At 71.8% G+C, this 54388-nt stretch carries 52 protein-coding genes and 2 pseudogenes (1 of these 54 cut by a window edge); 32 read left to right on the forward strand and 22 right to left on the reverse strand.

The genetic code is table 11. From position 1 onward, the window contains the following. The 7 genes from ACFWRT_RS23980 to ACFWRT_RS24010 form a co-directional block, all read left to right on the forward strand. A protein-coding gene (locus ACFWRT_RS23980; RefSeq protein WP_326703958.1) for a bifunctional methylenetetrahydrofolate dehydrogenase/methenyltetrahydrofolate cyclohydrolase crosses the window boundary here: on the forward strand, positions 1 to 210 show its 3' portion. The gene continues 672 nt to the left of window position 1, outside the view; 210 of the gene's 882 nt are visible here — the last part of the coding sequence; its start codon lies off the left edge, out of view; the stop codon is at positions 208 to 210. Between the two features lie 23 nt (positions 211 to 233). Beyond that, entirely contained in the window at positions 234 to 920 is a 687-nt protein-coding gene (locus tag ACFWRT_RS23985; protein WP_380950174.1) for a DUF3017 domain-containing protein, read from the forward strand. A 429-nt stretch (positions 921 to 1349) separates the two neighbouring features. Next, the gene (locus tag ACFWRT_RS23990) at positions 1350 to 2615 is read left to right on the forward strand and encodes a helix-turn-helix domain-containing protein (protein WP_380950175.1); all 1266 of its coding nucleotides are present in this window, start codon (positions 1350 to 1352) and stop codon (positions 2613 to 2615) included. A gap of 282 nt (positions 2616 to 2897) precedes the next feature. Continuing rightward, positions 2898 to 3887 (forward strand): malate dehydrogenase, encoded by a 990-nt coding sequence (locus ACFWRT_RS23995; RefSeq protein ID WP_380950176.1) that lies wholly within the window; start codon positions 2898 to 2900, stop codon positions 3885 to 3887. A gap of 225 nt (positions 3888 to 4112) precedes the next feature. Further along, the gene (locus ACFWRT_RS24000) at positions 4113 to 6011 is read left to right on the forward strand and encodes a succinate dehydrogenase/fumarate reductase transmembrane subunit (protein WP_380950177.1); all 1899 of its coding nucleotides are present in this window, start codon (positions 4113 to 4115) and stop codon (positions 6009 to 6011) included. Continuing rightward, positions 6008 to 6412: a hypothetical protein gene (locus ACFWRT_RS24005; RefSeq protein ID WP_380950178.1), complete on the forward strand. Its 405-nt coding sequence runs from the start codon at positions 6008 to 6010 to the stop codon at positions 6410 to 6412. The genes ACFWRT_RS24000 and ACFWRT_RS24005 overlap by 4 nt, the downstream gene beginning before the upstream one ends. A 3-nt stretch (positions 6413 to 6415) precedes the next feature. Further along, positions 6416 to 7402, forward strand: a complete 987-nt coding sequence (locus tag ACFWRT_RS24010; RefSeq protein WP_380950179.1) for a DcrB/PsbP domain-containing protein — start codon at positions 6416 to 6418, stop codon at positions 7400 to 7402. 27 nt (positions 7403 to 7429) lie between these two features. Here the strand turns inward: ACFWRT_RS24010 and ACFWRT_RS24015 are convergent, their stop codons facing one another. Continuing rightward, positions 7430 to 7948 (reverse strand): carboxymuconolactone decarboxylase family protein, encoded by a 519-nt coding sequence (locus tag ACFWRT_RS24015; protein ID WP_380950180.1) that lies wholly within the window; start codon positions 7946 to 7948, stop codon positions 7430 to 7432. A 47-nt stretch (positions 7949 to 7995) separates the two neighbouring features. Between ACFWRT_RS24015 and pdxR the strand changes: the two genes are divergently transcribed. After that, positions 7996 to 9396, forward strand: coding sequence for a MocR-like pyridoxine biosynthesis transcription factor PdxR (gene pdxR, locus ACFWRT_RS24020; RefSeq protein WP_380950181.1), 1401 nt, complete (start codon positions 7996 to 7998; stop codon positions 9394 to 9396). 6 nt (positions 9397 to 9402) lie between these two features. On the opposite strand, the gene ACFWRT_RS24025 is transcribed toward pdxR, so the two are convergent. Then, entirely contained in the window at positions 9403 to 10242 is an 840-nt protein-coding gene (locus tag ACFWRT_RS24025) for a DMT family protein (protein ID WP_380950222.1), read from the reverse strand. Between the two features lie 145 nt (positions 10243 to 10387). Between ACFWRT_RS24025 and ACFWRT_RS24030 the strand changes: the two genes are divergently transcribed. Together ACFWRT_RS24030 and ACFWRT_RS24035 are read left to right on the forward strand one after the other, a co-directional pair. Continuing rightward, positions 10388 to 10663 (forward strand): hypothetical protein, encoded by a 276-nt coding sequence (locus ACFWRT_RS24030; RefSeq protein WP_026241190.1) that lies wholly within the window; start codon positions 10388 to 10390, stop codon positions 10661 to 10663. A gap of 5 nt (positions 10664 to 10668) precedes the next feature. Beyond that, entirely contained in the window at positions 10669 to 11856 is a 1188-nt protein-coding gene (locus ACFWRT_RS24035) for a glutathionylspermidine synthase family protein (RefSeq protein WP_380950182.1), read from the forward strand. Positions 11857 to 11880: 24 nt separating this feature from the next. Here the strand turns inward: ACFWRT_RS24035 and rocD are convergent, their stop codons facing one another. After that, positions 11881 to 13086 carry an ornithine--oxo-acid transaminase gene (gene rocD, locus ACFWRT_RS24040; protein WP_380950183.1) on the reverse strand — a complete coding sequence of 402 codons (1206 nt, stop codon included), beginning with the start codon at positions 13084 to 13086 and terminating at the stop codon, positions 11881 to 11883. Between the two features lie 316 nt (positions 13087 to 13402). Here rocD and trpS point away from each other — a divergent pair, with 316 nt between their 5' ends. Together trpS and ACFWRT_RS24050 are read left to right on the forward strand one after the other, a co-directional pair. Beyond that, entirely contained in the window at positions 13403 to 14470 is a 1068-nt protein-coding gene (gene trpS / locus ACFWRT_RS24045; protein WP_326703951.1) for a tryptophan--tRNA ligase, read from the forward strand. A gap of 102 nt (positions 14471 to 14572) precedes the next feature. Next, on the forward strand, positions 14573 to 15163 hold the full coding sequence (locus ACFWRT_RS24050) for a 2'-5' RNA ligase family protein (protein WP_380950184.1): 591 nt from the start codon (positions 14573 to 14575) through the stop codon (positions 15161 to 15163). A gap of 70 nt (positions 15164 to 15233) precedes the next feature. Here ACFWRT_RS24050 and ACFWRT_RS24055 read toward each other — a convergent pair whose 3' ends face one another. Further along, positions 15234 to 15989, reverse strand: coding sequence for a decaprenylphospho-beta-D-erythro-pentofuranosid-2-ulose 2-reductase (locus ACFWRT_RS24055; RefSeq protein WP_380950185.1), 756 nt, complete (start codon positions 15987 to 15989; stop codon positions 15234 to 15236). A 52-nt stretch (positions 15990 to 16041) separates the two neighbouring features. Beyond that, positions 16042 to 17400, reverse strand: coding sequence for an FAD-binding protein (locus tag ACFWRT_RS24060; protein ID WP_380950186.1), 1359 nt, complete (start codon positions 17398 to 17400; stop codon positions 16042 to 16044). A 186-nt stretch (positions 17401 to 17586) separates the two neighbouring features. Between ACFWRT_RS24060 and ACFWRT_RS24065 the strand changes: the two genes are divergently transcribed. Next, on the forward strand, positions 17587 to 18549 hold the full coding sequence (locus ACFWRT_RS24065; protein WP_380950187.1) for a YihY/virulence factor BrkB family protein: 963 nt from the start codon (positions 17587 to 17589) through the stop codon (positions 18547 to 18549). Here ACFWRT_RS24065 and ACFWRT_RS24070 read toward each other — a convergent pair. Then, the gene (locus ACFWRT_RS24070) at positions 18546 to 19895 is read right to left on the reverse strand and encodes a D-alanyl-D-alanine carboxypeptidase family protein (RefSeq protein ID WP_380950188.1); all 1350 of its coding nucleotides are present in this window, start codon (positions 19893 to 19895) and stop codon (positions 18546 to 18548) included. The two genes, ACFWRT_RS24065 and ACFWRT_RS24070, sit on opposite strands and share 4 nt — an antisense overlap. A 133-nt stretch (positions 19896 to 20028) precedes the next feature. On the opposite strand from ACFWRT_RS24070, the gene ACFWRT_RS24075 reads away from it, so the two are divergent. From ACFWRT_RS24075 to ACFWRT_RS24085, 3 genes are all read left to right on the forward strand, one after another. Further along, positions 20029 to 20274, forward strand: a complete 246-nt coding sequence (locus ACFWRT_RS24075; protein WP_380950189.1) for an SCO4848 family membrane protein — start codon at positions 20029 to 20031, stop codon at positions 20272 to 20274. Positions 20275 to 20307: 33 nt separating this feature from the next. Continuing rightward, complete coding sequence (locus ACFWRT_RS24080; protein ID WP_380950223.1) at positions 20308 to 21753, forward strand: metallophosphoesterase; 1446 nt, start codon at positions 20308 to 20310, stop codon at positions 21751 to 21753. A 277-nt stretch (positions 21754 to 22030) separates the two neighbouring features. Next, a complete protein-coding gene (locus ACFWRT_RS24085) occupies positions 22031 to 23584 on the forward strand; it encodes an ABC transporter substrate-binding protein (protein ID WP_380950190.1) in 1554 nt (517 codons plus the stop codon). A 22-nt stretch (positions 23585 to 23606) separates the two neighbouring features. Here ACFWRT_RS24085 and ACFWRT_RS24090 read toward each other — a convergent pair whose 3' ends face one another. From ACFWRT_RS24090 to ACFWRT_RS24130, 9 genes are all read right to left on the reverse strand, one after another. Beyond that, positions 23607 to 24434, reverse strand: a complete 828-nt coding sequence (locus ACFWRT_RS24090) for a TetR/AcrR family transcriptional regulator (RefSeq protein WP_380950191.1) — start codon at positions 24432 to 24434, stop codon at positions 23607 to 23609. A gap of 10 nt (positions 24435 to 24444) precedes the next feature. Beyond that, a complete protein-coding gene (locus ACFWRT_RS24095; RefSeq protein WP_380950192.1) occupies positions 24445 to 24876 on the reverse strand; it encodes a thiol-disulfide oxidoreductase DCC family protein in 432 nt (143 codons plus the stop codon). Beyond that, positions 24873 to 25313 (reverse strand): hypothetical protein, encoded by a 441-nt coding sequence (locus ACFWRT_RS24100; protein WP_380950193.1) that lies wholly within the window; start codon positions 25311 to 25313, stop codon positions 24873 to 24875. The genes ACFWRT_RS24095 and ACFWRT_RS24100 overlap by 4 nt, the downstream gene beginning before the upstream one ends. 95 nt (positions 25314 to 25408) lie before the next feature. Further along, on the reverse strand, positions 25409 to 26056 hold the full coding sequence (locus ACFWRT_RS24105) for a hypothetical protein (RefSeq protein ID WP_380950194.1): 648 nt from the start codon (positions 26054 to 26056) through the stop codon (positions 25409 to 25411). A gap of 149 nt (positions 26057 to 26205) precedes the next feature. Further along, positions 26206 to 26973 (reverse strand): succinate dehydrogenase iron-sulfur subunit, encoded by a 768-nt coding sequence (locus ACFWRT_RS24110; protein ID WP_031127344.1) that lies wholly within the window; start codon positions 26971 to 26973, stop codon positions 26206 to 26208. Continuing rightward, positions 26973 to 28727, reverse strand: coding sequence for a succinate dehydrogenase flavoprotein subunit (sdhA, locus tag ACFWRT_RS24115; protein WP_380950195.1), 1755 nt, complete (start codon positions 28725 to 28727; stop codon positions 26973 to 26975). The genes ACFWRT_RS24110 and sdhA overlap by 1 nt, the downstream gene beginning before the upstream one ends. 30 nt (positions 28728 to 28757) lie before the next feature. Beyond that, complete coding sequence (locus tag ACFWRT_RS24120; protein ID WP_380950196.1) at positions 28758 to 29240, reverse strand: succinate dehydrogenase hydrophobic membrane anchor subunit; 483 nt, start codon at positions 29238 to 29240, stop codon at positions 28758 to 28760. A gap of 5 nt (positions 29241 to 29245) precedes the next feature. Then, a complete protein-coding gene (gene sdhC / locus ACFWRT_RS24125) occupies positions 29246 to 29626 on the reverse strand; it encodes a succinate dehydrogenase, cytochrome b556 subunit (protein ID WP_026241188.1) in 381 nt (126 codons plus the stop codon). Positions 29627 to 29853: 227 nt separating this feature from the next. Beyond that, positions 29854 to 30384 (reverse strand): 2-oxo-4-hydroxy-4-carboxy-5-ureidoimidazoline decarboxylase, encoded by a 531-nt coding sequence (locus ACFWRT_RS24130; RefSeq protein WP_380950224.1) that lies wholly within the window; start codon positions 30382 to 30384, stop codon positions 29854 to 29856. Between the two features lie 470 nt (positions 30385 to 30854). Between ACFWRT_RS24130 and ACFWRT_RS24135 the strand changes: the two genes are divergently transcribed. The 4 genes from ACFWRT_RS24135 (at position 30855) to ACFWRT_RS24150 (ending at position 34547) form a co-directional block, all read left to right on the forward strand. Further along, positions 30855 to 32465, forward strand: coding sequence for a family 20 glycosylhydrolase (locus ACFWRT_RS24135; RefSeq protein WP_380950197.1), 1611 nt, complete (start codon positions 30855 to 30857; stop codon positions 32463 to 32465). Between the two features lie 174 nt (positions 32466 to 32639). Further along, positions 32640 to 33461: a DUF4328 domain-containing protein gene (locus ACFWRT_RS24140; protein ID WP_380950198.1), complete on the forward strand. Its 822-nt coding sequence runs from the start codon at positions 32640 to 32642 to the stop codon at positions 33459 to 33461. Positions 33462 to 33527: 66 nt separating this feature from the next. Continuing rightward, complete coding sequence (locus ACFWRT_RS24145; RefSeq protein ID WP_380950199.1) at positions 33528 to 34109, forward strand: hypothetical protein; 582 nt, start codon at positions 33528 to 33530, stop codon at positions 34107 to 34109. Between the two features lie 135 nt (positions 34110 to 34244). Continuing rightward, positions 34245 to 34547 (forward strand): hypothetical protein, encoded by a 303-nt coding sequence (locus ACFWRT_RS24150; protein WP_380950200.1) that lies wholly within the window; start codon positions 34245 to 34247, stop codon positions 34545 to 34547. 52 nt (positions 34548 to 34599) lie between these two features. Here the strand turns inward: ACFWRT_RS24150 and ACFWRT_RS24155 are convergent. Then, a pseudogene (locus ACFWRT_RS24155) lies at positions 34600 to 34779 on the reverse strand (UDP-N-acetylglucosamine--N-acetylmuramyl-(pentapeptide) pyrophosphoryl-undecaprenol N-acetylglucosamine transferase); the annotation flags it as partial. Between the two features lie 189 nt (positions 34780 to 34968). On the opposite strand from ACFWRT_RS24155, the pseudogene ACFWRT_RS24160 reads away from it, so the two are divergent. The 4 genes and pseudogenes from ACFWRT_RS24160 to ACFWRT_RS24175 all read left to right on the forward strand — a co-directional run. Continuing rightward, positions 34969 to 35499, forward strand: a pseudogene (locus tag ACFWRT_RS24160) (DUF5655 domain-containing protein); the annotation flags it as partial. A gap of 121 nt (positions 35500 to 35620) precedes the next feature. Then, a complete protein-coding gene (locus ACFWRT_RS24165; protein WP_380950201.1) occupies positions 35621 to 36241 on the forward strand; it encodes a dihydrofolate reductase family protein in 621 nt (206 codons plus the stop codon). A gap of 447 nt (positions 36242 to 36688) precedes the next feature. After that, a complete protein-coding gene (locus ACFWRT_RS24170; RefSeq protein ID WP_380950202.1) occupies positions 36689 to 36958 on the forward strand; it encodes a DUF397 domain-containing protein in 270 nt (89 codons plus the stop codon). 154 nt (positions 36959 to 37112) lie between these two features. Further along, positions 37113 to 38012: a helix-turn-helix domain-containing protein gene (locus ACFWRT_RS24175; RefSeq protein ID WP_380950203.1), complete on the forward strand. Its 900-nt coding sequence runs from the start codon at positions 37113 to 37115 to the stop codon at positions 38010 to 38012. Positions 38013 to 38034: 22 nt separating this feature from the next. Here the strand turns inward: ACFWRT_RS24175 and ACFWRT_RS24180 are convergent, their stop codons facing one another. From ACFWRT_RS24180 to ACFWRT_RS24190, 3 genes are all read right to left on the reverse strand, one after another. Beyond that, a complete protein-coding gene (locus tag ACFWRT_RS24180) occupies positions 38035 to 38892 on the reverse strand; it encodes an SAM-dependent methyltransferase (RefSeq protein ID WP_380950204.1) in 858 nt (285 codons plus the stop codon). Positions 38893 to 39014: 122 nt separating this feature from the next. Continuing rightward, positions 39015 to 39449 (reverse strand): hypothetical protein, encoded by a 435-nt coding sequence (locus ACFWRT_RS24185; RefSeq protein ID WP_380950205.1) that lies wholly within the window; start codon positions 39447 to 39449, stop codon positions 39015 to 39017. Positions 39450 to 39631: 182 nt separating this feature from the next. Further along, positions 39632 to 39859, reverse strand: coding sequence for a hypothetical protein (locus tag ACFWRT_RS24190; RefSeq protein ID WP_380950206.1), 228 nt, complete (start codon positions 39857 to 39859; stop codon positions 39632 to 39634). A gap of 794 nt (positions 39860 to 40653) precedes the next feature. Between ACFWRT_RS24190 and ACFWRT_RS24195 the strand changes: the two genes are divergently transcribed. Both ACFWRT_RS24195 and ACFWRT_RS24200 read left to right on the forward strand, forming a co-directional pair. Further along, positions 40654 to 41433 (forward strand): RNA polymerase sigma factor, encoded by a 780-nt coding sequence (locus tag ACFWRT_RS24195; RefSeq protein ID WP_380950207.1) that lies wholly within the window; start codon positions 40654 to 40656, stop codon positions 41431 to 41433. Beyond that, a complete protein-coding gene (locus ACFWRT_RS24200; protein WP_380950208.1) occupies positions 41433 to 42650 on the forward strand; it encodes a hypothetical protein in 1218 nt (405 codons plus the stop codon). The genes ACFWRT_RS24195 and ACFWRT_RS24200 overlap by 1 nt, the downstream gene beginning before the upstream one ends. A 202-nt stretch (positions 42651 to 42852) precedes the next feature. Here ACFWRT_RS24200 and ACFWRT_RS24205 read toward each other — a convergent pair whose 3' ends face one another. Further along, positions 42853 to 43887, reverse strand: coding sequence for a L,D-transpeptidase family protein (locus ACFWRT_RS24205; protein ID WP_463288376.1), 1035 nt, complete (start codon positions 43885 to 43887; stop codon positions 42853 to 42855). 215 nt (positions 43888 to 44102) lie between these two features. On the opposite strand from ACFWRT_RS24205, the gene leuE reads away from it, so the two are divergent. Then, the gene (gene leuE / locus ACFWRT_RS24210) at positions 44103 to 44759 is read left to right on the forward strand and encodes a leucine efflux protein LeuE (RefSeq protein ID WP_380950210.1); all 657 of its coding nucleotides are present in this window, start codon (positions 44103 to 44105) and stop codon (positions 44757 to 44759) included. Between the two features lie 26 nt (positions 44760 to 44785). On the opposite strand, the gene ACFWRT_RS24215 is transcribed toward leuE, so the two are convergent. Then, positions 44786 to 45247, reverse strand: a complete 462-nt coding sequence (locus ACFWRT_RS24215; RefSeq protein WP_380950211.1) for a MarR family winged helix-turn-helix transcriptional regulator — start codon at positions 45245 to 45247, stop codon at positions 44786 to 44788. Between the two features lie 207 nt (positions 45248 to 45454). Between ACFWRT_RS24215 and ACFWRT_RS24220 the strand changes: the two genes are divergently transcribed. From ACFWRT_RS24220 to ACFWRT_RS24230, 3 genes are all read left to right on the forward strand, one after another. Beyond that, a complete protein-coding gene (locus tag ACFWRT_RS24220) occupies positions 45455 to 46420 on the forward strand; it encodes a glycosyltransferase family 2 protein (protein ID WP_380950212.1) in 966 nt (321 codons plus the stop codon). A gap of 3 nt (positions 46421 to 46423) precedes the next feature. Then, a complete protein-coding gene (locus tag ACFWRT_RS24225; protein WP_380950213.1) occupies positions 46424 to 47812 on the forward strand; it encodes a polysialyltransferase family glycosyltransferase in 1389 nt (462 codons plus the stop codon). A 79-nt stretch (positions 47813 to 47891) separates the two neighbouring features. Continuing rightward, entirely contained in the window at positions 47892 to 48992 is a 1101-nt protein-coding gene (locus tag ACFWRT_RS24230; protein ID WP_380950214.1) for an acyltransferase, read from the forward strand. Positions 48993 to 49007: 15 nt separating this feature from the next. Here ACFWRT_RS24230 and ACFWRT_RS24235 read toward each other — a convergent pair whose 3' ends face one another. After that, positions 49008 to 50009: a glycosyltransferase family 2 protein gene (locus tag ACFWRT_RS24235; RefSeq protein WP_380950215.1), complete on the reverse strand. Its 1002-nt coding sequence runs from the start codon at positions 50007 to 50009 to the stop codon at positions 49008 to 49010. Positions 50010 to 50322: 313 nt separating this feature from the next. Here ACFWRT_RS24235 and ACFWRT_RS24240 point away from each other — a divergent pair, with 313 nt between their 5' ends. Next, positions 50323 to 51894, forward strand: a complete 1572-nt coding sequence (locus ACFWRT_RS24240) for a hypothetical protein (RefSeq protein ID WP_380950216.1) — start codon at positions 50323 to 50325, stop codon at positions 51892 to 51894. Further along, on the forward strand, positions 51891 to 54221 hold the full coding sequence (locus ACFWRT_RS24245; protein ID WP_380950217.1) for a glycosyltransferase: 2331 nt from the start codon (positions 51891 to 51893) through the stop codon (positions 54219 to 54221). Before ACFWRT_RS24240 ends, ACFWRT_RS24245 begins: the two co-directional genes overlap by 4 nt. The last annotated feature ends 167 nt before the right edge of the window (positions 54222 to 54388 follow it).

Raw genomic sequence — 54388 nt, forward strand, 5'->3', positions numbered from 1 at the left:
GGCGCGGCGGTGCTCGACGTCGGCGTCAGCCGGGACGAGAACGGCAAGATCGTCGGCGATGTGCACCCGGGGGTCCGCGAGGTGGCGGCCTGGGTCGCCCCGAACCCCGGCGGCGTCGGCCCGATGACCCGCGCCCAGCTCCTGGTCAACGTGGTCGAGGCGGCCGAGCGGACCGCGGCCGAGGCCGCCGACGCTGCCGCCGCGGGCTGACGGCCGGATCCGGAGGGAACCCCATGGGTGCTGGTACGAGTCCGGCCGACCCGGCCCCCGCGGGCCCGGCGGCCGAGGGGCCGGATGCCGCGGCCACGGAGGACGTCACCGCGGAGCCCGCACGCGCGGAAGCGGGCGACGGCACCGCGGAATCGGGCAGCGGCTCCTCGGCGTCCGGCACCACGGGGTCGGGCAGCGGCTCCACCGAGCCCGACAGCGCCTCCGCCGAGCCCGGCAGTACGGAAGTCGAGCCCGGGAGTACGGAAGCCGAGCCCGGGAGCACGGAACCGGACGGCAAGGCGCCGGCCCCCCGCAGGACCCGGCGGTTCCCGCTCTTCACGCGGGACACCGCCCGCCCCGAGGGCGGCGGCCGGGCCGCCTCGGGCGACGCGCCCGCCCCGGCCCGGCAGTGGCCGCTGCTCACCGTGCTCGGCACGGCGGGCGCCGGCCTGCTGATCGTCGCCCTGGACCCGTTCGCCGAGGCGTTCCGGATCGGCACCATCCTGATCGGCGTGGCGCTGATCGCCGGCGCGGTGCTGCGCTGGGTGGTGCCGGCGGTCGGCATGCTCGCGGTGCGCTCCCGCTTCACCGACCTGGTGACGTACGGGCTGATGGGCACCCTGATCGTGCTGCTCGCCCTGGTCGCGCAGCCGAGCCCGTGGCTTGACGTGCCGATCCTGGAGAACGCGGTCCGCTTCACGATCCGCTAGCGCGGCAGGGCCCGTGGGCCTGGGCGGGCACCCGTCAGGAGGTGCCCGCCCGGGCCGCCCGTCCCCACCCCCGAGGAGGGACGGACGGCACGGTCCGGGGCTCCGGGGGAGCGGCCCCGGCCTGCGGCGGAAGCGGAATGCGCGTCCTTCCCGCCCCGTCCCGGGCTCAAGCGTCATGGACACGGAAGGCCGCTACAAGGCTCCCCTGGGGCCTGTGGCACGGAAGTGACCATTCCGGCACGGTGTGATCGCCGCGCAACGATGGCAGACTGACACGGCGCGACGGGCGGACAGGACGGACATCGGACCGGTCCGGGGGTCCGCACCGGCACCGGCCGGCGGGAACGGCCACAGCGGGGGCGCTGGAAGCACGTCCGGGGGATGCACCGGGTGGCGCAGGGGATGACGGAAAAAAAGGGGGGCGACGCAATGCCTCGTTGGAAGGCACTGCCCGAAGAACTCGACCCGCAGATCAGGGAGTTCGCGAGCCAGCTTCGCGGGCTCGTGGACCGCAGCGGGCTGAACATCAACGCGGTGGCGGATCGTACGGGATTCAGCAAGACGTCCTGGGAGCGGTTCCTCAACGGTCGGCTGCTCCCCCCGCGCCGTGCCGTCGTGGCCCTCGCCGATGTGACGGGAACCCCGCAGCACCACCTCACGACCATGTGGGAGCTGGCCGAGCGCGCCTGGAGCCGGGCCGAGATGCGCCACGACATGACGATCGAGGCGATCCGCATCACCCAGGCCCGCGAGGCGCTCGGCGCGGCGGACCCGGCGGGCGGCGGCAGGAGCGGCGCCGTCCGGTCGGCCGACGGCCGCCACAGCGCGGCCGGTTCCGCCGGCCGAGGCCCCACCGCGACCGGAACGGGCGACGGCTACGGCCCCGACGGCTACGGCCCGGACGGCTACGGCCCGGACGCCGACCGCCAGGACAGCCACGGCTCCGACGCGTACGGCTCCGACGCGTACGGCACCGACCCCCACCGCACCGACCCCCACCGCACCGTCCCCCACAGCACCGACCCCCACCGCACCGATGGCCGCGCCCCCTCCGTCCCCACCCAGCGCGGAACCGTCCCCCCGGTCCCGCAGCAGCGGCAGGGCGGGCGGCGGGCGGACACCCAGCACGGCGGCGCGTCCGGCCGGGCCACCGGCGGCCGCAGCAAGGCGATCACGCTCGCCGTCGGTGCGGCCGGAGCGGTGATCGTGATCGTCGGCGCGGTGATGCTCGCGCCCAGCGGCGACGAACCCGCCAAGGCCAGCCCGCCCCCGACCGCCGCGCCCACGGCCACTTCCTCCACCGATCCCTCCACCGATCCCACGACCGATCCCGCGACCGATGAGCCCGCCCCCGAACCGCCCGCAGGCGTCGAGTGCCAGGGCGCCGACTGCGCCGGGCAGAACCCCGACGAGATGGGGTGCGGCGGAGACCATGCCCGTACGGTGTCCGCCGCCCAGGTCGGCGCCGCCCGGGTCGAGGTCCGGTACAGCGAGGTCTGCTCCGCCGCCTGGGCCCGGCTCACCGAGGCGGGGGCCGGGGATACCGTGACGATCACCGGCGGCGGAGCGGCGGACGCGCAGAACGGCGCGGTCACGGTCACGGAGGCGTACACGCCGATGGTCGCGGTGAAGAAGGCGGCCGACGCGAAGGCCTGCGCGACCCTTACCGCCGGCACGAAGGGCTGCACGACGTAGGAAGCGCCACGTAGGAAGCGCGACGTAAGAAGCACCACGCAAGAAGCACCACCTGAGCGGGCCTCCCGCATGCGGTGCGTGACCGGTTGTGCGCGGCGCCACAGGGGGCCGGGCGGTCCGCCCCGTCCGGGTCCGATAGCCTGACCGCCGGATATCTCTTCACGTCAAGATTCGTCGGAAGATTTCGTCGGACGATGCGTCGGGGCGCGAAGAGGTCTCCCGCACCAGGGTCCGGCACCAGGGGCCGGGACCCCCACCGCCAGCTGTCTAACGGAGACCGCCATGACCCGCACTCCCGTGAATGTCACCGTGACCGGCGCTGCCGGCCAGATCGGCTACGCGCTGCTCTTCCGCATCGCCTCCGGCCACCTGCTCGGCCCGGACGTGCCGGTCAACCTGCGCCTCCTGGAGATCCCGCAGGGCCTCAAGGCCGCCGAGGGCACCGCGATGGAGCTCGACGACTGCGCCTTCCCGCTGCTGCGCGGCATCGAGATCACCGACGACCCGAACGTCGGCTTCGCCGGTGCGAACGTGGCCCTGCTCGTCGGCGCCCGCCCGCGTACCAAGGGCATGGAGCGCGGCGACCTGCTCGCCGCCAACGGCGGCATCTTCAAGCCGCAGGGCAAGGCCATCAACGACAACGCCGCGGACGACATCAAGGTCCTCGTCGTCGGCAACCCGGCCAACACCAACGCGCTCATCGCGCAGGCCGCCGCCCCGGACGTACCGGCCGAGCGCTTCACCGCGATGACCCGCCTCGACCACAACCGCGCGATCTCGCAGCTCGCCGCCAAGACCGGTGCCGCCGTCTCCGACATCAAGAAGCTGACGATCTGGGGCAACCACTCGGCCACCCAGTACCCGGACATCTTCCACGCGGAGATCGCCGGCAAGAACGCCGCCGAGACCGTCAACGACGAGGTGTGGCTCGCCGACACCTTCATCCCGACCGTCGCCAAGCGCGGCGCCGCGATCATCGAGGCCCGTGGCGCGTCCTCCGCCGCCTCGGCCGCCAACGCCGCCATCGACCACGTCCACACCTGGGTCAACGGCACCGCCGCCGGCGACTGGACCTCGATGGGCATCCCGTCGGACGGCTCCTACGGCGTCCCCGAGGGCATCATCTCCTCCTTCCCGGTCACCACGAAGGACGGGAAGTACGAGATCGTCCAGGGCCTGGACATCAACGAGTTCTCCCGCAAGCGCATCGACGCCTCCGTCCAGGAGCTCGCCGAGGAGCGCGACGCGGTCCGCGAGCTCGGCCTCATCTGAGCCGCACCCGAGGCAGACGAAGCGCCCCCACCGGCCACGCCGACGGGGGCGCTTCGGCTTTCCCCGACCCGGCCGCCCACCGGCCGCCCACCGGCCTCCCGCCCGGTCGAGATGGCTGACAATCGACTCCCGGGTCAGCCCCCGCCTCGCTTACATTGGCCCCTTTCGATCTTCGGCCCCCGCAGGGCCGTGGCCAGCGCGACGCAACAGGGGAAAGAGGAGCCGGTGACCGGGAGTGCCGTGCCGCGGCCGTCGCAGGGCCAGGACGATCTGCTCGGGAAGCCGCCCGTGCACCCCGCGATCAGCGAGGCGAGCAGGCTGCTGTGCGCCGGGGTCCATCTGCACGACGGCTACCGGGACGCGGTCATCGACCAGCTGTACGTCCAGGAGCAGTGCGTCGTCGCCCCGTCGACGGGCTTCGACGCCGCCCGCGTCCTCGCCCACGCCCTGCGCGCCCGCCGCACCGAACTGGCGTGGGCGGCGGGCATCCTGGCGGCCTGGCTGCTCGGCGCCGTCCTCACCGGGGGCGTCATCGGGGCACTGTTCTTCCCGTGCGTCCTGCTCGCCCTCGCGCCCTGGGTGCGGGGGTCCGCGCCCAGCCCACCGGCCTACCGGCGGGCCGCGGCGTTCCTCATGCGCTGGTACGGGCGGCTCTTCCTGCTCCTCGTCGGGCTCTGGGTGCTGGCCTCGGCCCTCGGCTTGTTCGGCGGTGACTCCGACCCGGACGAGTTCTCCGGCTCGTACGGTCCGGGATCCTCCGGGTCCGACGGCTTCTCCGACAGCTACTCCGACACCCTGCCGGACGCCTCCGACCTGGGCTTCGCCCTGATCACCGGCAACCTCTCCGGAGGATCCGCCACCGGGGCCGCCTGGGCGGCCCTCTTCTTCCTCGCCGTCATCGCGGGCCTGGTCGGCCTCCAGCGCGGCCAGTTCGCCCGGGTGATGACCGACGAGCTGTCCCGGAAGAACTTCCCCGACCTCGCGGCCGACCAGGCCGAGCACGCGGCGGGCGACCGCTTCCGGCGGCTCCAGCAGCGCATCCGGCTGGAGCAGCACGCCCCCGTCATCCTGTACGGCGAGCGGAACCCGTTCTGCGGCATGGGCACGCCCTACGGCACCTGGAACCTCACCGTCGAGCTCCGGCCGAGCAAGGAGGGTCCCGCCGAGCCGCTGGACAACGCCCGGATCCTGCGCCGGATCGTGCCGCTGCTGGAGGGCCTGCGGGTGCCCTCCTCGCACGGTTCCGCCGAAGGCGCGGCCGCTGTCCGGGACCGGCTGCGCGAGCTGGTGGTCGACGAGTGCGTCTTCCTGCCGGTGGCCGGCCTGCCCCGGCGCGAGAGCGCCCCGTACGGGCCCGGGGCGTTCGAGGAGCACCGCGGCCGCGCCGTCGAGGAGGGCGGCGAGGGCCGGCGGCACTTCCTGCGCATCCGGGTCGGCGGCTGGAACGAGGAGGTCGTCGTCACCGTCTTCGTCCGGGTCCACACCCAGGGCGGGATGCTGATGCTGGAGGTGGCCCCGCACGTCCTGATGCCGGTGCACCCGCTGTTCCGCGACGCCGACCGGGCCGCCCACCGGCACCGCAACAACAACTGGTTCGGCAAGGCGGTCTGGGCGCTGACCCGCACCCCGGCCTCGCTGGCGCGCTCCGTCGTCACCCTGGGCCGCGGCGTGGCGAGCGGCTGGAAGCTCCTCACCGCCGGGAACAGCGGTGCGCTGGCCGAAGGGCCCGCGTTCTCCGTCCGGGAGCTGGGCGCCGACGAAGAGGCCTCGCTCTTCCAGGACATGGACGTCAACCGGTATCTGAAGAGCATCGAGGACCGGGTGAACGCCGGAGTCCGGCTCGCCCTGCGCGAAGCCGGCTACGCGACCGACGAGTTCGAGCAGAAGATCGTCAACATCGGTGCGGGCGGCGTGTTCATCGAGTCCGCGAAGGACAGCGCCATCGGCATCGGCGACCACAACGACATCAGGCGCTCCGGCCCGGCCGCCCACGGCGCGAGCAAGGGCCCCGGCAGCGGGAAGGCCCCCGGCGCCACGAAGAGCCCCGGCGCCACGAAGAGCCCCGGCACCGGGAAAGGCCCCGTCGCGACCCCTGGCCCTCAGCGGAAAGCAGGAGAGAAATGAGCCCCGCCCCGACCTCGGGACCGACCCCTGACGAGCAGCGGTCGCAGCCGCAGCGCCCCGTGCACATCGGTTCGGTGACCGGAAGCGCCTTCGCCGTCGGCGACCACAACACCGTCACCCAGCACCAGCACGCCGGACCCGCCGACGAGGCCCAGGCCGAACTGCTGCGGGCCGTGCGGGAACTCCGTGCCGACCTCGCCCGGTTCACCGCCTCCGACACCACGGAGGTGCTGGACGCCGAACTGGTCTCGGTGGCGGACGAGATCGAGACGGCGGGCGGAGCCGCGCCGGGCCGGCTGGCCCGCCTCCAGCAGGCCCTGACCGCCGCCGGGACGCTCACCGGAACCCTGGCGTCCGGTGTCGCGGTGGCCGAGGCGCTGCGCGCCCTGCTGGGAGGCTGACCGATGACCGGGGGCAGCGGGGTGCACTGGAACGACGAGACCCAGAGCTGGGAGACCGAGCCGCGACGTGCCCACACCCCGCCGCCGCCCCCGCCGCCCTCGGCCGCCCCGGTGGTGCCGCCCATGCCGCCGGGGTCCCCGGCCGCGTCGCCGGAGGTGCCCACCGTGCTGCCCACGGTTCCCGACCCGTACGCGGAGTCCGGGCCCTACGTCGTGCAGGGGCCGCCGACGGGCCCGTACAACAACATCACCGGGACCCACGGGCCTGCCACCGCTTCCCGGACGGCGCGGGAGCGGATCACCCCGCTGACCGCCGGGCTCGCCGTGGCCGTGCTCGCGGCCGGTGCGGCGGCGCTCTGGTTCACGGTCGGCGGCGGCGGCGGTGGTGACGACGGCCGGGACGACGCCCGGGGCCGGACGGCGAGCGCCTCGGCCGAGGAGGCCACCGACCCGGCCGCCGGTTTCCCCGACGGCACCGAGGACGCCACGCCCGAACCCACCGACACCGGCACCGAGTCCCCGGACGCCGGTGATCCGCCGCCCGGATACGTCACGCAGGACGACGAGGAGGGCTTCCGGATCGCGGTGCCCGAGGAGTGGAGCGAGCGCACGAAGAAGACCGGCGCGGTGTTCTACGAGCCCTTCGGCTCCGGCGAACTCCTCCAGGTCTTCCGGGTGTCCGAGCCCGGCATGACCGCGCTGGAGGCGGTGCGCGCCGCCTCGAAGGAACGCGGCGTGAGCCCCGGCTTCGAGGAGGTCCGCATCGGCGCCGTCGACAACCCGCTCGGCGGCGAGGCCGCCGAGCTGGTGTACGCGTACGACAGCGAGGACTCCGGTGGCCGCCGCCAGGTCGCCGAGCGGGTCTTCACCGCGTCGGACGGCCGCCTCTACGCGGTGCTGGTCGCCGCCCCCGACGAGCAGTGGCCGCGCCACGAGGAGATCCTCTCCACCGCCGTGACGCACTTCGACCCGTACGACAGCCCGTTCTGACGGCAGCGGCCGGCTCCGGCGGCGTGCTCAGTGCTTGAAGTCGCCGGGGGTGTAGTGGCCCGGTGCCAGCCGGCCGGTGACACCGAACCGGTTCCAGGCGTTGATCACCGTGATGGCGGCGATCAGCTGGGCCAGCTCGGTCTGCTCGAAGTGCTCGGCCGCCTCCGCGTACACGTCGTCCGGGACGAAGCCGTCGGTGAGTACGGTGACCGCCTCGGTCAGCGCGAGCGCCGCCAGCTCCTTCCCCGTGTAGAAGTGCCGCGACTCCCGCCAGGCGCTGAGCTGGACGATCCGCTCGACGGACTCGCCCGCCGCGAGGGCGTCCTTGCTGTGCATGTCCAGGCAGAACGCGCACTGGTTGAGCTGCGAGGCCCGGATCTTCACCAGCTCGACCAGGACGGGGTCCAGGCCCTTCCGGGCGGCGATGTCGAGCCGGATCATCGCCTTGTAGACGTCCGGGAGCAGCTCGGAGACGGAGATCCGGGGCGGCTCCTCGGGGGACAGGTCGGCCGGGGCGTGGTGGTGGTGTTCGTGCGTCGTGGTCATGAGAACGACGCTACGGCCCCGGTGGCACCCCGGTATGGTCCATTCCCATGACGGATTCCTGGGCCACTTTCGGCGCCGACCTGCATCTGGAACCGGTCGGTACGGGGCTGCGCAGCGGGCTGATGGCGGCCCTGCGGGAGGCGGTGCGCAGTGGGCGGCTGGCCCCCGGTACCCGGCTGCCGTCCTCCCGGGCGCTCGCCGCCGACCTGGGGATCGCCCGCAACACGGTCGCCGACGCCTACGCCGAACTCGTCGCCGAGGGCTGGCTCACCGCCCGCCAGGGCTCGGGCACCCGGGTCGCGCAGCGGTCCGCGCCGCGCCGGGCGGAGCCGGTGGCGGCCCCCATGCGGCCGGCCCGGTCCGGGGCCGGCCACGACCTGAAGCCCGGCACGCCCGACCTGTCCGGCTTCCCGCGCACCGCCTGGCTCAAGGCCGCCCGCAAGGCGCTCACCGCCGCGCCCGACGAGGTATTCGGCTACGGCGACCCGCAGGGCCGCGCCGAACTGCGCACCGTGCTGGCCGAGTACCTGGCGCGGGCCCGCGGGGTGTACGCCGACCCGGAGCGCATCGTGATCTGCGCCGGCTTCGCCCACGGTGTGGCGCTGCTGGGCCGGGTGCTGCGCCGCCGCCGGGTCCGGGAGGTCGCCGTCGAGTCGTACGGCCTCGACCTGCATACGAACCTGCTCACCGACGCCGGTCTGCGCATCCCGTGCCTGCCGCTGGACGAGCGCGGCTCACGGACCGGCGACCTGGCCGCGCTGCGCGGTGCGGGGGCGGTGCTGCTGACCCCGGCGCACCAGTTCCCCACCGGCGTACCGCTGCACCCGGACCGGCGGGCCGCCGCCGTCGACTGGGCCCGGTCCACCGGCGGGCTGATCCTGGAGGACGACTACGACGGGGAGTTCCGCTACGACAGGCAACCTGTGGGGGCGCTCCAGGGCCTCGACCCGGAACGGGTGGTCTATCTCGGCACCGCCAGCAAGTCGCTGGCCCCCGGGCTCCGCCTCGGCTGGATGGTGCTGCCCCGGCACCTGGTCGGCGAGGTGATGGCGGCGAAGGGCATGGCCGACCGGGTCTCCGGCTCGCCCGACCAGCTCACCCTCGCGGAGTTCATCGCCTCGGGGGCGTACGACCGGCATGTGCGCTCCATGCGGTTGCGCTACCGGCGCCGCCGCGACCAACTCGTCGTCGCGCTCGCCGAACGCGCGCCGGGCATCGAGGTCAGCGGCATCGCGGCCGGGCTGCACGCGGTCCTCGAACTCCCCCCGGGCACCGAGCGCTCGGTGGTCCAGGCGGCGGCCTTCCAGGGCCTGGCGCTGGAGGGGCTGTCCCGCTACCGCCACCCCGACGCCCCGGCCACCCGCGACGCGCTGGTGATCGGCTACGGCTCACCGTCGGAGAGCGCCTGGGCGGGTGCGCTGGACGCGCTGTGCCGGGTGCTGCCGTAACGGGCCTCAACAGCGATCCGCCTCCACCTCCGGCGCCTCCCCGAACCGCGCCAACGCCAGCGACCCCGCCACCGCCACCGCGAAACCGGTGACGGCCAGCCACCCCAGCCCCGCCCGGGTCCCGTCGCCCAGCCACACCACCCCCACCAGCGCCGGGCCCACCGTCTCCCCGAGCACCATCCCCGCCGTCGCCGTGGTCACCGACCCCTTCTGCAGCGCCGACGTCAGCAGCAGGAACGCCGCCGCCCCGCCCAGCAGCAGCCCGTACGCCGCCGGGTTCCGCACCAGCGCCCCCGGCGACACGTCGTCGACCAGCCGCACCGCCACCTCCACCACCCCGAAGCCGAACCCGGCCCCCAGGCCCAGCGCCAGTGACCGCGCCCGCCCCGGCAGCCGCCCGCCCACCGCGCCGAGCACCAGCACCCCCAGCGCGGCGGCGGGCACCGCCCACGGCAGCCACTCCGGGCCCGGCAGGTCGCCCTCCGTACCCGAGGCGAGCCCCAGCATCCCGAGCCCGGCGCAGACCACCGCCACCGCCGCCCACTCCGTCGAGCTCAGCCGGACCGCCAGCAGCCGGGCCGCGACCACCGCCGTGACCGCGAGCGACGCGGCGAGCGCCGCCCCCACGGCGTAGATCGGCAGCGCGCGCAGGGCGACGATCTGGAGCACGAAGCCCAGGCCGTCCAGGGCGAGTCCGGCGACGTAACGCCACTGCCGCACCGCCCGCAGCAGCAGCGCGGGGTCCACACCCGCCCCGGAACCGGGGCCGGTGGCGGCCCGTGCGGCGATCGCCTGGAGGACGGAGGCCGTCCCGTAGCAGAGGGCGGCACCGAGCGCGCAGATCATCCCCAGGAGCACAAAAGGAATGTACCGGGCGGGGGTTCCTCTCATGGGTTTCGATCCGGCGGGACGGCGAACTAGTCTGACAAGCCGTCCGGCGGGGAAACGGGGTGCCGGACCGTGTCACGTACCACGGGGGAGAACTGCGCACATGGCCAAGCGAAGGCTGAGGTCGAGCACGGTCGTGCTCGGCGGCATGGGGCTGCTCGCCCTGACGATCACATCCTGCGGCTCGGAGCCGGACAAGCGCTGCGCCGACCGGACGACCCAGAAGACCCTGCCCAGCTCCGAGTGCCGCAGCGGCGGGAGCGGTTCCTACTACTACGGCGGCGGCAAGAGCGGCGACGGCAAGGTCCAGGGCGGCAGCTTCGACAAGTCGGCGGTCGACCGGGGCGGCTTCGGCTGCACCAAGTCCGGCGGGGGCTGAGCCCGGTGGAGCGCCGCACCATCGAGCCGCGCCCCGGCTGGCAGCAGACCGTCGAGTCCCAGGGGCTGGTCTACCCGCTCACCCGCCACCCGGACGGTTCGCTGCGCCCCTACTGGGACGAGAGCGCCTACTACGTCTTCTCGCTGCCCGAGGTCGAGGCGCTGGAGGAGACCGTCGAGGAGCTGCACACGATGTGCCTGGCCGCCGCCGCGCACATCGTGGAGCAGGACCGTTTCGCCGACCTCGGTGTCACCGATCCGCGCCTGGCCTCCCTGGTCGCCGAGTCCTGGCGCCGCCGCGACGAACTGCCCTCCCTGTACGGGCGGTTCGACCTGCGCTACGACGGCGGTGGCCCGGCGAAGATGCTGGAGTACAACGCCGACACCCCGACCTCCCTGGTGGAGGCCGCCAGCCCGCAGTGGTTCTGGATGGAGGAGCGGTTCCCCGGCGCCGACCAGTGGAACTCGCTGCACGAACGGCTGGTCGACGCCTGGAAGCGGCAGGCCCACCTGCTGCCGCCGGGCCCGCTGCACTTCGCGCACTCGGACGGCGACGAGCTCGGCGAGGACCTGATGACGGTCGCGTATCTGCGCGAGACCGCCGACCAGGCCGGCCTCGACACGCACGCGCTCTCCGTGGAGGACATCGGCTGGGACCGGCTGAGCGGACGCTTCGTCGACGACCGGCTCCGCTTCCTGCGCAGTTGCTTCAAGCTCTACCCGTGGGAGTGGCTGACCACGGACCGCTTCGCGCCGCAGGTGCTGGAGACCCTCGACAACGGCGGCGGCTCCGGCACCACCTGCTGGATCGAGCCCGCCTGGAAGATGCTGCTCTCCAACAAGGCGCTCCTGGCGATCCTCTGGGAGCTGTACCCGGGCCACCCGAACCTGCTCCCCGCCTACCTCGACGGCCCCCGCGAGCTGGCCGGGCCCGGCGGGGCGGGGTACGTCTCCAAGCCGCTGCTCGGCCGCGAGGGCGCCGGGGTCGACCTGCACGGGCCCGGCTCCCCGGCGGTCCTCCGCGACGAGCCGTGCTGCTACCAGGAGCTGGCGCCGCTGCCCGACATCGACGGCAACCGGGTGGTGCTCGGGGCGTGGGTGGTGGAGGACGAGGCGGCGGGGCTCGGCATCCGGGAATCGGCGGGGCCGGTCACGGACGAGTACGCCCGCTTCCTGCCCCACGTCATCCTCTGAGACCTGTACGGGTACGGGAGTGGCTCAGGCGCTGAGCACCGTCCGCAGCCGGTCCAGCCCCCAGTCCAGGTCCTCCTTACCGATCACCAGCGGCGGCGCGATCCGGATGGTCGAGCCATGGGTGTCCTTCACCAGCACCCGCTCCTCCATCAGCCGCTCGGAGATCTCCCGGCCGGTGCCCAGGGCGGGCGCGATGTCGACGCCCGCCCACAGCCCCCGGCCCCGTACGGTCTCCACCGCGCCGCCCCCGGCCAGCAGCCCCAGCTCCCGGTGCAGATGGTCACCCAGCTCGGCCGCCCGCTCCTGGTACTCGCCGGTCCGCAGCATCGCGATCACCTCCAGCGCCACCGCGCACGCCAGCGGGTTCCCGCCGAAGGTGGAGCCGTGCTCTCCGGGCCTGAAGACCCCGAGGATCTCCGCCGAGGAGACGACGGCCGACACCGGCACCACCCCGCCGCCCAGCGCCTTGCCCAGCACGTACATGTCCGGCACCACGCCCTCGTGCTCCAGCGCGAACGTCTTCCCGGTACGTCCGAGACCCGACTGGATCTCGTCCGCGATGAAGAGCACGTTCCGCTCCCGCGTCAGCTCCCGCACCCCGGCCAGATAGCCGGCCGGCGGCACCAGCACGCCCGCCTCGCCCTGGATCGGCTCGATCAGCACCGCCACGGTGTTCTCCGTCATCGCCTCCCGCATCGCGGTGAGATCCCCGTACGGCACGATCTCGAACCCCGGGGTGTACGGGCCGTAGTCGGCCCTCGCCTCCGGGTCCGTGGAGAAGCTGATGATCGTCGTCGTGCGGCCGTGGAAGTTGTCCGTGGCCACGATGATCTTCGCCATCCCGTCCGGGACGCCCTTGACCCGGTAGCCCCACTTCCGGGCGGTCTTCACCGCCGTCTCCACCGCCTCCGCCCCGGTGTTCATCGGGAGCACCATCTCCATGGAGCAGAGCTCGGCCAGCTCCGTACAGAAGTCGGCGAACCGGTCGTGGTGGAAGGCCCGGGAGGTCAGCGTCACCCGCTCCAACTGGGCCCTGGCCGCGTCGATCAGCCGGCGGTTGCCGTGACCGAAGTTGAGCGCCGAGTACCCGGCGAGCAGATCGAGGTAGCGGCGCCCCTCGACATCGGTCATCCAGGCACCTTCCGCCGAGGCCACGACGACCGGCAACGGGTGGTAGTTGTGCGCGCTGTGCGCCTCGGCGGAGGCGATGGCAGTTTCCGTGGCGGACACGGGATCTCCGTTCGTCGTGCGGCGTGGGCGGGGGTGGTGCCCACTTTGTATCGTCGGTCGCATCCGGCGCAGGGAAACCTTCACTCTCCGGCGTGCCCGCCCGCGCGCGCTCCCTTGTGCTCCGGCGTCGGCCCGCGCGCTCGCCCCGTGCTTTGCTCCCCGTGCCCGCCCGCGCGCACTCCGGCGGCCGGAATGTGCGCTTCGTCTCAGGTCCGCGCTCCCGGGGCGTGAGCCGACCGGCACCCGAGCGGGTGCGCCCCCGCTGCGCCCCGCACCGGCTGCCGGGGATCGCCCCCGCACCTGAGACAATGGGCCCATGGCCTCTGATCGCTCCGCGCTCTCCACCGACCAGCCGCAGACGGGCCGCACCGGCGCGCCCGCCCGGCCCCGTGTGCTCTCCGGGATCCAGCCCACCGCCGGCTCGTTCCACCTCGGCAACTACCTGGGCGCGGTGCGCCAGTGGGTGGCGCTCCAGGAGACGCACGACGCCTTCTACATGGTCGTGGACCTGCACGCGATCACGGTGCCGCAGGACCCCGCCGAGCTGCGGGCCAACACCCGGCTCGCCGTGGCGCAGCTCCTCGCGGCCGGCCTGGACCCGGAGCGGTGCACGCTCTTCGTCCAGAGCCATGTGCCCGAGCACGCCCAGCTCGGCTGGGTGATGAACTGCCTCACCGGCTTCGGCGAGGCCTCCCGGATGACGCAGTTCAAGGACAAGTCCGCCAAGCAGGGCGCCGACCGCGCCACCGTCGGCCTCTTCACCTACCCGGTCCTCCAGGTCGCCGACATCCTGCTCTACCAGGCCGACCAGGTCCCGGTCGGCGGCGACCAGCGCCAGCACATCGAGCTGACCCGCGACCTCGCGGAGCGCTTCAACGGCCGCTTCGGCCAGACGTTCACCGTCCCGGCGCCGTACATCCTCAAGGAGACGGCGAAGATCCTCGACCTCCAGGACCCGGCGGTCAAGATGAGCAAGTCGGCCTCCACGCCGAAGGGCCTCATCAACCTCCTCGACGACCCGAAGGCCACGGCGAAGAAGGTCAAGAGCGCGGTCACCGACACCGACACGGTGATCCGTTTCGACGAGGAGAAGAAGCCGGGCGTCAGCAACCTGCTCACGATCCTCTCCACCCTCTCCGGCAGCACGGTCGAGGCGCTGGAAGGGAAGTACGCGGGCAAGGGGTACGGGGCGCTGAAGACCGACCTGGCCGAGGCCATGGTGGAATTCGTCACCCCCTTCCAGCTCCGCACCCAGGAATATCTGGACGACCCGGAGACGCTGGACTCCATCCTGGCCAAGGGAGCGGAGAAGGCGAGGGCCGTGGCCGCCGAGACCCTGGCGCAGACGTACGACCGGATGGGCTTCCTGCCCGCGAAGCACTGAGTCCAAGGACTCTGGCGAGATCACGGCCCCAGGGGCCACACTTGCGGCGGCAGGTCGCGGCGCAAGGCCGGAAACCGACCATCGACGATTGAGGAGAACGACGTGGGGACCGTAACGCTCGGCGTTTCGATCGCGGTCCCGGAGCCCTACGGCAGCCTGCTCCAGGAGCGGCGCGCGAGCTTCGGGGATCCTGCCGCGTACGGCATTCCCACCCATGTCACCCTCATGCCGCCGACCGAGGCGGAGGCGGCCGACCTGCCGGCGATCGAGGCGCACCTCGACACGATCGCCGCGGCCGGCCGCCCCTTCCCGATGAGGCTCTCCGGCACCGGCACCTTCCGGCCGCTCTCCCCGGTGGTCTTCGTCCAGGTCGTGGAGGGCGCCTCGGCCTGCTCCTGGCTCCAGAAGCGGGTCCGGGACGCGTCGGGGCCGCTGGTGCGCGAGCTCCAGTTCCCGTACCACCCGCACGTCACCGTGGCGCACGGCATCTCCGAGGAGGCGATGGACCGGGCGTACGCGGAGCTCGCCGACTACGAGGCGGCCTGGACCTGCGGCTCCTTCGCCCTGTACGAACAGGGCGCGGACGCCGTCTGGCGCAAGCTCCGGGACTTCCCGTTCGAGACCGGCGGCGGTGTGCCCGCCGTCCCCGCCCAGGGCGGCTACGCGGTCGACGCGCCGTCGCTGCGCCCCTGATCTGCTGATCATCCGGAGGCGCCCCTGATCCGCTGATCCGGAGGCGCCCCTGATCCGGCGGCGCCGGAGGTCACACCGGCAGGCGGCGGAACAGCGGGCGCGGCACGTGCCGCAGCGCCGACATCACCACCCGGAGCGAACCGGGCACCCACACCGTCTCCGAGCGCCGCCGCAGCCCCGTCACGATCGCCCCGGCGACCGCCTCCGGCGTGGTGGACAGCGGCTCCTCCGGCTGCCCGGCGTTCGCCCGCGTCCGTACGACCCCGGGGCGCACGACCATCACCTGGACGCCGGTGCCCTGGAGCGCGTCCCCGAGCCCCTGGGCGAAGGCGTCGAGCCCCGCCTTGCTGGAGCCGTAGATGAAGTCGGTCCGCCGGGCGCGCTCCCCGGCCACCGAGGACAGCACCACCAGCGAACCGTGCCCCTGCGCCTCGAGTGCGCCGGCGCACACCAGCCCGGCGGAGACCGCCCCGGTGTAGTTGGTCTGGGCGACCCGGACGGCGGCCGGCGGATCCTCCTCGTCGCGCGCCTGGTCCCCGGCGATCCCGAACGCCATCAGCACCACATCGATGTCGCCCTCCGCGAAGACCTTGCCCAGCACCTCCTCGTGCGCGCTGGGGTCCAGCGCGTCGAAGGCGACCGTACGGACGTCGGTGCCCCGGTCGCGCAGCTCGACGGCGGCCGCCTCCAGGGCGGGGGAGGGGCGGCCCGCCAGCCAGACCCGGCGGGTGCGCAGGGCGATCAGGCGGCGCGCGGTGGCGAGGGCGATCTCGGAGGTGCCGCCGAGGACGAGCAGGGACTGCGGGGCACCGAAGGCGTCCTTCACGGAACACTCCTGTTCAGGTTCACGGGGTGGGGGGAGCGGTGATACGGGTACGTCACAGGGCGAGCCGGCGGGCCAGGTCCGAGCGGAACGCCCCCGTCGGGTCCAGCTCGGCCCGCAGCTCCCGGAACGCGCCGAGCCCCGGGTACATCGCGGCCGCCGTCTCCGGCCGCATCCGCGCGTCCTGCGCCAGGCAGACCCGGCCCCCGGCGGCCGCCACCTCGTCGTCGAGGCCGTCCAGGAAGCGGCCGAGGCCGGGCAGGGCGGCGGGCAGGTCGAGGGCGAGCGTCCAGCCGGGCGCCGGGAACGACAGCAGGCCCGCGCCCGCTGCGCCCAGCCGCTGGAGCTCGGCCCGGAGGGCGGGGCAGCGCCGCGCCGCGATCCGCCGCACGATGCGGTGCAGCGTCTCCTCCTGCCCGTACCCGACCGTGAACCGGTAGCGCACGAGCCCGGCGCGGCCGTACAGCCGGTTGATGTCGGGGAGGGCGTCCAGGGGGTGGAAGAAGGCGGTGGTGGTGCGGAGCTCGCCGGTCCGGGCGCGGGGCGCACTCCGGTAGCGGACCTCGTTGAGGAGCGCGGCGGCGGTCCGGCCCAGCAGGCCGGCGGGGAGGAGCGGCCCCGCGGAGTTGCGGTGCGGTGGGACCGTGCGCGGGGCGCGCATTGTGCGCTGGGCGTGCGCCGGTAGCGCGGAAGGGGGCGCGTGCTCACCTCGAGTGAGGACGCCGCGTCCGGTCGCCCGGCCCCGGGCGAGGAGGTCGATCCAGGCGGAGGCGTACGGCGTCCGATCGCTCCCGGCCGCCGTGAAGCGGGCCAGCAGGTCGTCCAGGTCCGTGGCCCGCTCGGTGGAGACGGCGACCAGCGGGGTGGCCACGCGCTTCAGCCGGAGGGTGGCGGAGAGGATCACCCCGGTCAGCCCCAGGCCGCCGGTGGTGGCGTCGAAGAGGGCGGTGCCGGGCGTCACCGTACGCACCTCGCCGTCGGCGGTGAGGAGCTGAAGGCCGGCCACGTGCCGGGCGAGCGAACCGGCCCCCGGGTGGTCCAGGCCGTGCACGTCGGAGCCGATCGCACCGCCCACCGTGATCCTGCCGGTTCCGGGCACGACCGGCAGGAACAAGCCGCGCGACAGCAGGATCCGCAGCAGCCGGTCCAGGGTCACGCCCGCGTCGCAGCGGACCGTCCCCGCCTCCTCGTCCAGGGCGCGGACCCGGTCCAGGCCGGTCATGTCGAGCACCGATCCGCCCGCGTTCTGCGCCGCGTCACCGGGCGCCCGCCCGAGCCCCCGGGCCAGGGCGCCCCGGGGGCCGCGGCCCCGGACCACGGCAGCCGCTTCCTCGTACGTACGGGGGCGAAACCGTACGGCGGTGGTCGGGGCGGTGCGGCCCCAGCCGGTCAAGGACACCGTGTCGACGGACATGCCCGTGACCGTAGCCCTGGGCGTATCGTCCCGGAAAACCTATTCGTACCCTTTGTTACACCACTCACCGGAATGGGTGATGGCGTGCGTGTCACCGGGAGGCGCGGTGGGCCTTCCGGACGCGTCCGGAAGAGTTGCCCGGTGCGGCCCGAGGTCTTTCGGGCCCGGGAGGGTACGCGTACGTTCATGGACTGGCTCAAGAAACTCCCCGTCGTCGGGCCGCTCGTCTCCCGGCTGATGGAGACGCACGCCTGGCGCTCCTACGAGCGGCTGGAGAAGGTCCACTGGGCCAGGCTCGCCGCCGCGATCACCTTTATCAGCTTCCTGGCGCTCTTCCCGCTGATCGCGGTCGGCGCGGCGATCGCCGCCGCGCTGCTGAGCGACAAGCAGTTGGACACCATCAAGGACAAGCTCGCCGAGCAGGTGCCGGGCATCTCCGACCAGCTCGGCATCGACACCCTGGTCGCCAACGCGGGCACGGTCGGTCTGGTGGCCGGTGCGCTGCTGCTGTTCACGGGGGTCGGCTGGGTCGGCTCGATGCGGGAGTGCCTGCGCGCGGTCTGGGAGCTGGACGACGTCCAGGAGGCCAACCCGGTCGTCGCCAAGCTCAAGGACGCCGTGCTGCTGGTCGGCCTCGGGGGAGCGGCGCTCGCCACGCTCGCGGTCTCCACGGTCGGGACGACGGCCGTCGGCTGGAGTGCCGACCGGCTCGGCATCTCCCACGGCGGCGTCGGCGGCGTCCTGCTCCAGATCGCCGCCCTGGCGGTGGCCGTCCTCGCCGACTTCCTGCTGATCCTCTATCTGCTGTCGCTGCTGCCCGGGGTGGAGCCGCCCCGGCGCCGGCTGATGGTCGCGGCCCTGATCGGGGCGGTCGGCTTCGAGCTGCTCAAGCTGCTGCTCGGCAGCTATATGAAGGGGGTCGCGGGCAAGAGCATGTACGGCGCGTTCGGCGTGCCGATCGCGCTGCTCCTGTGGATCAACTTCTCCGCCAAGCTGCTGCTGTTCTGCGCCTCGTGGACCGCGACCGGGTCCAAGGAGGAGGAGCTGGGCGAGGGCCACGCGGAGGACGCGCCGGGGACCGGGACGGAGACCGGGACGGGGGATGCCGCCGGCGCCGTGGCGCCGGGCGGCGGCTCCACCCGCGCCTAGGACTTCTCGGCCGGGCCGGCCGGGTCGGCCGCCTGGACCGAAGCCTTCGGCTCGGTGGTCTCAGCGTCCTCGGCGGACTTGCCGGCCTCGGCCGGCATACGGCGGCTCAGCCCCGGCACCGGCCAGCGCCGGTTCACCAGGAACACCCCGGCCGCCAGGACGATCAGCACCCCGCCGATGACCGCCAGCGCGATCCCGGCCCCGCCGGATTCCCGCGCGGCCGTCGCCACGTGCGCGGCCTTCGCCGGGCCGCCCGAGCCCTGGTCCGCCCCGGCCGCCGGCTCTGCGCCCTTGCCACCGTTCGCGTTCCCGGTTTCCACCGACTTCGGCGGCACCAGCTGCCCGACCGGGGTCACCTTGCCGCTCGCGGCGAAGCCCCAGTCCAGGAGGTGGGCGGCCTCCTTGTAGACGGCGTGGCTCTCCTCCGCCGAGGGGTTCATGACCGTCACGAGCAGCACCCGGCCGTTGCGCTCGGCGACACCGGTGAAGGTGTTGCCCGCGTGGGTGGTGTAGCCGTTCTTGACGCCCGCGATGCCCTTGTACGGGTCCACCCCGATGTCCCCGGTGATCAGCCGGTTGGTGTTCTGGATCTCGAAGCTCTCGCGCTTCTTCCCCTTCTTCTTCTCGCCGGGGAAGTCGGCGGACGCGGTCGCCGCGTACTCGCGGAAGTCCTTCTTCTGCATGCCGCTGCGGGCGATCAGCGTCAGGTCGTAGGCGCTGGAGACCTGGCCCGGCGCGTCGTACCCGTCCGGTGAGACGACCGTCGTGTCCAGTGCCTGGAGCTCCTCGGCGTGCTTCTGCATCGCCGTCACGGTCGCGGGGATCCCCCCGTACATCTCCGACAGCACGTGCACCGCGTCGTTGCCCGACCGCAGGAAGACGCCGAGCCACAGGTCGTGGACCGTGTACGTGTGGTCCTCCTTGATGCCCACCAGGCTGCTGCCCTCGCCGACCCCCGCCAGGTCGCTCTCCCTCACCGTGTGGGTCAGGGAGGTGGGCTGGAGCGCGGGCAGGACCGTGTCCGCGAACAGCATCTTCAGGGTGGAGGCGGGGGGCAGCCGCCAGTGCGCGTTGTGCGCTGCCAGGATGTCGCCGCTCTCCGCGTCCGCGACGACCCAGGAGCGGCCGGACAGCTTCTTCGGCAGCACCGGTGCGCCGGGGCCCAGGTTGACCTGGGCACCCGTCTTGGCGAGCTGCTCCCCGCCCAGGCTCGACATCGTGCTCGGCGGCTTGGGCTGCTTGTCGTCCTTCTTGTCCTTGTCGGCCGCGTGCGCGGGAGTGAGGGCAAGACTTGACAGCAGGGCGGCGGAGATGACCGTAGAAGCGATCTTTTTCAGAGCAGGCACGGTCGAAAAAGTACAGGGCGAAGATGTGGATGAGGACCCGGACCGGCTGACCCGCCGGAGTGAAGGCCGGGACTGCCCCTTTCGGACGCCACCCCGGAGGAGGAGCCCGGAGGGCGGCGGCGATACTGGACCCATGAAGCTCAGCCGCCCCGTCTCCTGGTTCCTGCTCGTCTTCGGGGTGTGGAGCTGGTTCATCTGGATCACTTTCGTCAAGAACCTGTGGCAGGACGGCAGCGGGCTCGCGTTCGACGACGCGGGTGAGCCGACCGGGTACTTCTGGGTGCACCTGCTGCTCGCCGTCACGTCCTTTCTTCTGGGGACGGCGGTCGGCGCGATCGGGTTGCGCGGGGTCCGGGCTTTGCGCGACGAGCGCGCATGAGAACAGGGATGTAGGGAAGCGCGGATGGCAGCAGTGGTCTTCGTCCTGGTGGCGCTCGTGGTGCTGGCGCTGCTCGCGAGCGTGCACCGCTATGTGTGGCGCCGGTTCGTCGGTGACACGACGGCACCCGGCAGCACCCTGCGCAAGGTGGGCACCGTCGCCGCCTTCGTGTTGCCCCTCCTGAGCCTCGGCGCCATGACCTCCGGCCGGATCGGCGCGCCCTTCTGGCTCCAGCAGGTACTGGCCTGGCCGGGGTTCCTGTGGCTGGCCTGCCTGATGTACCTGACGCTCGCCCTGCTGGTGGGCGAGGTCGTCCGCCCGCTGCTGACCCGGGTGCTCGCCCGGCGCGACGCGGCGGCCGCGGCCCGCGCCACGGCCGGAACCGGAACCTCCGGAGCGGCGGCGGACGGAACCCTCGCCACGACGGAGAGCGGAACCCGTCCCCGTACGGAGGAACTCGTCCCGGCGGGCCGGAGTACCTCCTCCACCTCGGCCGACCGGGCCCCGGAGACCGCACCGGCCGCCGAACCGGAAGCGGCGGTGGAACCGGAACAAGAACCGGAAGCAGCGGCGGAACCGGAAGCGGCGGCCGAACCGGAAGCGGCAGCGGAACCGGAACTGGAACCGGCGGTCACCGCCCCCGGCATCGCCCACCCCTCCCGCCGCCTCTTCGTCTCCCGGGTCGTCGGCGGCGCCGCTGCCGCCGCCGGGCTCGCCACCGTCGGGTACGGCACCGCCAACGTGCTGCGCGGGCCGAGCGTCAAGCGCGTCACCGTGCCGCTCGCCAAACTGCCCCGCGCCGCCCACGGCTTCCGGATCGCCGTCGTCAGCGACATCCACATCGGCCCGATCCTCGGCCGCGCCCACACCCGGCGCATCGTCGACACCATCAACTCCACCTCGCCCGACCTCGTCGCCGTCGTCGGCGACCTCGTCGACGGCTCCGTGGCCGACCTCGGCTCCGCCGCCGAACCGCTGGCCGGGCTGCGGGCGCGGCACGGCAGCTTCTTCGTCACCGGCAACCACGAGTACTTCTCCGGCGCGGAGCAGTGGGTGAACCATGTCCGCGAACTGGGGCTGATCCCGCTGGAGAACGCCCGGGTGGAGATGGGCGGGTTCGACCTCGCCGGGGTCAACGACATCGCGGGGGAGACCGAGGGCCAGGGCCCCGACTTCGTCCGCGCGCTCGGCGACCGGGACCGCGGCCGCGCCGCCGTCCTCCTCGCACACCAGCCCGTCGTCATCCACGACGCCGTCGAGCACGGCGTCGACCTCCAGCTCTCCGGCCACACCCACGGCGGACAGCTCTGGCCGGGGAACTACCTCGCCGAGCTGGCCAACCCGACCGTCGCCGGGCTCGAACGGTACGGCGACACGCAGCTGTTCGTCTCGCGCGGGGCGGGCGCCTGGGGCCCGCCGGTCCGGGTCGGCGCCCCGGCCGACATCACCGTCGTCGAACTCGCCTCGCGCCAGGCCTGAAACCTGCCTCTCACCTCTGCGGGCGTTGCGGTTGCGATCATGCGATCTTCAACTAAACCGAACCGTAACGTCACGCTCCGCTACATGAAACCGCAGGTGAGAGGCGGGAAACAGCCTTTTCGGACACGCCGAGTCGAACGTGTCCAACAAAAGGCTGTGAGCGCCCCATTTACTCTTCCAGATGTGAAAATCGTGTGATTGGGTAAGCGCGAACGTGCGGCAGTGTGCGTGTCTGAGCGCAACTGCCGTGGTGGGGCTGGTAAGGGAGAGCACGGCAATGCGGTCGGTCCGGGTACGGATTCTCGCGATTTTCGCGGTTTTGGTCATCGCAGGCGTCGGCGCCTGGCAACTGCTCCCGTCGGGGGAGGCGAAGACCGACGCGGTCACCGTCGGGACATCGGACATCGTCTCCTCGCTGGACCCGGCCGGTGCGTACGACGCGGGCTCCTGGGCGATCTACAGCAACATCTACCAGTCGCTGATGACCTTCAAGCCCGGGGCCATCGTGCCGGAGCCAGACGCGGCGGAGAGCTGCGCGTTCGTCGGGCAGAAGCTCCAGACGTACCAGTGCAAGCTCCGGGACGACCTGGTCTTCTCCAACGGCCGGAAGATCACCGCCGAGGACGTCAAGTACTCCTTCGACCGGATCTTCACGATCAAGTCGGACGTCGGCCCCGCGGGTCTCTTCCCGACGCTCGACACGGTGTCGACCGAGGGCCGCACGATCACCTTCAACCTCTCCGGCAAGGACGCGACCTTCCCGCAGAAGCTCGCCACCGGCGCCGCGGCGATCGTCGACCCGACCAAGTACCCCGAGGACGAGCTCCGCAAGGGCAACCAGGTCGACGGCTCCGGACCGTACGTCCTCAAGTCGTACGAGCCGGACAACCGCGCCGAGCTGGTGCCGAACCTGAAGTACAAGGGCGCGCTCAAGAAGATCGGTGAAGCGGTCGACATCCGCTACTTCAAGGCGTCCGAGGACCTGCTGACCGCCTGGAACAACGGTGACGTGGACATCGCCCACCGCCAGCTCCCGGCCTCCAAGCTCGCCGAGCTGGACGAGGGCGACCCGGAGCTGCGGGTGACCGAGGCGGCCAGCGCCGAGATCCGCAACATCATCTTCAACACCCGGGAGAACTCGCCGTTCGGCGAGAAGAAGGTCCGCCAGGCCGTCGCCGCGCTCCTGGACCGGGGCCCGCTGGTCAGCAAGGTCTACCAGGGCACGGTCGAGCCGCTGTACTCGCTGATCCCCACCGGCTACATCGGGCACAGCACCCCCTTCTTCGACGCCTACCCCACCTCCGACCCGGAGCGGGCCAAGGAACTGCTGGCGGAGGCCGGCGTCGAGACCCCGGTGCCCGTCAACTTCGCCTACCGCGAGGGCGACATGTACACCAAGGAGACGGCCGAGCTCCGGCGCCAGCTCGAGAAGGACGGGCTCTTCAAGGTCTCGGTCAAGGCCGTGGAGTGGACGAGGTACCAGAAGGGCTACGCGGCCGGGGAGTACGACATGTACACCGTCGGCTGGTTCCCCGACTTCCCGGACCCCGACACCTTCAGCCAGCCGCTCGTCGGCACCGGCAACGTCCTGCACAGCGGCTACTCCAGCAAGAAGATGGACAAGCTGATCGCCGCCACCCAGCAGTTCAGCGACCGCGGCCGCACCTCCAACGACTTCAAGGAGATGCAGAAGCTGGTCGGCGAGGACGTCCCGCTGCTGCCGCTCTGGCAGAAGAAGGACTACGTCGTCGCCAAGACGGACGTCGCCGGCTCCCAGTACCTCTCCGACGGCACCGGCTTCTGGCGCCTGTGGGAGCTCAGCTGGATCTGACGCGGCCCCCGGGGCCGGCCGGTCAGCCGGCCGCCCCGGACCGCGTCCCGTCCGAAGGGGCGGAGGCCGGGCTCTCGCCGCCCGGCATGAACTCCACCAGCAGTGCGTGAACCTGCCGTACGAGCGGTCGCAGCACCCGGAAGCGGGAGAGCCCGATCGCCCGTGCGGCGATCGGCGCGGTGCGCTCGACGAGCCGCCGGCTGCGCTCGGCCCCCGGGGACCGGTCGTACACCCAGAACAGCACCAGGCCCATCTGCATCAGCCAGAGCAACTCGGGCAGCAGCGGAGCCAGTTCGGGATCACTCTTGGTGCCGGAGCCTGCGAGGGTCTCCCGGTGGATGGAGATCGCCGCCTCCCGGGCCGCCACCGACTCGTCGGAGAACGGGGAGAGCGGACTCTCCGGATCGGCCGCGTTCTTGAAGAACTGGGCGGCGAACCGGTGGTACGGCTCCGCCACCTCCAGCCAGACCAGCAGCACCCCCCGGATCCGGTCGGCCAGCTCCGCCTCGTCCGCGAGGACGGGCCGCACCGCCGCCGCGTGCTCACCGGCGATGCGGTCGTAGAAGCCCTGGACCAGGTGTTCCTTGGAGGAGAAGTAGTAGTAGGCGTTCCCGGTGGAGACGCCCGCCTCCTGCGCGATGGCCCGCATCGTCGTCTTGTCGTAGCCGCGCTCGGCGAAGAGCCGGAGCGCCGTCTCGAGAATCAGCGTGCGGGTCTGCTCGCTCTTCGCGGCCTTGCCGGACGATGCGGCCTTGCCGGACGGGACGGCCTTGGCGGACGACGCGGCCTTCGCTGCCTCGGCGGGCATCGCGGCCCCGTTCTCCTGCACGTTCTTCTCTTCCTTCACCACGGCCCCAACCCTAGCGGGGAGCCCATTGAGCACCCGGCGGTACGGGGCACGCCTGCTGCGGCCCGCACCGCGCGGCCGTCGCCGCCCGGTACTTCGCCGCGGCGAGCACGGTCCCCCGGGCGAAGGGCGCTCCGGCCGGGGTGGTCAGCCAGTGGGCCTTCGAGCGGTACTTCGCCAGCGCCCACAGGCACACGATCCAGGCGGAGGTCCCCTGGTAGACCTGCCCCAGGTCGCCCACCACGGTGATCTCCGCGTAGGTGGCGGCCGGGTCCAGCTCCGGGAACCGCCGCCGCGCCTCGGCCGATCCGGCCGGTACGAGGTCCAGCGGGACGAGCTGGCGCTGGCGGCCCAGCCAGTGCCGCAGGTGGGTGCAGAGCGGGCACCGCGCGTCGTAGAGCACGGTGAGCCGGCGGACGGGAGCGGCGGCGGTCACCGGGCTCACTGTCCCGGCGTCGGGGCGGGCGCCGTCCACGGGCCCGTGGGCCCCGGCTTGGTCCAGCCCTGCGGGGCGACGGGCGGGGTCTGCTCGCGCTCCATCGCGCTGCGGCGGCGGATGCGGCTGAGCACGTACACATTGCCCAGGTGCATGACGCCGAGGACCAGCAGGACCACGCCGACCTTCACCGACAGCGCCTCGAACAGCTCGCGGGCGTTCGCCACCCCGTCGGCGTTCTTCAGGTAGAGCGTGACGAACCCGAGGTTGACCAGGTAGAAGCCCACCACCAGCAGGTGGTTGACGGCTTCGGCGAGCTTCTCGTTCCCGTGAAGTACGTCGGCGAGGAAGACCCGCCCGTTACGGCTGAGGGTGTGGGCGACCCAGACGGTGAGCGCCACGCTGATCAGCAGGTAGAGGACGTACGCGACAACAGTGAGGTCCATGCCCCACCCTCCTTTGAACGCGTTCAAAACTGCTCTTGGGCATGACTGTAGACCCCTTCTTGAACATGTTCAAGAAGGGGTCTGCCTCGGTCGGCTCAGACGCTCATCGAACGGGCCTGGTTGACCTGGCCCATCACGCCGGGGAAGGTGTGCGGGCCCATCGCCGGGATCATCGTGCCGTGGTGGCGGCCGCCGCTGGTGACCGTGACCTGGACGAACCCGACGGTCCGCTTCTCCTTCATCAGCAGGAACAGCAGGCCGATCAGGCAGAACAGGGCGAAGACGATCGCCAGCACGATCGCGTGCGCCGGGATCCTCTCCTCGGTACGCGACATGTCGGTCGCCGTCCACACCGCGCCCTTCAGCGGCATCGTCCCCGAGGGGGTGACGATCGCGTCGCTCATGACGGTGATGTCACCGATCGACAGCACCGGGACCCCGCCCTGACCGGGCACGCCCTGGGGGACGGGAAGGTACTGGCCGGGCATCGTCGGCTGCCCCGGGTACGGATACCCGTAGCCCGGGCCGGGCTGGGTCGCCGACTCGGGGAGCGGCTGCGGATAGCCGTACGCGGGCGCGCCGCCCGGCGGCGGGTACCCGTACGCCTGGCCGTCGGCCATCGTCGGCGGGTGGCCGGGGTGGCCGGGGTGGCCGGGGTGGCCGGGGTGCTGCGGGTGGCCGGGCTGCTGCTGGGGAGGACCCCACTTGTAGGCGTCGCCCGGTGCGGGATTCGGCTCGCTCATGGGGATCCCCGTTCTCTGCGCGTGTTTCAGCTCCGCACGACCGTACCGCTCATATCGCCCGTACGCAGCAACGGGCCCCGCCCGCCGAGGTCATGACGACCACGGCGGACGGGGCCCGCGAAGGCGACGCGCGGGAACGCGCGCTGGGATCAGAAGCGACGCGTGATGAGCGCGCGCTTCACCTCCTGGATCGCCTTGGTGACCTCGATGCCACGCGGGCAGGCGTCCGTGCAGTTGAACGTCGTACGGCAACGCCACACGCCGTCACGGTCGTTGAGGATCTCCAGCCGCTGCTCGCCGCCCTCGTCGCGCGAGTCGAAGATGAAGCGGTGCGCGTTGACGATCGCCGCCGGGCCGAAGTACTGGCCGTCGTTCCAGAACACCGGGCACGAGGACGTGCACGCGGCGCACAGGATGCACTTGGTGGTGTCGTCGAACCGCTCGCGGTCCTCGGGGGACTGCAGACGCTCGCGGGTCGGCTCGTTCCCCTTGGTGATGAGGAAGGGCATGACATCGTGGTACGCCTGGAAGAACGGGTCCATGTCGACCACGAGGTCCTTGAGGACCGTGAGGCCCTTGATGGCCTCGACCATGATCGGCTTGTCCGGGTTGATGTCCTTGATCAGCGTCTTGCAGGCGAGCCTGTTCTTGCCGTTGATCCGCATCGCGTCGGAGCCGCAGATGCCGTGGGCGCAGGAACGGCGGAACGTCAGGGTCCCGTCGATCTCCCACTTGATCTTGTGAAGGGCGTCGAGGACACGCTCCTTCGGGTCGATCTCGATCTGGAAGTCCTGCCACTGGACCTCGTCCGACACCTCGGGGTTGAAGCGGCGGATCCGGAACGTGGCCGTGATGAACGGCGAGTCGGCGAAGCCGGCCTCGGCGTTGTCGGTCTTGTCCAGGGTGGGGGTAGCCATCAGTACTTACGCTCCATCGGCTGGTAGCGGGTCGTCACGACCGGCTTGTAGTCGAGCCGGATCGACTCGGCGCCGTCGGCGGCCACCTCGCGGTACGCCATGGTGTGGCGCATGAAGTTGACGTCGTCGCGGTTGGGGTAGTCCTCGCGGTAGTGACCGCCGCGGGACTCCTTGCGGGCGAGCGCGGAGACCGCCATGACCTCGGCCAGGTCGAGCAGGTTGCCCAGCTCGATGGCCTCCAGCAGGTCGGTGTTGAACCGCTTGCCCTTGTCCTGGATGGACACGTTGAGGTAGCGCTCGCGCAGCTCGGCGATCTTGGCGACCGCCGTCTTGATGGTCTGCTCGGTGCGGAACACCATCACGTTGGCGTCCATGCACTCCTGGAGCTCCGTGCGCAGGGTGGCGACGCGCTCGGTGCCGGTGGAGTTGCGGAGCCGCTCCACCTGGTCGGCGACGAGCTGGGCCGGGTTCTCGGGAAGCTCGACGAAGTCGGCCTTCGCCGCGTACTCGGCGGCCGCGATGCCGGAGCGCTTGCCGAAGACGTTGATGTCGAGCAGCGAGTTGGTGCCCAGGCGGTTGGCGCCGTGCACGGAGACACAGGCGACCTCGCCGGCGGCGAACAGGCCCGGGACGACGGTGGTGTTGTCGGCCAGCACCTCGCCCTCGACGTTGGTCGGGATGCCGCCCATGGCGTAGTGCGCGGTCGGCTGGATCGGGATCGGGTCCGTGTAGGGCTCGATGCCGAGGTACGTACGCGCGAACTCGGTGATGTCCGGGAGCTTGGCGTCCAACTGCTCCGGCGGCAGGTGCGTCAGGTCCAGGTAGACGTGGTCACCGGCCGGACCGCAGCCGCGGCCCTCGCGGATCTCCGTGTAGATGGAGCGCGAGACGACGTCACGCGAGGCGAGGTCCTTCATGACGGGCGCGTACTTCTCCATGAAGCGCTCGCCGTCCTTGTTGCGGAGGATGCCGCCCTCACCGCGGGCGCCCTCCGTCAGCAGGATGCCCATGCGCCAGATGCCCGTCGGGTGGAACTGGAAGAACTCCATGTCCTCCAGCGGCAGGCCGCGCCGGTAGCAGGCGGCCTGGCCGTCACCGGTCAGGGTGTGCGCGTTGGACGTCACCTTGAAGAACTTGCCGGTGCCGCCGGAGGCGTAGATGACCGACTTCGCCTGGAAGACGTGGATCTCGCCGGTGGCCAGCTCGAACGCGACGACGCCGGCGGACTTCTTGACCCCGTCGACCTCGGTGATCAGCTGGTCCAGGACGTAGAACTCGTTGAAGAACTCCACACCCTCCTTGACGCAGTTCTGGTACAGCGTCTGGAGGATCATGTGGCCGGTGCGGTCGCCCGAGTAGCAGGCGCGACGGACCGGGGCCTCGCCGTGGCTACGGGTGTGACCACCGAAGCGGCGCTGGTCGATCCTGCCCTCGGGCGTGCGGCCGAACGGCAGGCCCATCTTCTCCAGGTCGAGGACGGCGTCGATGGCCTCCTTCGCGAGGATCTCGGCGGCGTCCTGGTCGACCAGGTAGTCGCCGCCCTTGATCGTGTCGAAGGTGTGCCACTCCCAGTTGTCCTCCTCCACGTTGGCCAGCGCGGCGGCCATGCCGCCCTGCGCGGCGCCCGTGTGGGAGCGGGTGGGGTAGAGCTTCGTCAGCACGGCGGTACGGCTGCGCTTGGTCGACTCGATGGCCGCGCGCATGCCGGCGCCGCCGGCGCCGACGATGACGGTGTCGTACTTGTGGATCTGCATGGTTTTCCTCTGGTCCCTCTGTCCCGGCGCCTAGCGGATGTTCGGGTCGAAGGTGAAGATCACCAGCGTGCCCAGCAGGACGGTGAACACCGTGGCGGTGTACAGGAGCATCTTCAGCCAGAAGCGGGTCTTGTCCCGTTCGGCGTAGTCGTTGATGACCGTGCGCAGGCCGTTGCCGCCGTGGAGCATGGCGAGCCACAGCATGATGAGGTCCCAGGCCTGCCAGAACGGCGAGGCCCAGCGGCCCGCCACGAAGGCGAAGCCGATCTTGGAGACGCCGCCGTCCAGCACGAGCTGGATCAGCAGGTGGCCGATGACGAGGACGACCAGGACGACACCCGAGAGGCGCATGAAGAGCCACGCGTACATCTCGAAGTTGCCGCGCGACGCCTTGGGCGTCTTGCCGGTGCGCTTGCGCGGGGGCTCGATCACCGGGGCGGGGTGGTCGACGTCGTACAGGCTCACGCCCTCGACGTCGCCGATCGCGGCTGCGGAAGAGGTCTCGCTGGACATGGGCCTCAGCTCCCGAACATTTCACGTACGGCGTGGCCGAGGACGGGGTACAGGGCCCCCACCATCAGCACGATCCAGATGCCCACCACGGTCCAGAGCATCTGCTTCTGCAAGCGCGGGCCCTTGGCCCAGAAGTCCACGGCGATGATCCGGAGACCGTTGAGCGCGTGGAAGAGAATCGCGGCCACGAGGCCGTATTCGAGGAACGCGACGGGCCACGTCTTGTAGGTGGCCACGACTTCGTCGTAGGCCTCCGGGGAGACGCGGACGAGCGCGGTGTCCAGGACATGTACGAACAGGAAGAAGAAAATGAGGACACCGGTGACTCGATGAGCCACCCACGACCACATGCCTTCCCGGCCGCGGTACAGCGTTCCAGCCGGCACGGAAGAACCCTCCGGGAGCGGGGATTGGGGTCGGCCGGCTTGACTGTCGGTCTGACCCGGCCGGGTACGGTCCACCGGCCCCGGCCATCGTAGCGACGCTTTGTCGGTTCGTTCGCGCCGGGGCCTCTGGTGTGATCAAAGTGGCAATCAAACAGGCACGTACGGGCTAGAGAGGCCCTTTCCCGACCGTGCCGCCCCCGGGCCGGTCGGCATGGGGGCGGCACGGGTCACCAGTCCTCGGCCACCAGCTCGACCAGTCGGCTCCGGACGAGTCGCCGCAGCTCGTCGGCGGTCACCGCCCGCTCCTCGTCCACCTCGTGCTCCATCCGGACCCGGATCCCGGCCAGGACCTGGTCCACGTGCTGCGAGGGCGGGCAGGCGTCCAGGCAGATCACGAAGGAATGGCCGAATCTGCTCTCGTACGCCGCGTGCGCGGCCCGCAGCGCCAGGTGCGCGGCGCGCGGCGCGTCGTGGTGCAGGCAGGGGGCGGGCTCGGCCGCGAGCGCCTCCGCGACGTCGCGGGGTGCCAGGTCGTACCCCGCCTCGTCGGAGGCGGCCAGCAGGGACGCCAGGTCGGGGAAGGGCCGGTGGGCGGCCATCCGGTGGGCCCAGCGGCGGCTGCCGCAGCACTCCAGGAGCGCGGCCTCGGCGGTGGTGAAGGGGGCCTCGTTGAACCGGGCGAGCCCGGTCGCCAGGTCGGCGGCGGGTACGCCGAAACCACCGCTGACCTGCGGCGGGCGGCGGTGCTGACCGGGTATGGCCAAGGGCCCGGCCGGGGGCGTGGACTGCTTGGGCAGGCCGGCGGGGGACTCGCTGGACCTGGACAGCGTGGACTCCTCGAATCAACGACATCTGTGACCCTGAAAGAGGGGCAGAAGGGCAACAAGGTTGCCCGGCGGGGGCGTACGCGGGGTGAAAGCGGGGCGCGAGTGGGACGTTCGCGGGGCGTTCGCGGGACGTTCGCGGGGTGGAAGTGAGGGGAGAGACGAATGTGCTGCAACGCTAGCGAGATCGGTCGGCAGCCGTCCGGGGGATCGGCCGAAAATCACCCGAACGGGAGAGTTTCGGAACGTTTGGCAGCCGCCTGACCTGCGAAACCCGGGGTTCTGTACGCTCCGCGATCGTTCTCGGTGGGCGGATCGTCGGCAAAAATGTCAACCTTTCAGCCTATTCACTCACCCCTGTCCCCTACCTGCCCCCTGGCCCCTATTCCGGAGGAATCTGAGCGATGTCGCCCACGCGTGGTGCCCTCGTCACCGGCGCGGCTGTCACGGCCGCGGCCGCCGTCGTCCTCACCGTCGTCGTCTGGCCGGAAGGTTCCGGCAGCCACCCCTCCCGCGACGCGGCGTCCCCGTCCGGGACCTCCGCCACGGCGGCTGCCCCGTCGCCCTCCCGCAGCTACCCGCTCTCCAGCACCCCGAGCACGATCCCGGCGGTCCGCGAGCACACCGCCGAGCGCGGTCCCGGCTGGCAGCCGGGCAAGGGCAGCTCGATCGTCATAGCCAAGAGCAGCCAGGTGCTCGCCGACGAGGCCGAGCTGCTCGCCAAGGAGCTGAAGCTTCCCTACCGGGGGGCGCAGCCGCCCCGCGAGGGGGACGTCGAGCTGGCGCTCGGCGCGAAGAACCAGGGGCCGGCCGAGTCGTACACCCTCACCGTCCGCGACCGGAAGGTGAGGATCACCGGTCCCGACGAGTCGGGCGTGTTCTACGGCACCCGCACCCTCAAGCAGTCGCTCAAGGCCGACAAGACCTTCCCCGAGGGCGTCGTCAACGACCGGCCCGACCGTCCGCAGCGCGGGCTGAACCTCGACATCGCGCGCAAGCACTACAGCGCGGAGTGGATCGAGGACCGCATACGCGAGATGGGCGACCTCAAGCTCAACCAGCTCGGCCTGCACTTCTCCGACGACCAGGCGTTCCGCATCGAGTCGAAGAGCCACCCGGAGGTCGTCTCGGACGAGGCCCTCACCCAGGACGAGGTCCGCCGCATCGTCGGCCTCGCCAACAGCCTGCACATCGAGGTCGTCCCCGAGATCGACTCGCCCGGACACCTCGGCGCGGTGCTGCGCGCCCACCCCGACCTCCAGCTCCGCAACACGCAGGGCCGCGAGTCGCGGGGGTCCATCGACATCTCCAAGCCGGGCGCGGCGAAGCTGATCGACGAGCTGCTGGACGAGTACACCGAGCTGTTCCCCGGGAAGTACTGGCACCTCGGCGCAGACGAGTACCAGGCGCTGATGGTCAGCGACCCGGCCGCCTCCTATCCGCAGCTCCAGCGGGCCGCCGAGCAGAAGCACGGCTCCGGCGCCACCATCGAGGACCTCGCCACGGGCTGGCTGAACGACCGGGCCGAGGTGGTCGAGCCCAAGGGCCGTACCGCCAAGGCGTGGAACGACGGCCTCTTCCGCGACTTGAAGGTCAAGGCGGCCAAGAACATCGAGATCGAGTACTGGACCGGCAAGGAGATCGGCGCCCGGCCCCCGCAGGAGTACCTCGCCGAGGGCTACAAGATGCTCAACCTCAACGACGAGTTCCTGTACTACGTGCTCGGCGAGCCGAACGAGTTCGTCTACCCGACCGGCAAGCGGATCTACGAGCAGTGGACCCCGATGGTCCTGCGCGGCACCGAGCCGGTGGCGCAGCGCTACTCGCCGCAGATCCTCGGCGGCCGGTTCGCGGTCTGGGGCGACCTGCCGAACGCGCAGACCACGCAGCAGGTCGCGGAGGGCATCAGGATGCCGCTCGTCGCGACCGCGCAGAAGCTGTGGGACCCGCGGAAGCCCGAGCTGACCTGGGCACAGTTCCAGGAGCTGGCGACCCGGACGGGCAGCGCGGGCTGACGGCACGCCGGGGCGGCCCGAGGGCCGTACGCCCAGGGAACCGGGAGGTCGGCGGAGCGTAAGCCTTTGGACAGCGGGACCGTCCACGGGCTACGGTCCGCCGACCGCGCGCTCCTGGGGAGGGTCGTGAGAGGTCACCGACCGCGACCAGCACGAACCCCGGGGGAACGCCTCATGCTCTGCACCCGCTGCCGCATCAGAACCGCCGTCACCGACGACGGCCTCTGCACCTTCTGCTCGGGCACCCGGCCCCCGCTGCTTGAGGACATGACGCCCCGGGCCACCGGCCCCGGCGGCTGGGGCGTCGGCGACTGGCCGCGCTCTCCGGTCGGCCTGTCCTGGGCGGTGACGGCCCTGCTCGGTACGGTCATCGCCACCGACCTGGCCGCCATCGTCAGCGGACTCCACCTGCGCTCCACGTGGCAGGGCTTCGCCGACGCCGGCTACACGGCCGTCCAGCTCAGCCGGGTCCAGGCGGCCGACCGCCTCCATGACGCCGTCACGGACTACCAGCCGGCCGTCTTCCTGGTCACCGGCATCCTCTTCATCCTCTGGTTCCACCGGACCCGCCGGAACGCCGAGGTCTTCGACCCGAGCGTGCAGAAGACGGGCCCCGGCTGGGCCGTGGGCGGCTGGTTCGTCCCCGTGGGCAATCTCTGGTTCCCCTACCGGGTGGCCGACGGGATCTGGACGGGCAGCGCCCCCGTCGGCCCGGAGGGCGGCCGGACTGCCGTCCCGCGGGCCCTGCTCAACTTCTGGTGGGCCCTGTGGATCGCGACGCTCCTCGCCGACCAGATCACCGCACACATACAGGACACCTCCATCGAGCCGGAGCGGCAGGCGCACGCCCTCACGCTGGTGGCCGCCGCCGACGCGCTGGAGATCGCCGCCGCGGTCCTGGCGATCCTCTTCGTCCGCGCCCTGACCCGGATGCAGGTGGAACGCGCCGTGCAGCCCCCGGTTCCCGCGCTGCCGGTCCCGGGTGCGCACCGCTGACAGCCGGTCAGAAGTGACGCTTTTCGGCCATTCGGCGCAGTACGCGGTAGACCGAGGGAGACGTCGATGAGTCTGCTGGAACTGATCGGACGCGCCGACGAGCGAGCGCTCGCCGCCAGCGCTGTGGCCTGCCTGGACCGCTGCCTGCCACTGCTGGCGGGACCGGACGGGACCGAACCGCTGCGCCCGCTCTGGGCGAGCTGTGAGGAGGGGTGGGATTGGGCCATCCGCCTCGCGGCCGTCCGTACGGAGATGGACGACGAGGCCGTCAGCGACGGACCGGCCGCACGGGTGCGCGCGATGCTGGGGGCCGCCCCCTCCGACTTCGACCCCGCACTCCTGCGGGAGTGGGCCGACGCCTGCTCGCTGGTGGCGCTGGAGATCCACGGCCGGTTCGACGCCCCGGACGGGGAGCCCCCGCAGGACGCGGCCGAGCTGCTGAAGGCGGCGCGCGGCGGCGAGGCGGACGGCGTGGGGCCCCTGGTGGCGGGGGAGCTGGAGCGGCAGGTCCGGATCCTGGAGGTCCTCGCGGAGACCGCCGGCACGGCGGGCAGCGGGGCCGGGATGCGCAAGGCCCTGGACCTGTCCGTCGAGGGGCGCCGGGTGCTGCGCGCGGTGATGTCACGCCGGGCCCGCATCCGGGGGTGACCGCGACCCTCGCGCAGAGGTGTCCCCCCGGAATTAGTGGACGAACGGCGATAAAATTGGCCATAAGCCGCGAGGTATGCGCGTCCGGCTTCCGGTCGGCACAGCCATGCCCCCACTCGACGAGGAGCCGCGCAGATGTCCACCGCCACGGAGCACCGCCCCCATGCCGACCACGCCCACCGGCACGCTCCGGGGTGCGGACATGTCGCCATCCCGCACGAGGACCACGTCGACTACGTGCACGACGACCACCTGCACCGCGTGCACGGCGACCACGTGGACGAATGCGTGAAGTCCGGGCACGCGGTCCACGAGGGCCACGACCACCAGCACGGCCAGGACTGCGGCCACGTAGCGGTCCCGCACGGCGACCACGTGGACTACGTACACGACGGCCACCGGCACTCGGAGCACGACGGCCACTGGGACGACCACTGACCGACGTGACGCTGTGGCCCCGTGGCCTCCGTGACTCCCGTGGCCTACGGGGTCACGGGGTGGCCGCGGCCAGGATCACGTCCACGAGCCTCTCCGCGGCATCCGGCCTGCCGTGCGCCCGGGCCGCCGCGGCCATCGCCTCCCGGCGCGCCGGATCATCGAGCAGCGGCCCGACCGCCTCGCGCAGCCGCCCGCCGGTGACGTCCCCGAGCAGCGCGACGGCCGCCCCGGCAGCGTAGTGGCCGGCGATGTGGTGACGCGGTGACCGTCCCGGCGGCGGGGGCCGCGAGGGCGCCCGTGGGCCAGGGCGCGGAGGGAGGGGAGCGACGACCAGGGCCGCCACTCCTGGCCGCACCGTGGCGGGATGGCCCTCTGACCTGCGCTTTCGCAGCCTCGGTGTAGCTGCTCGACTTGCGAATTCCTGGCGAGCGAGTGGAGCACCGGACCTTTGCACGGGGGGCGGATCGACTCGCTCGGGCTGGATGAGAACAGTAGCCCGGTCATCGTCGAGTACAAGCGCGGCACTGATGCCGGCGTCATCAACCAGGGTCTTTTGTCCTTGTCCTGGTTGATCGACCACCGGGCCGAGTTCGAGCACCTGGTCCGCGGTCGGCTCGGGGTGACGGCCGCATCCCGGGTTCTGTGGAGCGGACCGCGCCTTGATCTGCATCGCCGGCGACTTCAGCCGCTATGACGTGCACGCCGTGCGCGAGCACCGGCGCTCGATCGACCTGGTCCGCTACCGACTCTTCGGCAGGGACGGTTCGGCCTTGAGACCGTGGCCTCTGTCAGCGGCGGCGTGCCGGTGTCCCGCCGGGCGCGGCGCCGGTCTGCTGCCCAGGCAGCGTCCGACGTCCAGGGTGCGGGGATGATGGAGCTGGCGACCGCGGTCGACGCGGTACTGCTCGGGCTCGGCGATGGCGTGAACCGCGTGGAGCGCAAGACCTTCCGGCCGTAAAGGAGCTACCGCCGGGCGATGAGTCTGCGGGCCCGGGACGGTCTACCCCTGGTAGGAACGGATCAGACGGATCACCGCGAAGGGCGACGGAAGGTCGCTACAGGAGGACGGCACAGTGACCGAGCACGTGAGCAAGGTGACCTGCGACCTCTCCATCTCCGTCGACGGGTACTCGGCCGGGCTCGACCAGACCGAGCAGCGCCCGTTCGGCGACGACGCCGGCGATGGATGGGGCGACAGACTGCACGCCTGGATGTTCGAATCTCCGGAGCAGCGGCAGGCTGAGCTCGACCGGCTGACGACGGTCGGCGCCTTCATCATGGGGCGCAACATGTTCGGCCCCGTACGCGGCGCGTGGGATCGGAGGTGGAAGGGATGGTGGGGTGATGATCCGCCATATCACGCACCGGTCTTCGTGCTGACCCACCACCCGCGCGACCCGCAACCGATGGACGGCGGCACCACGTTCCACTTCGTCACCGATGGCATCGAATCCGCGCTGCGGCAGGCTCGTGAGGCGGCAGGGGACCGCACCGTGTCGATCCACGGGGGCGCGACCACCATCAACCAGTACCTCGCCGCCGGCTTGATCGACGAACTGCGGCTGCACATGGTGCCGTTCACGCTCGGCGCCGGCACGCGGCTGTTCGACGGCGTGCCGTCACTGAATCTTGAACAGGTGGAGTCGCGAGCAGCGAACTCGGTCACACACGTGACCTATCGCGTGCTGTCCTGAGCGAAGAGCGGTGCTCACGCGCACCTACGGCTCAGGGTTCGGTGGCACGCATTCGAAGTTCGATGGCACGAGAACCCGCGGATCGCGCCGATCCGGACGGTGCCCCACGAGCGGAAGAACCCGGTCGCCCCAGCTCTCGGCGCGGCCGGCCTTCGAGGCAGGGTGACCATGTCCGCTCGGCCGACCCCCGCTCACGCACCCTCCTATGTGCACCGGGGCCCGGGCCGAGGAGGAGCCTCTATGGCGGCTGCCGCCCGCTCCTCGACGAGCGGGATTTCTGAGGACGAGGTCGCTGTAGATCTTGTACGGCCACCCTTACGTGGTACAGCGCTGTTCGAATTCGGGGCGCTAGCATTTCCTGTGTGCCGGGCCATGAAATTGCATCATGCGATTTCATGGGGGTTCAACCTGCGGTTCTTCCGTGGCCGCGGCAAGAAGGTAGAGAAAATGGGATTATCGAACAGGAAGAAGGAGTTCCGGATGGTGGACTACAAGAACGGCATGGCTGCTAGCCTCATCCCCGGCCAGTGGATGAAGAGCCGGATGTCGGAAGCGAACGGCATGTGCGTCGAGGTCGCCGCGCTACCGCAGGGTGGCGTCGCGATCCGGAACTCGACCGACCCGGACGGTCCCGCGCTGATCGTCAAGAACGGGGAGATGGCGGCATTCATCGACGGCGCCAAGAACGGCGAGTTCGACTCGCTCTGCGCCAACTGACCCTCGGGGTACAAAAGTTCGGACGACACCTTCTCCTTCGGCGTGCCATCATTAGGGTGAGCCCGTCGAAGGAGAAGGCGTGTCACCGGAACCGATCCCCATCAACCGCGTAGCCCGGCGAATTGCCGGACCAGGCGCCACGAAAACCGCAGCCATGATCATGCTGGGTCTGACGGTCAGTGATCTGCGTGAGTCCGTCGGTATGACGCAGAAAGAGCTGGCGCAAGGGACTCACGTTTCGAATTCAACGATCAGCCGCATCGAAAAGGCGGAGATGCCGCCCGAGCCGCGCACCGTCGAGGCGGTGATCAAGCACCTTGAGCTGTCCGTACCCGAGTCCGACGAATTGAGGATGCTGCTGAGCCGGGCGCTGGAGCCCGAGTGGTTCCAGCAGCAGTTCAGCGACGTCACGCCCAAGTACCTGCGCCGGCTCCTCGGGCTCGAGTCCATGGCCATCTTCCTGACCACGTATGACGTGCGCCTGGTGGCCGGCCTGTTGCAGACCCAGGCGTACGCCGGCTGCGTCCTTCGTACCGGCCTGCACATCGCTGAGTGGGACAGCCCGGAGATGGCCAGGCGGCTCGCCCTGCGCAGCGAGCGGCAGGGGCGAGTCCTCGACCAGGCCGAGCCTCCGCGCTGCATCTTCCTCATGGACGAGTCCGTCCTCTATCGGCGGGTCGGCCCCAACGACGTGATGCGCGAGCAGATGGAGCACCTGCTGCAGATAGCCCGCTGCCATCCGCTGATCACCATCCGGTTCGTCCTCCTGGACCGCATGATCGCGGGCAACGAGGCATCGATGGCCGGCGGCATGGCCCACCTGCAGTTCGGCTTCGGCGGGCTGCCGGACTGCGTCTACGTCGAGGGCTACAGCAAGGCGGACTACCACCACGCACCGGAGTCGAGCCCGGAGGAGCGCAGGAAGCCGTGGCCGACCAAGGAGAACGACTTCGAGCGGCACCTCCAGCTGCTCCTGCGCATCGCGGGCGAGGCGTGCGCCTCCCCTGCGGAGAGCAGGCGCATGCTGGAGGACGCCGTGGCCCGGTTCTCCTGAATGCCCGCCCGGGTGCCGGGGGTCAGTCCTTGCCCGGTACCTTTCCCAGCCCGCCGAACTCCGTCCACTCGACGGAGCGCTGCCGTTGCTGGATCTCGGATTCGGGGCGCCAGTCGGTCACATCGACGAGCCCTGGATCCTCGATGTGCAGGGTCTCGAAGTACCGTTCCACGTCTGCGGCTTCCCGGACCCGGCCCCAGTGCCCGCCGGTCTTCTCCAGCATCAGGTCGGTGACGTCCCCGCGGACTTGAGGATCTGCGCTCACGAGCTGGCACACGACCACGAAGCTGCCGGGAACGAGTCTGCTGACCACACGCTCCACCAGGGCCTTGGGGTCGGCGCTGTCCGGCAGGCAGTGCAGCACGGAAACGAACAAGGCGGCTGCCGGCTGCGAGAAGTCGATGAGCCTCGCCACGTCGGGGTGGCTGAAGATCGTGTCCGTGTCCGTCATGTCGGCCGACAGGATCGCGGTGTTGTCGTTCTCGTCCAGCAGACTTCCCCCGAGCGCCAGGACGACGGGGTCGTTGTCGACGTAGACGATCCGGGAATCGTTGTCGACCTCTTGGGCGATCTGGTGCACGTTCCGCTGGGTAGGGAGCCCGGAACCGAAATCGATGAACTGCCGTATGCCGTGATCACGAGCGAGCACCCGGACCACTCTCTGAAGGAACCAACGGTTCTGCAACGCGATCTCACGTGATGTGGGCGCCGCCTCCAGTAACTCCGCGCACGCGGCCTTGTCGACTTCGAAGTTGTTGCTGCCTCCCAGCAGCCAGTCGTACATCCGTGCCGCGCTCGGCATCGACAAATCGACATGCTTTCTCTCCACCAACGGCCTGTCCCCTCGCCGAATCGCCCCGATCGGAGTGAAGTTGCCCATCCTAGGAGGGCAGCACACACCTACACCACCGCTGGAATGAGTGAAGGGTGGCGCATGCTGGCGAAAACTGGCGCATCCGCAAGAGGCGCTGTGGCTGGTGAATATGCCAGGGGATATTTACCTCAGATCAGAGGTGGCCTCCCGCCCAAGAGATCCGGGAGACGTCGCTGCGTGACGGCGAGGTTCGCCGTCACGGCCGAGGCCTCGGCACCCATCAGCTCGGCGGCCTCGTCGACGCCCAGCCCGAGATGCCGGCAGAGGACGACGCTGTCCGCGAGACGGGGCCCGAACCGCTCGTAGAGCTTGGCGAGTTCCGAACCGGACGGCACCGTACGCTCGGCCACGTCGCTCACCCGGCGGCGCAGGTCCAGCCAGACTTCCGCCGCAGGGGAAGGCTGGCTCAGTATGAAGGCCCATCGGGCCCGCGCCTCGGCGAGCGTGGTGGCGACGACTCCTGTGCATCCTCCGGACGGGAGGCGGGCTGCCGCATAACGTTGATAGCGAGGGGTGTTGCGCTCGACGAAGGCCGCGTACCCGAGCTCCGCGGCTGCGGTCACGGCGGGTGCGGAAGAGCGTCTGCCGAGCCTGCTCCGGGGCCCTGATGAGCAAGAGGGAAGAGGGATGACGGCTCCAAGGCTCGAAGCGGGCAGCAAACAGGAGCGGGCCTCGCGGCTGTGCGGTTACGAGGCCCGCCGATCGGCTACGGACGCTTCGGCCACCGGACGCAGACGCTCGCGTGTCACGCGAAGCCGGGCATGGTGGCGCTGGAGGCGGACTGCGCTGTGTCCACCGTCGCACCGCAGACCACGGTCCGGACCATGACGAAGCCGACGAGAACAACGCTGAGCCGCACCGCTACCTGGCCGCCCAGGCCATCGAGAACTCCCGCGTGGTCGATAGGGAAACTGATACCGTGAAATAGCCCGGAGGGCAGCTGAATGCGCCCTCGGCGAATCGGTTCGATCATTCGTTTGTTTCCTCGTCGATCTGTTTCGTTCCCGGGGGCGTGACCGCTAATCACTTCCCGGGCGGGCCCTCGCGCGGCCTCGAAAAGGAAACTATCGCGTCCGGCGAGCCGAACAGGGCCGTACGGCCTCCCATGCAAAGTCATCTTTGCCGACTTAGGCATCCGGTCAACTTCGGTCGAGTTCGATCGCGGCCCGGTCGGCGAAAGCGCTGAAATGCCCTTCGGCGGTGCCGACTCGTCCGCCCCTACGTTCTACCCCTTCGTTCCGCGGCCGCAGGGGGCGGCTCATCAGCGCGTACAGCAAGGTCACCGACGACCTGGACGCGGGTGGGAACCCCGTTGAGGTCTCGGCCGACGTGAGGCACCACTCGCCGGGCCACACGATGTCCCAGTACGGCAAGCGCCGGGCGGAGGGGGCGCGGAGGAGATTCCCGCTGGTCACGAGGGCCTGGCGGCAGGAACTCGCCGGCGCGTCGGTCACGCCGTCGGTCACGGAGAGGGGAGGAGGCCCACAAAACCGCAGGTCAGAGGGGTAAGTGTTGGAGCGACGACCGGGGCCGCCACCCCCCACAGGAGAGGCCCCGGCCGTCTTCCACGGGGTCGCAGCACGACCCCGTACTCATCTCAGCGCCGCGCCTGCGTTTTCTGTCACACCGCACCGAGGACCGCGAATTGTTGCGAGTTGTACAAGTCATGGACGTGACCCCTGCCGACCACGTAGCGTGCTGAGTCGCGCAGAGTGGCGCAGCAGTGGTGACCAGCTGCGGGCGAGGACAGCAGGGCGGGTTGAGGGAGTGCTGGGGGACGACGCGGAGCTGACCGCCGCGGTGCTCGCGGCACAGGACGGGGACGAGGACGCCTTCCGTGCTGTGTACCGCGCTGTGCAGCCACGGCTGTTGGGCTACATACGGACGCTCGTGGGCGAGCCGGACGCCGAGGACGTGGCGTCCGAGGCCTGGCTCCAGATAGCGCGTGACCTCGACCGGTTCAGCGGGGACGCCGACCGGTTCCGGGGCTGGGCGGCCCGGATCGCCCGGAACCGCTCGCTCGACCATCTGCGGATGCGCAGCCGCCGGCCCGCGATCGGCGGCGACGAGACCGAGCTGACCGGCCGGGCCGCCGAGTCCGACACCGCCGGTGACGCCATGGAGGCGCTCGACACCGACCGTACGATGTCCCTCATCGCCCAGCTCCCGCAGGACCAGGCCGAGGCCGTCGTGCTGCGGGTGGTCGTCGGGCTGGACGCGAAGAGCGCCGCCCAGACCCTCGGCAAGCGGCCCGGCGCCGTACGGACCGCCGCCCACCGCGGCCTCAAGCGGCTCGCCGAACTCCTCGGTGCCGAGCACCCCGACCCGCCCCTCCCCGCCGGTGCGCCCGCCCCCGGTGGTGGCCCCGAGGGGCCGGACCTCGCTTCGGCCCAGAGCTCCGGGAGCGACGCAGGTCAGCGGCAGGGCGGCGGTTCGGGGCTCGGTGCCGTACCCTCTCAGCGCCCCGGTAGGGGCGGTCCGGCGGCGCCGGCCGGGGTCATTCCCGGTGTGACGCATTCGCGACCGTGGACGCAGAGGGACATGTGATGGCCGACGAGCAGGACGAGTGGCTCGACAAGGACGCGGCGGAGAAACTGCTCCGCGGCGAGCCGGTCGTACCCCTCGGCGACCAGGCCCGCGACGACGCCCGCCGGCTCGCCGAAGCCCTCGGTGCGGCCCGCGCCGTCCGCCGTACCCCGGCCGGTGAACTCCCCGGCGAGGACGCCGTACTCATCGCGTTCCGGCAGGCCACCCGGACCGGCGGTGACCGGCTCGCCGGGCGGAGCGCGGGCGCCGCGCTCCCCGGGCAGCCCGGAACGCTGCACTCCGTCCACATCGGCGCCGCCCCCGCCGCGCCCCCGCGCCGTCCGCGCTGGAGCCGCCCGGTCCGCTTCGGCCTGGCCGTCTCGCTCGCGGGCTGCGCGCTCGGCGGGGTGGCGGTCGCCGCCGGTACGGGGATGCTCCCGGGCCCCTTCGGCGGTCAGGGTTCGCCCGCGCCCGCCTCCTCCGTATCCGCGGCGACCCCGGAACCCCTGGTGTCCCGGCTGCCCGCCGAAGACCCGTCCGCCGAGGCCCTGCCCTCCCCGCCCGACGACCCCGCACCGCTCTCCTCGCCCGAGAGCCGGCAGCCCGGCGCGTCCGAGGAGCCCGCGGGGCCCGAGACCGGCGGGACGCCCCCGGAGCCGGGCGGTGACCGCACCGGTGACCGGGACCGCCCGGGCGGAACGGACGGCTCCGGTGGCGGTGGTGGTTCCGGCGGCTCCGGCGGACCGGGCGGGTCCGGCGGATCTGGCGGTTCCGGGCGCGAGGACGCCTCCAAGGATCCGTCCGGCCGTGACGAGCGCCCCGGCGGCTCCGGCGGCCAGGGCGACCAGGACGGCAACTGGTACGAGAAGTCGGTGAAGGCCTGCAAGGCCTTCCGCGACGGCACCCTCGACGAGCGGAGCCGGCGTCACCTGATCCAGCTCGCCAAGGGCGAGGAGAACCTGGAGCGCTTCTGCGACCGGCTCCTCGGCGGGGGCGGCTCCGGCGGGCCCGGCGGCGGGGGCTCCGGTGGCGGTGGGGACGACGACGGACCGGGCGACGGTGACGGCGGCTCGCTGCCGCCCGTCTCCTTCGAGCCCGCCCCACCCGTCACGGACGGTGAGCGCCGGGCCGATGTCGGCGTACGGGCGGAGGCCGCGGTTCCGCTACGGTCGGCGACGCTCGCCCCGAGGCCCGCCCCGGCACCCGCTCCCGGCCCGACCGCCGTACTCGCCCGCTGACCTGCGCTTTTTCCCTCCGCGTCGAGGTGCGCCGGCAACAAGTGTGACGTTTTTCGGGTGCCGGGCGCAGTACAGAGTGAGCCGACTGGTCATCGGCAGCGCGACGAGCCGGGGTTCCCCCCGTACCTTCGGCTCAGCGCATCGGCGCGGGCGGGACACGTTCCCCCGGTCCCGCCCGCGCCCTCTCCCGCCACCACCTCCCTCACCAGTAGATGACGACCTTGTCGCCGTTCTTCACCTGGTCGAAGAGGGCCGCGACCTTCGCCTTGTCCCGGACGTTCACACAGCCGTGCGAGGCGCCGCCGTAGCCGTTGGCCGCGAAGTCGGCGGAGTAGTGCACGGCCTGGCCGCCGCTGAAGAACAGCGCGTACGGCATCGGGGTGTCGTACAGCGTCGACACATGGTCCCGGGACTTCCAGAACACCGGGAACTCGCCCTCGCGGGTGGGTGTGTACTCCGAGCCGAAGCGCACGTCCATCGCGGAGACGACCCGGCCGTCGATCATCCACGCCAGGGTCCGGCTCTTCTTGCTGATGCAGAGCACCCGGCCGGTCTGGCACCGCTCGTCCGGCTTCGCCACCGGCCGCTCGGTCGGAGGGTCCAGCTCGTCGGCCGTCGGCGTACGGGTCATGGCCAGCAGGTGCCGCCAGGTGACCGCGTCGGTGGCGCCGGTCGCCTCCGTACCCCGCTTGCGCTGGAAGGACCGGACGGCCTCGGCGGTGACCGTGCCGTAGTAGCCGGTGGGGGTGCGCGCGAAGTGCCCGATCTGCCGCAACCGCGCCTGGAGTTCCCGGACCTGGGCGCCCTCGGAGCCGGTGCTCAGGAGGACCCGGGGCGGGGGAGTGGGAGGGGATGTGGTCGGGGCGGGTGCGGAGGTGGGTGGCGCGGTGGTCGGGGGTGGGGGCGGGGTGCTGCGGTCGGGGGTGGCCGGGGCGGGTGTGGCCTCGGGCTTGGCGTCCTCGGTGTCTTCGGCGTCCTCGGCGTCTTCGGTGGGAGTGGGAGTTGTGGTGGTGGGCGGAGGTGTCGGGGGCCGGCGCAGTGCGTCGGCGGCCGGGTCCTGCGGCCCGCACCCTGCCGCGAGGGCGGTGATCGCGAGCACCCCGGCGGCGGTCACGGTCGCGGCGCGTCGGCCGTGTCGGCCGCCGCCTCCGCCTCCGTACCGGCCCCGGCGCGCGTACGGACGGCCGCTCCCGTCTCCGTACGCGCCGCTCTCCCCGTCCCTCTTCCTGTCCAGCATTTCCGCCATCCCCGCTTCCCCCTGGCCGGCGTCGGCCCGGTGGTCGCATCCTGCGCATGACGGGGGCGGCGCGTCCAGACCCCCTCGTGAGGTCACCCCCAGGAGTGATCCCTGGCTGAACGTCCGTGGCCCGGGAAACCCGGGCGCGGGCGTCGCGGTGACCGGTCGGTGAAACGTGTCCGCACCGCACCGTACGGATGTGCGAAACTCCGTCCATGCTGGGTGTCACCGATCTTCCGACCTACCTCGCGGGCCTGCTGCTGATCGTTCTCCTGCCGGGCCCGAACTCGCTGTACGTGCTCTCCGTCGCCGCTCGGCGCGGTGTCCGCACCGGCTACAGGGCCGCCGCAGGCGTCTGGACCGGGGACACCGTCCTGATGACGCTGGCCGCCCTCGGCGCGGCCTCACTGCTCCAGACCACGCCGCTGCTCTTCGCCATCGTCAAGTACGCGGGCGCCGGCTATCTGACCTGGCTGGCGATCGGCATGCTGCGCGCGGCGGCGTCCCTGTGGCGCGAACGGCACCGGCGTACCGCCGAACTGGCGGAGGCGGCCGAGGCGCCCGCGACGACGGAGAATCCCTACCGGCGGGCGCTGGTGGTCAGTCTGATCAACCCGAAGGCGATCCTGTTCCTGATCTCGTTCTTCGTGCAGTTCGTCGACCCCGGCTATGCCTACCCGGCGCTGTCGTTCCTGCTGCTGGGCACGCTGCTCCAGCTCGCCAGCTTCCTCTACCTCTCCACGCTGATCTTCGGCGGCACCCGTCTGGCCGCCGCCTTCCGCCGCCGTAAGCGGCTCTCGGCGGGGGCGACCTCGGCGGCGGGCGTGCTGTTCCTCGGGTTCGCGGCGAAGCTCTCGCTCAGCAGCGTGTAGGCGTACGGAGGCCTCGGCCGGCCCCCTCACTCGTGCCAGGCCGTGCCCCCGACGTTGTGGATCATCCGCTGGAGGACCTTCAGCGCGGCGACGAACTCCTCGTCGCTGACGCCCTCGTGGATCTCCTCGCGGGCCCGGACGACGCGCGCGTACGTCTGCTCGCGCAGCGCCCGGCCCTCGGGGGTGAGCCGCAGCCGCGCTCCGTCGTCCTGGGTGACCAGCCCCCGCCCGAGGAGTTCGTCGACGGCCGCCTCGATGCCGTCCGCCCCGGTGTTGAGGTAGCCGCCGAGGAAGGCGGCCAGCTCGGCGCGGTCGCGGCCGTCCTCCTCCGCGCCGATGAGCTGGTTGATCACCCACCAGGGCGGCTGGGTCAGTCCGTGCTCGGCCAGCGCCGCCCGGATGTGGGTCACCGTCGCCTCGTGTGCGGCCCAGCTCCAGTAACCGATCGGCTGGCGGGCGAGGCCCGCGTCATCGTGTGAGTAGTCCATGTCTGCGACGGTAGGACCTCAGGTTTGGTTGAGGTCAAGGCGAGTTCACCCGGCCTGTCGCGCCCGTCGTGCCCGTGCGCCGCCGCGCCCGTCGGTCCGGTCATTCCGCGGACGGGCAGAGTTCACCCGGTGTCGCGCCGGGCTTCACCCAACCATTCGGGTCCCTCATTACGTTGTTCGGGACCATGATCGAAGGTGAGGGCCCGCGTGCCGAAACTGTCCGTTGTCGTTCCGTTCCACAATGTCGGGGCCTATGCCGGGACCACGTTGAGCAGTCTGGCCCGCAACGCCGACCAGGACATGGAATTCCTGCTGGTCGACGACGCCTCCACCGACGGGACGACGGACGTGGTCGGCCACTGGGCCGAGCGACTGCCCGGGGCCCGGGTGATCACGCACCGTACGAACGTGGGGATCGCCGCCGCCCGTAACAGCGGCATCGACGCGGCCCGGGGCGACTTCATCACCTTCCTCGACGGGGACGACTGGTACGCCCCCGGCCACCTCGGCCGGCTGCTGCGGGCCGCCCAGGAGCTCGACTGCGACTTCGCGCGCACGGACCACGTCCAGTCCACCGGGACCAACCGCGTCGTACGGCGGGCCCCCGCCCCGCTCCGTGACACCGTGCTCGACCCCCGGGAGGGGATCGGGGTGCCCGAGCGGGAGACGATGGTCGACTACCCGTTCGTCTGGGCGGGGATCTACCACCGGCGGCTCTTCGAGGACGGCGCCCAGCGCTTCGCCACCGAACTGCGCACCGCCGAGGACCGGTTGTGGATCTGGCAGCTCCATCTGCGCGCCCGTACCTACGCGGCGCTCGGGCTGTACGGCGTCTTCTACCGGCGCGGGGTCGCCACCTCCCTCACCCAGATCAAGGACGACCGGCAGCTCGACTTCTTCCCCGCCTACGACGCGCTGCTCGAACTGCTGCGGGAGGACCGGGACGCCGAGCGCCTGCTGCCCAAGGCCGTCCGCACCTACTGCGCGATGATCGCCTTCCACAACGAGAAGGCGGACGCGTACGAACCCGCCACCGCCCGGCGGCTGCGCGGCGAGTCCGCGGCGGCGCTGCACCGGATGCCGCAAGAGGTCCTCGACCGCACCCTGACGATGATCGACGACAAGCGCGGGGCGCTCCTCGGCCGCCTGCGTACCAAGCAGAAGGCCGCCTGACCCATGCGCACGCCCACACCCACGCCCGCACCCGTGCCCACGCCCACGTCCGTTCGCACCCAGATCTTCCAGGTCTCCACCCTGTACGGTGCGGCCACCCTCGCCGCCGCGATCGACGCCGGACAGTTCGGCGCGGCCCGGGGGACCCGCCGTATCCTCCTGGTCTCCAACAACTCGGCCGTGCCCGAGACGGCGCTGCGGATCGAGGAGATGCCGGGGTACGCCTCCATAGCGGCCCGCTTCGACTCCGTCGTCGACTGGAACGCGGCCATCAGTCCCCACCACCCCAGCGGCTGGGGCCCCCGCGCCGAGGAGACCGTGCTGTGGCAGCGCGCCTTCCGCCTGGCCTGGGGCATCGGCCCCGAGGACCGGGTCGAGCTGGCCGTGGAGTCCATCCAGGTCAACCCGGCCCTGGCCCTCGCGGCGATCTTCTCCGAGAGTGCCCTGCACGTGTACGCGGACGGGCTCATGAGCTACGGCCCGACCCGGAACAAGCTGCCCGGCTCGGTCGGCTGCCGGATCCGCCGGGTCCTCCATCTCGACCTGGTCACCGGTCTGAAGCCGCTGCTGCTCACGGAGTTCGGGGTCGCGGCGGAGCTGGTCCCGGACGACGCCTTCCGCCGGGTCCTCACCGAGATCTCCGACGCGGCCGGCGGAGACCCTCAGCTCGCCGCCGCGGCGGCCGAAGCGCCTACGGCGGTGCTGCTGGGCCAGTACCTCGCCACGCTGAACATCCTCACGGCCGACGAGGAGGAGGACCTGCACGTCCGGATGCTGCGCGGCGCGGTCCGCGCCGGCCACACCTCCGTACTCTTCAAACCGCACCCCACCGCACCGGCCCGCTACTCGCGGGCGCTGGAGGCTGCGGCCGAGGAGACCGGGGTCCGGCTGACCGTGCTGGACAGCCCGCTGCTCGCCGAGACCCTGTACGAGCGGTGCGCGCCCGGTCTGGTCGTCGGCTGCTTCTCCACCGCGATGTTCACCGCCGCCGCGTACTACGGCATCCCCATCGCGAAGGTCGGCACCCGGCTCGTCCTGGACCGCATCACCCCGTACGAGAACAGCAACCGCATCCCGCTGACGATCGTCGACCACCTGGTGCCCGACCTGGAACAGTCCGACGGGAGCGAGATCACCGCCGAGGTCCGGGTCGCGCCCGCCACGCTCGGCCCGCTGGTCCGCACCGTCGGCTACTGCATGCAGTCCCGCCGCCACCCCGCCCTGCGGTCCGAGGCCGAGGCCTGGCTGCGGGACCGGCTCGACGCCACCACCCAGCACTACTTCAAGCGCCGCCGCCTCCAGTCGCTCACCCTCCCCGGCGGCGGCCCCCGCACCACCGCCGTCCGGCTGCGCCGGACCGTCCGCCGCACCCGCAGCACCCTGGGCTTCTGAGCCGGTCCGCCAGGGCCTGTCGTTTGGATCATGCCGACCGGTTCCGCCGGGACCGGTCCGTACCGAGACCCCGAGGATCATGTCCACCACAGCCACCCCGCACCCCGTGCCCGCCGTACCGAGCCCGCCGTCCCCGGCCGCCCGGGACGCCGGTGGCACGCCGCGCGAACACCGCTTCGACATCGACCTGATCCGGCTCACCTGCTCGGTCGGCGTGATCGTCTCGCACACGGGCGCCGCCTTCATGGACGCCGCCGGACGGAAGGCCTCCGGCGGGGCGGGGGTCTACTGGACCGGTCTGATCGCGGACTCCCTCGGCCGGTTCGCCGTACCGACGTTCTTCGCCATAGCGGGCTGGGCCGTCCTGGTCGGCGCCCCGCCCAAGGACGCCGCCCGGCTGCGGCAGCGGCTGGTCCGGATCCTGGTGCCCCTCGCTGTGTGGACGGCGCTCTATCTGGTGTGGGGCCGGTGGCGCGGTACCAACGACGGGCCGATCGGGGATCTGGCCCTGGAGTCGCTGTTCGGCTCGGTCCGGCCCGCCTACCACCTCTGGTACCTGTACGCCTATGTGCCGGTGATCATGCTGCTGGCGCTGGTCCCCATGGTGAAGGCCGGCAAGCGGCCGTGGGGGCTCGCGGCGGCGCTCGTGGTGATCGCCGCCGCGCCCACGCTGGCCGGCGACCTCGCCCGGCTCACCGAGTGGGACGTCCCGCGCTTCGGCTGGAACTTCGGCGCGTACCAGGTGATATACGCGGTGCTCGGCGCGCTGCTGCTGGCGGCGCCCGCCTCCGTGTTCGGCCGCCGCCGGCTGCCGTGGCTGCTGCTCGCCGGGGCGAGCCTGGTCGTGGTGACCGTCTATCAGCACAAGGTCCACTACGTCATCCCGAACGCCAGCGTCGTGATCGCGGTGTTCACCGGCGCCTTCGTGATCGCGCTGCACCGGGTGCGCATCCCCGAACGGATCCGGCCCGCCGTGACCCGGCTCGTCAACGCGACGTTCGGCGCCTACATGGTCCACATCCTCTTCGAGGACCTGCTGACCGACGCGTTCGTCCGGCCCGAGCTGGGCTGGCCGGCCGCCGCCGCGCTCTTCGTGGCGGTGTCGGGCGCGATCATCGCCCTGTCGTTCGCCGCCACCCTGCTGTGGCGGCGGATGGGGCTGGCGCGGCTGCTCGGCTGAGGCCGGCCGGGGCGGTCACCCGGCGCCCGGTCCCTTCGCGGCGCCCGTCCCCTTCGCGGTGCCCGGGCGCCTGCGCAGCCTGCGTAGCCGGGTCGCCCGCCGGTCGTCCATGGTGTCGAGGGCCTCGTCCAGCACCTGCTGGGGCAGCCGCGCCAGGGCCGCCGCGCTCGACGTCTTCAACTCGCGGGCCAGGGACGGCTCCAGCGTGTCCAGGGCGCCCAGATGGTGTGCGATGACCGCACAGTAGGTGCGTACGGCCTTGGGCAGCAGGGCCTCCGCGTCCCGGTCCGCCGCCGTCTGAGCCACCAGCAGGTCGTACGCGCGGAGGAAGTCGAGCCGGCGCCGGTCACCGATGCGGGTGAGGGAGGTGGCGACCCCGCGCCGGTAGAAGTAGCTCAGCGTGTCCAGTACGGCGAAGGACCCGGCCTCGCGGTGCAGCCGCCAGATCCACGGCCGGTCCTCCGCGGTGTGCAGCCCCTCGGGGAAGTGCAGCAGCCCTCGGTCCAGGAGGCGGCGGTGGTAGAGCCCGGCCCAGGCGTAGGCGTAGTCCACCGAGGTGGTGCGGGTGGCGGGCAGGATCGCGGCCCGGGGATCGCCGACCGTTCCGCAGGGGCCGTGCGGCACCCGCCGTACGCCGCGGGACCTGCCCTCCACCCGGACATGGGCGGTGCGGACGAAGTCGCAGCCCAGCGCCTCGGTCCTGGCCAGCAGCTCAGCGAAGTGGCCGGGGGCGAGCCAGTCGTCGCCGTCCAGGAAGGCGACGTACTCACCGCGCGCGGCGTTCAGGCCGGTGTTGCGCGCGGCCGCGATACCGCGGTTGACCTCGTGCCGGTGCAGGGTCGCCCCGGGGATCTCGTCCCGGGCGCGCAGGAGCAGTTCGCCGGTCCCGTCGGTCGAGCGGTCGTCGACGAGGATGAACTCGAAGTCCTCGCGGAGGTTTCTCCGCAGGCTCGTGAGGGTGTCCGGCGCATAGGCCCGCACATTGAAGAACGGCACGATGACGGAGAGCTTGACCACCCGCCCGACGTTACGGCGGGGCGCGGCACGGATCCTGTCCCCGGCGAGGAATGCGGGTGAACGGCGGCCGTCCGGGCGGTGAAGTGCCCCCGGGGGCGACGGAGGCGTACGAGAGGGCCGAAACGCCAGGGAGGTGCGCCGTTTCCCGCTCGGACAGGGGGAGTTCACCGTTCGGCCGTCCAGGTTTCCTACGGTGACACGTAACCGACAGATCCGCGCGGAAAGCTTCATCTCTGATCACCCGGGATGACTCCCGACACCGCGCGACACCTAAGCCCCCTTCCCCCCACGGGCACCAGACGCTTGGAGCGCCATGACGAAAGCCCGCACCCGCTGGCCACGGCAACGTGACGCGGAGGTCCTGACAGCCTCCGGAGGGACGGTGGCCGCCGACCGGGTGAACGCCATGGACCTGGAGACCTGCCTGAGTGCCTGTGCCGCGCACAGCACCAAGCTCGTCGCGAGCCTGGACCGGCGGCGCGTCGCCCTGGCCGAGGCTCTCCGCAACCTCCTCGCCACCCATGCCGCGACCGTCCCGGCGACCTCGGGCAGCAGCCCGCTGCCGCTGCTGCGCCGCCCGGCCAAGGTGTCGTCCGGCTCCTCGCTGCTCCTCGGCGACGCACTCATGGACCCGCTGCTCGCCGTCGGCGACAAGGCCCTGGACTGCGGTTACGAGGACGAGACGAAGCTCGCCCTGATGGTCGCCGACACCGTGCTCACCCAGCGCAAGCGCTCCCGGGCCGGCTGGCGGCTGCGCGCCCGCGTGCTGGAGGCGATGGGCGCCGAGAGCGCGGCGGTCGCCGCGTACGAGCGCCACCTCGAACTCACCGAGGAGGACGGTTTCGGCGTGGCCTCCAAGGTGGCCGGCCTCCGCGAGGGCGCCCGGCTCCAGGCGGAGCTCGTGCGGCGGCTGGCCGCCGGCTGCCCCGAGGCGCGGGAGTTCGCCGACCGGTCCGTCACCGACGCCTGGGCCCAGGGCCTGGAGCTGCACGCCCGGGGCGCCTGGGACGAGGCCCGGCCGCTGCTGATCGGCACGCTGCTCGGCCGGATCGCGGCCGACGCCCCGGTGCGCGAGATCCAGCAGACGCTCACGCACTACCTCGGCCTCCTGCGCGAGGAGGCCGGGGTCGCGGGCGGCGGGAGCGCGCCCACAGCCGGCCGGGGCGCATCCGCGCGCGCCGCGGACCCCGCCGAGCTCGACGAGCTCACCGCCCTCACCACGCTCTACGCGGAGCAGCGCCGGGTCCGGATGCGCGGACCGGTCGAGGACCCCACCTTCGGCGGTGTCCGGTGGCTCACCCTCGGCGAGTTCCGCAACCGGATCGCGGGCAGGTCCATCTGTCTGATCGCCAACTCCAAGCGGGTGGGCAACAGTTCGCTCGGCGCGGAGATCGACGACTACGACCTGGTCGTCCGCTTCAACTCGTACCGGATCGACCCGGCGGCGACCGGCCGGCGCACCGACATCCACGCCACCATCCACAAGCACGGTTTCAACTGGGACCAGCACGTGGACACCCGGCTGATCTTCGGCGGCATCTCGGGCGACTGGAAGTACAGCCTGCGCAACCGGCTGGTCCCGGGCGCGCAGACCTACCTGGGGGACGAGTCCCTGCGCTGGCCGGTGCGCGACATCGGACGCGTGAGCCGGGAGGCGTGGCCCTCGATCCCCACCAGCGGCTTCAACATGCTCTGGCTGCTGGACTTCCTGGACGTGAGCCCGCGACTCGACCTGATCGGCTTCGACTTCTACGAGAGCGGCGCCTACCGGCTGCCCGCCGCGATGCGGCTGCCGATCACCTCCGTGCACGAGTACACCAGCGAGAAGGCGTGGGTCATGGAACGGGCCCAGAGCGTCACCGACACGAGGATCTGCCTGCGATGACGATGCCCACCGCCTCCACCGCGGCCCCCGTGGCACCCGCGAACGCGCTGACCGGGAAGCGCCGCATCGCCTTCGCCAGCTTCGTGGACGAGAACTACCTGCCCGGCTTCCTCACCCTGCTGCGCAGTCTCGCCCTGTCCAACCCGAACGTCTGCGAGGACTTCCTCGTCCTGCACGACGGGCTGCGCCCCGACTCCGTCGCGCGGATCCGCGCCCTGCACCCGCGCGTCGCCTTCCGGCAGGTGGACGCCGGCCACTACGACACGTACGCCAAGGGCGACCAGGACAACTACCTGGTGCGCAAGGCCTACTTCATCCTCGATGTGTTCCGGGTCCGCGACTACGACACCGTGATCACCCTGGACACCGACATGGTCGTCCTCGGCGACCTGGGGGAGCTGCTGCGGCTGCGCGAGGGCCTGGCCGCCGTCCCGCAGTTCTTCTACGGACAGCACAAGCTGAACAGCGGGCTGCTGGTCATCCAGCGCGAGTATCTGACCGACGCCTTCTGCGCCGAACTGGACGAGGTCGGCCGGGCGGGCCGTTACGAGCTGGACAAGCACGACCAGGGCATCCTGAACGCCGTGCTGGACGGCGACTTCGTCCAGTTGGACGCCCGCTTCAACTTCGTGAAGCGGCGCCTGTCGGGCGACCTCCCGGTCCCCGACGGCACGGCGATCCTGCACTTCACCGGGCGGCACAAGCCCTGGCAGGGCGGTGAGTCGGGGTACGGCGAGGCCGAGGCCCGCTGGCACGCCCACAACCTGTCCGAGGCCGCGTTCCACTCCGCCTACCTCGCGGCCGGCGGCGCCAAGCACCACGACCTGCTGGTCCACTACGGCACCGCGCACGTCCGGCGCACCGCCGACGTGGACAGCGCCCGCAAGGTGGCCGCCGCCCACATCCAGGCGGGGGAGTACCAGGAGGCCGTCGACCTGCTCGCCCCGCTGCGCATCCCGGTCGACGAGTCCTGGCCGAACGAGGTGCTCGGCCACGCCCTGATGAGCGTCTCCCGGTACGAGGAGGCCCGCACCCAGCTCCACCTGGCCGCCTCCGTCCCCAACCGGGCCGCGCCCGCCTACGGGCGGCTCGCCCAGATCGCCTGGATCCACGGCGACGACGAGGAGGCCGCGCGCCTCGCGCTCCAGGGGCTCGGCGTCGACCCGACGCACCGGGCGAACCGGCTGATGCACCTGCGTACCACCGGCACCACCCCGCCCACCGAGGGCCCCGCCTCCGGCCAGCTCGCCCACGTCGCCTTCTACATGGAGCACCAGGGCAACGCGGGCGACAAGCTGCTGCCCGAGACCGTACGGCTGGCCTTCGGCCAGGACACCGGACCCGACCGCTGGCACGCGATCCACGCCCACCGGCTCTTCGACGAGGCGGCCCTGGAGCGGGTCAACGCCCGGCGGGGTCTGGTCATCGGCGGCGGCGGACTCTTCATCCCCGACACCGCGCCGAACGGCAACAGCGGGTGGCAGTGGAACGTCACCGACGAGCTGCTGGGGCGGATCGACGTCCCCGTCGTGGTGTACGCGGTCGGCTTCAACGCCTTCGACGGCCAGGCGTACGGACACGGCCGCAAGCGGTTCCTGTCCAGCCTGCGCACACTGGTGGAGACCTCCGCCTTCTTCGGGCTGCGCAACCACGGCTCGATCGAGAAGGTCCGGGACCTGCTGCCGCCGGAGCTCCACCACAAGGTCCGCTACCAGCCCTGCCCCACCACGGTCACCCGGCAGCTCGCCGACGGCTGGCGCGACCCGGCCGAGCGCGAGAACACCATCCTGGTCAACGCCGCCTACGACCGGGCGGGACTGCGCTTCGGCCACGACTACGGGCACTTCCTCGGCGAGATGGCCACCGCGATCACCGCGCTCGGCGAGCAGGCCGAGGTGAAGTGCGTGGCGCACGCGCTGGAGGACGAGCGGATCGCGTTCGACCTGCGGCGCGAGCACGGCATCTCGCTGCCGGTCATCCCGATGTACGACTTCGACAACGACGCGATACGCGACGTCTACGCCCGCACGAAGCTGGTCATCGGGATGCGCGGCCACGCGGGCATGATCCCGTTCGGCTGCGGTACGCCGATCATCAGCCTGATCTCGCACCCCAAGATGGCCTACTTCCTGGCCGACATCGACCGGCCCGAGTGGGGCATCTCCGTCCACGACCGCCACCTCGGCGCCCGCCTCACCGAACGGGCGACCGCGCTGCTGGCCGACCACGCGGCCTCCGTCGCCGATGTGCACGGCCGTCAGCAGGAGCTGTGGAAGGTCACCGAGGCCAACGCCGCCGACCTCCGGGTGATCCTGGCCGGCAGGTAGGGGGCACGGCACGACGGCGGTGGGGCGGGTCCGCTTCCGGGCCCGGCACGACGGCGGTGGGGGGGGGGGGGGGGGCGGGGCCCCCCCCCCCCCCCGGGCGGGGGGGGGGCGGGGCCGCCGCCCCCCCCCCCCCCCCCCCCCCCGGGCCCGGCCCCCCGGCCCCCCCC

The organism is Streptomyces cyaneofuscatus (genome assembly GCF_042718795.1).
Taxonomy (GTDB): domain Bacteria; phylum Actinomycetota; class Actinomycetes; order Streptomycetales; family Streptomycetaceae; genus Streptomyces; species Streptomyces cyaneofuscatus_A.

Bases quoted from the DNA above. Each gene is read 5' to 3' on its own strand.
- ACFWRT_RS23985 (WP_380950174.1), top strand. From the start codon at position 234: ATGGGTGCTGGTACGAGTCCGGCCGACCCGGCCCCCGCGGGCCCGGCG.
- ACFWRT_RS23990 (WP_380950175.1), top strand. From the start codon at position 1,350: ATGCCTCGTTGGAAGGCACTGCCCGAAGAACTCGACCCGCAGATCAGG.
- ACFWRT_RS23995 (WP_380950176.1), top strand. From the start codon at position 2,898: ATGACCCGCACTCCCGTGAATGTCACCGTGACCGGCGCTGCCGGCCAG.
- ACFWRT_RS24005 (WP_380950178.1), top strand. From the start codon at position 6,008: ATGAGCCCCGCCCCGACCTCGGGACCGACCCCTGACGAGCAGCGGTCG.
- ACFWRT_RS24010 (WP_380950179.1), top strand. From the start codon at position 6,416: ATGACCGGGGGCAGCGGGGTGCACTGGAACGACGAGACCCAGAGCTGG.
- ACFWRT_RS24015 (WP_380950180.1), bottom strand. From the start codon at position 7,948: ATGACCACGACGCACGAACACCACCACCACGCCCCGGCCGACCTGTCC.
- pdxR (WP_380950181.1), top strand. From the start codon at position 7,996: ATGACGGATTCCTGGGCCACTTTCGGCGCCGACCTGCATCTGGAACCG.
- ACFWRT_RS24025 (WP_380950222.1), bottom strand. From the start codon at position 10,242: ATGATCTGCGCGCTCGGTGCCGCCCTCTGCTACGGGACGGCCTCCGTC.
- ACFWRT_RS24030 (WP_026241190.1), top strand. From the start codon at position 10,388: ATGGCCAAGCGAAGGCTGAGGTCGAGCACGGTCGTGCTCGGCGGCATG.
- trpS (WP_326703951.1), top strand. From the start codon at position 13,403: ATGGCCTCTGATCGCTCCGCGCTCTCCACCGACCAGCCGCAGACGGGC.
- ACFWRT_RS24060 (WP_380950186.1), bottom strand. From the start codon at position 17,400: ATGTCCGTCGACACGGTGTCCTTGACCGGCTGGGGCCGCACCGCCCCG.
- ACFWRT_RS24065 (WP_380950187.1), top strand. From the start codon at position 17,587: ATGGACTGGCTCAAGAAACTCCCCGTCGTCGGGCCGCTCGTCTCCCGG.
- ACFWRT_RS24075 (WP_380950189.1), top strand. From the start codon at position 20,029: ATGAAGCTCAGCCGCCCCGTCTCCTGGTTCCTGCTCGTCTTCGGGGTG.
- ACFWRT_RS24085 (WP_380950190.1), top strand. From the start codon at position 22,031: ATGCGGTCGGTCCGGGTACGGATTCTCGCGATTTTCGCGGTTTTGGTC.
- ACFWRT_RS24100 (WP_380950193.1), bottom strand. From the start codon at position 25,313: ATGGACCTCACTGTTGTCGCGTACGTCCTCTACCTGCTGATCAGCGTG.
- ACFWRT_RS24105 (WP_380950194.1), bottom strand. From the start codon at position 26,056: ATGAGCGAGCCGAATCCCGCACCGGGCGACGCCTACAAGTGGGGTCCT.
- ACFWRT_RS24110 (WP_031127344.1), bottom strand. From the start codon at position 26,973: ATGGCTACCCCCACCCTGGACAAGACCGACAACGCCGAGGCCGGCTTC.
- sdhA (WP_380950195.1), bottom strand. From the start codon at position 28,727: ATGCAGATCCACAAGTACGACACCGTCATCGTCGGCGCCGGCGGCGCC.
- ACFWRT_RS24120 (WP_380950196.1), bottom strand. From the start codon at position 29,240: ATGTCCAGCGAGACCTCTTCCGCAGCCGCGATCGGCGACGTCGAGGGC.
- ACFWRT_RS24135 (WP_380950197.1), top strand. From the start codon at position 30,855: ATGTCGCCCACGCGTGGTGCCCTCGTCACCGGCGCGGCTGTCACGGCC.
- ACFWRT_RS24140 (WP_380950198.1), top strand. From the start codon at position 32,640: ATGCTCTGCACCCGCTGCCGCATCAGAACCGCCGTCACCGACGACGGC.
- ACFWRT_RS24145 (WP_380950199.1), top strand. From the start codon at position 33,528: ATGAGTCTGCTGGAACTGATCGGACGCGCCGACGAGCGAGCGCTCGCC.
- ACFWRT_RS24150 (WP_380950200.1), top strand. From the start codon at position 34,245: ATGTCCACCGCCACGGAGCACCGCCCCCATGCCGACCACGCCCACCGG.
- ACFWRT_RS24170 (WP_380950202.1), top strand. From the start codon at position 36,689: ATGGGATTATCGAACAGGAAGAAGGAGTTCCGGATGGTGGACTACAAG.
- ACFWRT_RS24175 (WP_380950203.1), top strand. From the start codon at position 37,113: ATGATCATGCTGGGTCTGACGGTCAGTGATCTGCGTGAGTCCGTCGGT.
- ACFWRT_RS24180 (WP_380950204.1), bottom strand. From the start codon at position 38,892: ATGGGCAACTTCACTCCGATCGGGGCGATTCGGCGAGGGGACAGGCCG.
- ACFWRT_RS24190 (WP_380950206.1), bottom strand. From the start codon at position 39,859: ATGATCGAACCGATTCGCCGAGGGCGCATTCAGCTGCCCTCCGGGCTA.
- ACFWRT_RS24200 (WP_380950208.1), top strand. From the start codon at position 41,433: ATGGCCGACGAGCAGGACGAGTGGCTCGACAAGGACGCGGCGGAGAAA.
- ACFWRT_RS24205 (WP_463288376.1), bottom strand. From the start codon at position 43,887: ATGCTGGACAGGAAGAGGGACGGGGAGAGCGGCGCGTACGGAGACGGG.
- leuE (WP_380950210.1), top strand. From the start codon at position 44,103: ATGCTGGGTGTCACCGATCTTCCGACCTACCTCGCGGGCCTGCTGCTG.
- ACFWRT_RS24215 (WP_380950211.1), bottom strand. From the start codon at position 45,247: ATGGACTACTCACACGATGACGCGGGCCTCGCCCGCCAGCCGATCGGT.
- ACFWRT_RS24225 (WP_380950213.1), top strand. From the start codon at position 46,424: ATGCGCACGCCCACACCCACGCCCGCACCCGTGCCCACGCCCACGTCC.
- ACFWRT_RS24230 (WP_380950214.1), top strand. From the start codon at position 47,892: ATGTCCACCACAGCCACCCCGCACCCCGTGCCCGCCGTACCGAGCCCG.
- ACFWRT_RS24240 (WP_380950216.1), top strand. From the start codon at position 50,323: ATGACGAAAGCCCGCACCCGCTGGCCACGGCAACGTGACGCGGAGGTC.
- ACFWRT_RS24245 (WP_380950217.1), top strand. From the start codon at position 51,891: ATGACGATGCCCACCGCCTCCACCGCGGCCCCCGTGGCACCCGCGAAC.